The 57,671-nt window shown below is 38.9% G+C and carries 50 protein-coding genes, 4 tRNA genes, 3 rRNA genes and 2 pseudogenes (2 of these 59 running past the window's edge); 53 read left to right on the forward strand and 6 right to left on the reverse strand.

Going from position 1 to position 57,671, the window contains the following annotated elements; all coding sequences use genetic code 11:
- From cysS to DQN23_RS01465, 28 genes are all read left to right on the forward strand, one after another.
- Positions 1 to 928, forward strand: partial view of a cysteine--tRNA ligase gene (gene cysS, locus DQN23_RS01330; RefSeq protein WP_020916094.1) — the 3' portion only. It extends 419 nt beyond the left edge of the window; 928 of the gene's 1,347 nt are visible here — the last part of the coding sequence; the start codon falls outside the window, past its left edge; its stop codon occupies positions 926 to 928.
- Positions 921 to 1,322, forward strand: a complete 402-nt coding sequence (locus tag DQN23_RS01335; protein ID WP_020916095.1) for a Mini-ribonuclease 3 — start codon at positions 921 to 923, stop codon at positions 1,320 to 1,322. The genes cysS and DQN23_RS01335 overlap by 8 nt, the downstream gene beginning before the upstream one ends.
- 60 nt (positions 1,323 to 1,382) lie before the next feature.
- On the forward strand, positions 1,383 to 2,132 hold the full coding sequence (gene rlmB / locus DQN23_RS01340; protein ID WP_020916096.1) for a 23S rRNA (guanosine(2251)-2'-O)-methyltransferase RlmB: 750 nt from the start codon (positions 1,383 to 1,385) through the stop codon (positions 2,130 to 2,132).
- 50 nt (positions 2,133 to 2,182) lie between these two features.
- Entirely contained in the window at positions 2,183 to 2,695 is a 513-nt protein-coding gene (locus tag DQN23_RS01345; RefSeq protein WP_012961367.1) for an NYN domain-containing protein, read from the forward strand.
- Between the two features lie 162 nt (positions 2,696 to 2,857).
- Positions 2,858 to 3,718, forward strand: coding sequence for a DegV family protein (locus DQN23_RS01350; protein WP_111712604.1), 861 nt, complete (start codon positions 2,858 to 2,860; stop codon positions 3,716 to 3,718).
- 130 nt (positions 3,719 to 3,848) lie between these two features.
- Positions 3,849 to 4,805, forward strand: a complete 957-nt coding sequence (locus DQN23_RS01355; protein ID WP_111712605.1) for a ketopantoate reductase family protein — start codon at positions 3,849 to 3,851, stop codon at positions 4,803 to 4,805.
- Positions 4,806 to 4,976: 171 nt separating this feature from the next.
- On the forward strand, positions 4,977 to 5,876 hold the full coding sequence (locus DQN23_RS01360) for an IS30 family transposase (RefSeq protein ID WP_111712606.1): 900 nt from the start codon (positions 4,977 to 4,979) through the stop codon (positions 5,874 to 5,876).
- Positions 5,877 to 6,082: 206 nt separating this feature from the next.
- Positions 6,083 to 6,529, forward strand: coding sequence for a 50S ribosomal protein L13 (gene rplM, locus DQN23_RS01365; protein ID WP_043894906.1), 447 nt, complete (start codon positions 6,083 to 6,085; stop codon positions 6,527 to 6,529).
- A gap of 22 nt (positions 6,530 to 6,551) precedes the next feature.
- Positions 6,552 to 6,944 (forward strand): 30S ribosomal protein S9, encoded by a 393-nt coding sequence (rpsI, locus tag DQN23_RS01370; protein WP_003067667.1) that lies wholly within the window; start codon positions 6,552 to 6,554, stop codon positions 6,942 to 6,944.
- A gap of 584 nt (positions 6,945 to 7,528) precedes the next feature.
- Positions 7,529 to 9,077, forward strand: a 16S ribosomal RNA gene (locus DQN23_RS01375).
- A 53-nt stretch (positions 9,078 to 9,130) separates the two neighbouring features.
- Positions 9,131 to 9,203: transfer RNA gene (locus tag DQN23_RS01380), tRNA-Ala, on the forward strand.
- A gap of 147 nt (positions 9,204 to 9,350) precedes the next feature.
- Positions 9,351 to 12,250 (forward strand): 23S ribosomal RNA (locus DQN23_RS01385).
- 85 nt (positions 12,251 to 12,335) lie between these two features.
- A 5S ribosomal RNA gene (rrf, locus tag DQN23_RS01390) occupies positions 12,336 to 12,451 on the forward strand.
- Together the 16S, 23S and 5S rRNA genes with 2 tRNA genes alongside form the textbook arrangement of a ribosomal RNA operon.
- Before the next feature lie 5 nt (positions 12,452 to 12,456).
- Positions 12,457 to 12,530: transfer RNA gene (locus tag DQN23_RS01395), tRNA-Asn, on the forward strand.
- 142 nt (positions 12,531 to 12,672) lie between these two features.
- Entirely contained in the window at positions 12,673 to 13,149 is a 477-nt protein-coding gene (locus DQN23_RS01400; RefSeq protein ID WP_111712607.1) for a sigma-70 RNA polymerase sigma factor region 4 domain-containing protein, read from the forward strand.
- Between the two features lie 192 nt (positions 13,150 to 13,341).
- Positions 13,342 to 13,608, forward strand: a complete 267-nt coding sequence (locus DQN23_RS01405) for an ACT domain-containing protein (RefSeq protein ID WP_061409270.1) — start codon at positions 13,342 to 13,344, stop codon at positions 13,606 to 13,608.
- An 11-nt stretch (positions 13,609 to 13,619) separates the two neighbouring features.
- The gene (locus DQN23_RS01410; RefSeq protein WP_020916136.1) at positions 13,620 to 14,957 is read left to right on the forward strand and encodes a PFL family protein; all 1,338 of its coding nucleotides are present in this window, start codon (positions 13,620 to 13,622) and stop codon (positions 14,955 to 14,957) included.
- 229 nt (positions 14,958 to 15,186) lie between these two features.
- Complete coding sequence (locus DQN23_RS01415; protein WP_020916137.1) at positions 15,187 to 15,891, forward strand: histidine phosphatase family protein; 705 nt, start codon at positions 15,187 to 15,189, stop codon at positions 15,889 to 15,891.
- A complete protein-coding gene (locus tag DQN23_RS01420; RefSeq protein WP_020916138.1) occupies positions 15,875 to 16,651 on the forward strand; it encodes a M15 family metallopeptidase in 777 nt (258 codons plus the stop codon). Before DQN23_RS01415 ends, DQN23_RS01420 begins: the two co-directional genes overlap by 17 nt.
- Positions 16,648 to 17,238, forward strand: coding sequence for a glycoside hydrolase family 73 protein (locus DQN23_RS01425; protein ID WP_020916139.1), 591 nt, complete (start codon positions 16,648 to 16,650; stop codon positions 17,236 to 17,238). Before DQN23_RS01420 ends, DQN23_RS01425 begins: the two co-directional genes overlap by 4 nt.
- Positions 17,239 to 17,372: 134 nt before the next feature.
- Positions 17,373 to 18,407: a heat-inducible transcriptional repressor HrcA gene (gene hrcA, locus DQN23_RS01430; protein ID WP_111712608.1), complete on the forward strand. Its 1,035-nt coding sequence runs from the start codon at positions 17,373 to 17,375 to the stop codon at positions 18,405 to 18,407.
- A 45-nt stretch (positions 18,408 to 18,452) separates the two neighbouring features.
- Positions 18,453 to 18,992, forward strand: a complete 540-nt coding sequence (gene grpE / locus DQN23_RS01435) for a nucleotide exchange factor GrpE (protein ID WP_020916141.1) — start codon at positions 18,453 to 18,455, stop codon at positions 18,990 to 18,992.
- A gap of 81 nt (positions 18,993 to 19,073) precedes the next feature.
- Complete coding sequence (dnaK, locus tag DQN23_RS01440) at positions 19,074 to 20,906, forward strand: molecular chaperone DnaK (RefSeq protein ID WP_020916142.1); 1,833 nt, start codon at positions 19,074 to 19,076, stop codon at positions 20,904 to 20,906.
- Between the two features lie 303 nt (positions 20,907 to 21,209).
- On the forward strand, positions 21,210 to 22,349 hold the full coding sequence (gene dnaJ / locus DQN23_RS01445) for a molecular chaperone DnaJ (RefSeq protein ID WP_111712609.1): 1,140 nt from the start codon (positions 21,210 to 21,212) through the stop codon (positions 22,347 to 22,349).
- Between the two features lie 122 nt (positions 22,350 to 22,471).
- Entirely contained in the window at positions 22,472 to 23,221 is a 750-nt protein-coding gene (gene truA, locus DQN23_RS01450) for a tRNA pseudouridine(38-40) synthase TruA (RefSeq protein WP_058813629.1), read from the forward strand.
- Positions 23,211 to 23,978 carry a bifunctional hydroxymethylpyrimidine kinase/phosphomethylpyrimidine kinase gene (locus DQN23_RS01455; RefSeq protein ID WP_111712610.1) on the forward strand — a complete coding sequence of 256 codons (768 nt, stop codon included), beginning with the start codon at positions 23,211 to 23,213 and terminating at the stop codon, positions 23,976 to 23,978. Before truA ends, DQN23_RS01455 begins: the two co-directional genes overlap by 11 nt.
- Positions 23,965 to 24,432 (forward strand): ECF transporter S component, encoded by a 468-nt coding sequence (locus tag DQN23_RS01460; protein ID WP_020916146.1) that lies wholly within the window; start codon positions 23,965 to 23,967, stop codon positions 24,430 to 24,432. The genes DQN23_RS01455 and DQN23_RS01460 overlap by 14 nt, the downstream gene beginning before the upstream one ends.
- A gap of 15 nt (positions 24,433 to 24,447) precedes the next feature.
- Positions 24,448 to 25,011, forward strand: coding sequence for a TIGR01440 family protein (locus DQN23_RS01465; RefSeq protein ID WP_111712611.1), 564 nt, complete (start codon positions 24,448 to 24,450; stop codon positions 25,009 to 25,011).
- 45 nt (positions 25,012 to 25,056) lie between these two features.
- Here DQN23_RS01465 and DQN23_RS01470 read toward each other — a convergent pair whose 3' ends face one another.
- The gene (locus tag DQN23_RS01470) at positions 25,057 to 25,899 is read right to left on the reverse strand and encodes a mechanosensitive ion channel family protein (RefSeq protein WP_061409273.1); all 843 of its coding nucleotides are present in this window, start codon (positions 25,897 to 25,899) and stop codon (positions 25,057 to 25,059) included.
- Positions 25,900 to 26,101: 202 nt separating this feature from the next.
- Between DQN23_RS01470 and tig the strand changes: the two genes are divergently transcribed.
- The 10 genes from tig (at position 26,102) to DQN23_RS01520 (ending at position 35,052) form a co-directional block, all read left to right on the forward strand.
- A complete protein-coding gene (gene tig / locus DQN23_RS01475; protein ID WP_111712612.1) occupies positions 26,102 to 27,385 on the forward strand; it encodes a trigger factor in 1,284 nt (427 codons plus the stop codon).
- Positions 27,386 to 27,579: 194 nt separating this feature from the next.
- Complete coding sequence (gene rpoE / locus DQN23_RS01480) at positions 27,580 to 28,152, forward strand: DNA-directed RNA polymerase subunit delta (protein WP_020916150.1); 573 nt, start codon at positions 27,580 to 27,582, stop codon at positions 28,150 to 28,152.
- 271 nt (positions 28,153 to 28,423) lie between these two features.
- Entirely contained in the window at positions 28,424 to 30,028 is a 1,605-nt protein-coding gene (locus DQN23_RS01485; RefSeq protein WP_111712613.1) for a CTP synthase, read from the forward strand.
- A gap of 117 nt (positions 30,029 to 30,145) precedes the next feature.
- Positions 30,146 to 31,081 carry an alpha/beta hydrolase gene (locus tag DQN23_RS01490; RefSeq protein ID WP_058813633.1) on the forward strand — a complete coding sequence of 312 codons (936 nt, stop codon included), beginning with the start codon at positions 30,146 to 30,148 and terminating at the stop codon, positions 31,079 to 31,081.
- A 52-nt stretch (positions 31,082 to 31,133) separates the two neighbouring features.
- A tRNA-Leu gene (locus DQN23_RS01495) sits at positions 31,134 to 31,219 on the forward strand.
- 224 nt (positions 31,220 to 31,443) lie between these two features.
- Positions 31,444 to 32,325, forward strand: coding sequence for a class II fructose-bisphosphate aldolase (locus DQN23_RS01500; protein ID WP_020916153.1), 882 nt, complete (start codon positions 31,444 to 31,446; stop codon positions 32,323 to 32,325).
- A gap of 102 nt (positions 32,326 to 32,427) precedes the next feature.
- Positions 32,428 to 32,500, forward strand: a tRNA-Thr gene (locus DQN23_RS01505).
- A 218-nt stretch (positions 32,501 to 32,718) separates the two neighbouring features.
- Positions 32,719 to 32,907 carry a 50S ribosomal protein L28 gene (gene rpmB / locus DQN23_RS01510; RefSeq protein WP_003063259.1) on the forward strand — a complete coding sequence of 63 codons (189 nt, stop codon included), beginning with the start codon at positions 32,719 to 32,721 and terminating at the stop codon, positions 32,905 to 32,907.
- A 115-nt stretch (positions 32,908 to 33,022) separates the two neighbouring features.
- Positions 33,023 to 33,388, forward strand: a complete 366-nt coding sequence (locus tag DQN23_RS01515) for an Asp23/Gls24 family envelope stress response protein (RefSeq protein WP_003063261.1) — start codon at positions 33,023 to 33,025, stop codon at positions 33,386 to 33,388.
- Entirely contained in the window at positions 33,388 to 35,052 is a 1,665-nt protein-coding gene (locus DQN23_RS01520; protein ID WP_020916155.1) for a DAK2 domain-containing protein, read from the forward strand. Before DQN23_RS01515 ends, DQN23_RS01520 begins: the two co-directional genes overlap by 1 nt.
- Positions 35,053 to 35,136: 84 nt before the next feature.
- Here DQN23_RS01520 and DQN23_RS01525 read toward each other — a convergent pair.
- Positions 35,137 to 36,433 (reverse strand): annotated as a pseudogene (locus tag DQN23_RS01525) (transposase).
- A gap of 276 nt (positions 36,434 to 36,709) precedes the next feature.
- Between DQN23_RS01525 and ilvD the strand changes: the two are divergent.
- From ilvD to DQN23_RS01555, 6 genes and pseudogenes are all read left to right on the forward strand, one after another.
- Positions 36,710 to 38,419, forward strand: a complete 1,710-nt coding sequence (gene ilvD / locus DQN23_RS01530) for a dihydroxy-acid dehydratase (RefSeq protein WP_111712614.1) — start codon at positions 36,710 to 36,712, stop codon at positions 38,417 to 38,419.
- Between the two features lie 147 nt (positions 38,420 to 38,566).
- Positions 38,567 to 40,270 (forward strand): acetolactate synthase large subunit, encoded by a 1,704-nt coding sequence (locus DQN23_RS01535; RefSeq protein WP_043894931.1) that lies wholly within the window; start codon positions 38,567 to 38,569, stop codon positions 40,268 to 40,270.
- Positions 40,263 to 40,748, forward strand: coding sequence for an acetolactate synthase small subunit (ilvN, locus tag DQN23_RS01540; RefSeq protein ID WP_020916160.1), 486 nt, complete (start codon positions 40,263 to 40,265; stop codon positions 40,746 to 40,748). The genes DQN23_RS01535 and ilvN overlap by 8 nt, the downstream gene beginning before the upstream one ends.
- 67 nt (positions 40,749 to 40,815) lie before the next feature.
- Positions 40,816 to 41,838: a ketol-acid reductoisomerase gene (gene ilvC, locus DQN23_RS01545; RefSeq protein WP_111712615.1), complete on the forward strand. Its 1,023-nt coding sequence runs from the start codon at positions 40,816 to 40,818 to the stop codon at positions 41,836 to 41,838.
- Positions 41,839 to 41,944: 106 nt separating this feature from the next.
- Entirely contained in the window at positions 41,945 to 43,195 is a 1,251-nt protein-coding gene (ilvA, locus tag DQN23_RS01550) for a threonine ammonia-lyase IlvA (RefSeq protein ID WP_111712616.1), read from the forward strand.
- Positions 43,196 to 43,356: 161 nt separating this feature from the next.
- Positions 43,357 to 44,241 (forward strand): annotated as a pseudogene (locus DQN23_RS01555) (SPFH domain-containing protein).
- A 75-nt stretch (positions 44,242 to 44,316) separates the two neighbouring features.
- Here the strand turns inward: DQN23_RS01555 and DQN23_RS01560 are convergent.
- The 3 genes from DQN23_RS01560 to DQN23_RS01570 form a co-directional block, all read right to left on the reverse strand.
- Entirely contained in the window at positions 44,317 to 44,436 is a 120-nt protein-coding gene (locus DQN23_RS01560; RefSeq protein WP_093816040.1) for a putative metal homeostasis protein, read from the reverse strand.
- A gap of 153 nt (positions 44,437 to 44,589) precedes the next feature.
- Positions 44,590 to 45,330 (reverse strand): amino acid ABC transporter ATP-binding protein, encoded by a 741-nt coding sequence (locus DQN23_RS01565; protein ID WP_020916164.1) that lies wholly within the window; start codon positions 45,328 to 45,330, stop codon positions 44,590 to 44,592.
- Positions 45,330 to 46,901, reverse strand: a complete 1,572-nt coding sequence (locus DQN23_RS01570; RefSeq protein WP_020916165.1) for an ABC transporter permease subunit — start codon at positions 46,899 to 46,901, stop codon at positions 45,330 to 45,332. Before DQN23_RS01570 ends, DQN23_RS01565 begins: the two co-directional genes overlap by 1 nt.
- Before the next feature lie 136 nt (positions 46,902 to 47,037).
- On the opposite strand from DQN23_RS01570, the gene DQN23_RS01575 reads away from it, so the two are divergent.
- The 9 genes from DQN23_RS01575 (at position 47,038) to sufB (ending at position 57,163) form a co-directional block, all read left to right on the forward strand.
- Entirely contained in the window at positions 47,038 to 48,930 is a 1,893-nt protein-coding gene (locus tag DQN23_RS01575) for a DUF2207 domain-containing protein (RefSeq protein ID WP_171009916.1), read from the forward strand.
- 51 nt (positions 48,931 to 48,981) lie between these two features.
- The gene (locus tag DQN23_RS01580; protein ID WP_020916167.1) at positions 48,982 to 49,821 is read left to right on the forward strand and encodes an undecaprenyl-diphosphate phosphatase; all 840 of its coding nucleotides are present in this window, start codon (positions 48,982 to 48,984) and stop codon (positions 49,819 to 49,821) included.
- A gap of 103 nt (positions 49,822 to 49,924) precedes the next feature.
- A complete protein-coding gene (gene mecA, locus DQN23_RS01585) occupies positions 49,925 to 50,686 on the forward strand; it encodes an adaptor protein MecA (RefSeq protein ID WP_111712618.1) in 762 nt (253 codons plus the stop codon).
- Position 50,687: 1 nt separating this feature from the next.
- Entirely contained in the window at positions 50,688 to 51,851 is a 1,164-nt protein-coding gene (locus DQN23_RS01590) for a glycosyltransferase family 4 protein (protein ID WP_058833246.1), read from the forward strand.
- A gap of 114 nt (positions 51,852 to 51,965) precedes the next feature.
- Positions 51,966 to 52,736 carry a Fe-S cluster assembly ATPase SufC gene (sufC, locus tag DQN23_RS01595; RefSeq protein ID WP_111712619.1) on the forward strand — a complete coding sequence of 257 codons (771 nt, stop codon included), beginning with the start codon at positions 51,966 to 51,968 and terminating at the stop codon, positions 52,734 to 52,736.
- Between the two features lie 74 nt (positions 52,737 to 52,810).
- A complete protein-coding gene (gene sufD / locus DQN23_RS01600; RefSeq protein WP_111712620.1) occupies positions 52,811 to 54,073 on the forward strand; it encodes a Fe-S cluster assembly protein SufD in 1,263 nt (420 codons plus the stop codon).
- 1 nt (position 54,074) lies between these two features.
- Entirely contained in the window at positions 54,075 to 55,307 is a 1,233-nt protein-coding gene (locus tag DQN23_RS01605; RefSeq protein WP_058833245.1) for a cysteine desulfurase, read from the forward strand.
- Positions 55,294 to 55,740 (forward strand): Fe-S cluster assembly sulfur transfer protein SufU, encoded by a 447-nt coding sequence (gene sufU / locus DQN23_RS01610; RefSeq protein WP_020916173.1) that lies wholly within the window; start codon positions 55,294 to 55,296, stop codon positions 55,738 to 55,740. The genes DQN23_RS01605 and sufU overlap by 14 nt, the downstream gene beginning before the upstream one ends.
- 4 nt (positions 55,741 to 55,744) lie before the next feature.
- Positions 55,745 to 57,163, forward strand: a complete 1,419-nt coding sequence (gene sufB, locus DQN23_RS01615; RefSeq protein WP_111712621.1) for a Fe-S cluster assembly protein SufB — start codon at positions 55,745 to 55,747, stop codon at positions 57,161 to 57,163.
- Between the two features lie 67 nt (positions 57,164 to 57,230).
- On the opposite strand, the gene pbp3 is transcribed toward sufB, so the two are convergent.
- A protein-coding gene (gene pbp3 / locus DQN23_RS01620) for a D-alanyl-D-alanine carboxypeptidase PBP3 (RefSeq protein WP_061409243.1) crosses the window boundary here: on the reverse strand, positions 57,231 to 57,671 show its 3' end. The gene runs 792 nt beyond the window's last position; only the last 441 of its 1,233 coding nucleotides appear in the window; the start codon falls outside the window, past its right edge; it ends in the stop codon at positions 57,231 to 57,233.

Raw genomic sequence — 57,671 nt, forward strand, 5'->3', positions numbered from 1 at the left:
CGATGTGTATTTCCGCGTGGCTAAAAGCAAAAACTATGCTAAATTAGCAAATAAAACTTTGGAAGACCTTGAAGTTGGTGCCAGCGGTCGTGTTGATGGCGAAGGTAACATCAAAGAAAATCCACTTGATTTTGCCCTTTGGAAAGCGGCTAAGCTGGGTGAAGTTTCTTGGAAAAGCCCTTGGGGACAAGGACGTCCTGGTTGGCACATTGAATGTTCTGTAATGGCGACAAGTATCTTGGGTGATACCATTGATATTCACGGTGGTGGAGCTGATTTGGAATTCCCACACCACACTAATGAAATTGCTCAATCAGAAGCCAAAACTGGAAAAACATTTGCTAATTACTGGATGCACAATGGTTTTGTCAATGTTGACAATGAAAAAATGTCAAAATCTCTTGGCAACTTTGTGACAGTCCACGACATGTTGAAAACTGTTGATGGTCAAGTACTTCGTTTCTTCCTTGCGACTCAACAATATCGCAAACCTATCAACTTTACCGAAAAAGCTGTTCACGATGCATCTGTTAACCTTAAGTATTTGAAAAATACCTTTACCTTGCCACTTGGCAAAGCTGTTGATGCAGCTGAACTTGCAAAATTCAAGGCTGATTTTGAAGCAGCTATGGATGATGATTTCAACACAGCAAATGGTATTACAGTTGCCTTTGACATGGCAAAATGGATTAATTCAGGAAATTATGATCAAGTAACCAAAGATACTTTTGCTAAAATGCTTGCTGTCTTTGGTATTGTCTTTGAAGAAGAAGTACTTGATGCGGATATCGAAGCATTGATTGAAAAACGCCAAGAAGCACGTGCGAATCGCGATTTTGCAACAGCAGATGCGATTCGTGATCAGCTAGCAGCACAAGGTATCAAATTGCTTGATACTAAAGATGGTGTGAGGTGGACATGTGACTAATGTAGATGTCAATCTTATTAATGGTATTGCTCTTGCTTTTGAAGGAGATGCCATTTATTCGACTTATATTCGTAAACACTTGATTTTTCAAGGTATGACCAAACCTAATCAATTGCACCGTAAAGCAACGATGTATGTTTCAGCCAAAGCTCAAGCAATGCTGATTAATATGATGCTAGAAGCGCAGCTATTGACTGAAAAAGAAGAAGAAATTTATAAACGCGGTCGCAATACAAATAGTCATACCAAAGCCAAAAATGCTGACGTTGTGACTTACCGCATGTCGACAGGTTTTGAAGCTGTCATGGGCTATCTTCACATGACTGAGCAGATTGATCGTCTCGAAGAGCTTATCGACTGGTGCATTCAAGCTGTTGAAAAAATTGAAGATTAAGTAAAAAATAAAAATAGCCAGTTCTCGCATGAGAGCTGGTTTTCATGTTATAATAGCACTATGAAGAACAAAGAATTTAATGGTCAAGATGACATCGTTTATGGTGTGCATGCCGTAACAGAAGCCCTTCAAGCTAATACAGGAAATAAACTCTACATTCAAGATGACTTGCGCGGAAAAAATGTTGATAAAATTAAAAGCTTAGCAACAGAGAAAAAAGTGTCTATTTCTTGGACGCCCAAAAAAACGCTTAGTGATATGACAAATGGTGCTGTTCATCAAGGTTTTGTTTTACGCGTTTCAGAATTTGCTTATGCTGAATTAGATACCATTTTAGAAAAAGCTGCTCAGGAAGAAAACCCACTGATTCTAATTTTGGATGGACTCAACGACCCGCATAATTTTGGCTCAATTTTGCGAACAGCTGATGCGACAAATGTCACTGGTGTGATTATTCCGAAACATCGTGCAGTTGGTGTAACACCCGTTGTTGCCAAAACCTCAACTGGTGCTGTTGAACACGTTCCGATTGCTCGTGTGACAAACCTCAGCCAAACACTTGATAAATTGAAAGAACAAGGCTTCTGGGTATTTGGTACCGATATGAACGGAACACCATCACACAAATGGAATACAGCTGGCAAACTAGCCCTAATCATTGGTAACGAAGGAAAAGGCATTTCGCCAAACATCAAAAAACAAGTGGATGAAATGATTACCATTCCAATGAACGGTCATGTGCAAAGCTTAAATGCCAGCGTCGCTGCGGCAGTATTAATGTACGAAGTCTTCCGCCATAAAATCGACTAAAACCTTGTAAAGCCGAAAAAAGCTAGCCATCTATGAAAGGACTAGAACAATTGAAGAAAAAAATCCTCTTAGTTGATGGTTATAATATGATTGCCTTTTGGCAGGAAACACGTCAACTGTTTAAGAAAAATCAACTAGACGAAGCCAGAAATATCTTGCTACGTAAGTTAAATAACTATGCTCATTTTGAAAATCTTGACATCATCTGTGTTTTTGATGCACAATATGTCCCTGGAGTTCGTCAACGCTATGATCAATATAAAATTCAAGTCATCTTTACAGAAGAAGACGAGACTGCAGATTCTTACATTGAACGTACCGCTGCTGAATTAAACACACCCCGTAATCTTGTTGAAGTTGCGACCAGTGATTTGAATGAGCAGTGGACAGTTTTCTCTCAGGGAGCTTTACGCGTCTCGGCTCGTGAACTCGAACAACGTGTTAATACAGTCAAATCAGATTTGGATAAAATGTCTCAACATATTGATTTGACAACACCAAAATTACGCCCTTGGAACGACGGACAATTGGATAAATTGAAGCAATTGCTAGACGATATGTAGTTTAATCAGAAACAGACTTTTAAAAAAGAAGCTCGCGCAATGTGAGCTTTTTTGGTATAATAATTTAAAATCATTTGATTATCAAAGTATTATTTTGAAAATGAAAACTGATTTGATGTTAAAATGTCAGAAAAATCAGTGTTTGATAGTAAAGGAATAATTATGACTTTTAAATTAATAACAGATTCAACAGCTGATTTAGATGAAGAATGGGCAAACGCTCACGATGTTGAAATTTTAGGATTAACCATTCAATTAGACGGAAAAACATACGAAACTGTCGGTGAGAACCGTTTAACGAGTGAAGTATTGCTTGAAAGCATGAAAAATGGTGGCAAGCCAACCACTAGTCAAGTTAATGTGGGACAATTTGAAGAAAGCTTTCGACATCATGCTCAAAATGGGGACAAAGTACTTTATTTGGCATTTTCATCTGTTCTTTCAGGAACGTATCAAAGCTCTATGATTGCGCGTGATATCGTTTTGGAAGAATTCCCGCAAGCTACTATTGAAATTGTTGATACTTTGGCTGCTGCTGGCGGTGAAGGTTACTTGTCCATTTTAGCAGCGCAAGCGCGTGATGAAGGAAAATCTCTTGAAGAAACCGAAGCAATAATTATTGATATTTTGCCACGTTTAAGAACCTATTTCTTGGTTGATGACCTTTATCATCTTATGCGTGGAGGACGTTTATCAAAAACGTCAGCTATTATGGGAAGTTTAGCAAATATCAAGCCACTTTTGTGGATTGAACCATCTGGAAAGTTAGTTCCATTAGCCAAAGTTCGTGGACGTAAAAAAGCCTTGAAAGAAGTCGTTTCCCAAGCAACACAATCATTAGCACATGACACAGCCGTTGTTGCCTATGCTAATGACATCGAAGGTGCTGAAATACTCAAAAAATCATTACTAGAACATGAAGATGTTGACCATGTCCTCATTATGCCACTAGGACCAGTCATTTCTGCCCACGTAGGACCAGGGACATTAGCTGTCTTTTCAATCGGAAAAGAAGCAAGATAATAGAGAAAGGTTAGAATAGTAAGTTCTAGCCTTCTTATTTATAGCTAGCCATAAGAAAATTCTATACCTGATTTCCTCCATATTCGACTGATGAAGTGATATAATTTTTAAAATCAAAGGAGGAAAAGACATGGCTTTGACTTATGCTGTACTTGGAAGTGGTGCAATGGGACTACGTTTTGGGCTGCTATTAAAAGAACACCTCGGTGCTCAAGTGGATTTTATTGATACGTGGAAAGAGCAAATCGACACGATTAGAAAACAAGGTGGTGTTTATCAATCACGTGATGGTAAAAATCGTCATCTGATTCCGATTAGCATTCAGACACCAGAAGAATACCAAGGAAAACCAGATGTTTTTATCATTTTTGATAAACAAATGCATTTGTCGCAATTACTCGAACGAAGCAAGCATTTCTTCCACGAAAATCAATATGTTTTCACAGGAATGAACGGCATGGGACATATCGAGAAAATAAATCTCTATTTTGCGCCTGAAAAAGTTTTAGCAGGAACTTGTCTGATTGGAACGGTCTTGAAAGACGCAGGAAATGTTGATTTTATTGGAAAAGCAGGTGCTGGTTCTATTAATATAGCCGCTCAATCAGGAACGGTCGATGATGTTCAAAAGCAGATAATAACTGAATTTGAAGCCTCAAACCTCAATCCAAATCTGACTGATAATTTTTTAGGAACACTTTACACAAAAGTTGTGTTCAATTCTGTCATCAATACCATTTGTACCCTTTTTGAAATTCGTATGGGACAATTCATTGATTACGAAGGTGCCGAAAAACTAGGACGTCAATTAATTGATGAAGCTTATAACGTTGCCGAATTAGCGGGCATTACTCCTCTGAATAGTCGTGATGAAGAATGGGAGACCATTCGGTATGTTAGCGCGGAAACAAGTCCTCTGCATTATCCGTCAATGTACCAAGATATGAACAAAGGACGTCAGACAGAAGTTGATTATATCAATGGTTATATCTATGATTTAGGCAGGACTTATGATTATCAAGCAAAAACGCATGACTTTTTACGCCACTTAGTTCACTTAGCAGAAAATATCCGTAAATTCCGCTAAGCGTTTTCTATGAAAAAGAAGAAAAATTGGAAAGTTCTAAAATGAAGTTAGCCACCTAAGGGTATCAAAAAACATCGCAGAGAGATATAATTGTAATCACCACAACAACAATTAGAAAGACTCTGAGATGCAACACTAAAAAGTAAACATTTAACACTAACTGAACGTAGAATGATTGAACATTGGCCTCAAGAAGGGCTCTCAAATCGTGAAATCGCTAGGAGATTAGCTAAAGCTCCTCAAACCATTCACAACGAAGTCAAACGTGGTCAGGTTAGACAACAAGTGCGTAAAGGAAAATTTGAAGTGATCTACTCAGCTGATTTTGCTCAAAAAGCCTATCAAAACAATCGCAAACGTTCTGTTAAACAAGTCTCCCTAACCAAGGGACTCAAAGAAAAGATAACTCACTACATCGAACAGAAATACTCTCCCGAGATGATGGTAAAGTCAAAAGGGATACCTGTTCCCATCTCCACCATTTACTACTGGATTCATCATGGACACTTAGGATTGACCAAGGCTGATATGCTTTATCCTCGACAAGAGAAAGCTAAGAAAAAGCATGCTAGTCCCAATTTTAAGCCAGCTGGAAAGTCTATTGAGGAACGACCAGAAAGTATTAATAAGCGTGAGAATATCGGTGATTTTGAAATTGATACGGTTATTCAAACACGGGCAAAAAACGAGTGTCTGTTGACTCTAACCGATAGAAAGAGTCGTTATCAAATCATTCGAGTCATTCCCGATAAGTCCGCGGCTTCAGTCAATCAAGCTCTGAAAGCAATCCTCAAGGATTATCAAATGAATTCTATCACAGCTGATAACGGGGCTGAGTTCAGTCGTTTAGCGGAAGTTTTTGACCCTACTCATATCTATTATGCCCACCCGTATTATTCTTGGGAGCGTGGTACTAATGAGAATCATAATAGACTCATCCGGCGTTGGTTGCCTAAGGGAAGCAAAAATGCGACTCAACAACAAGTCGCATTTATTGAAAACTGGATTAACAACTATCCAAAGAAACTATTCAATTATAAATCTCCTAAAGAGTTTTTACAGGCTGGCTAATTTGAACTTGAAATTTGGCAAAGAAGAAAAATTGCTAAAAAACTTAGAAAAGAGGGTAGGTAAGTGTTGACTTGGTACCACTTTTTTTGGTATTATAATAAATGGTATTGTTTACCCCATTTGTAAGGCCCCGGAACCTTTCAAATAACTCGTGGACCGGAACATCCACACTTTGTAAACAAAAACGAATTCGTATAGGAGAACTCATGAACAAAACAACATTCATGGCTAAACCAGGCCAAGTTGAACGTAAATGGTACGTTGTTGACGCAACAGATGTACCTCTTGGACGTCTTTCTGCAGTAGTTGCTAGCGTACTTCGCGGAAAAAACAAACCAACATTTACACCACACACTGATACAGGTGATTTCGTTATCGTTATCAATGCTGAAAAAGTTAAATTAACTGGTAAAAAAGCAACTGATAAAATCTACTACACTCACTCAATGTATCCAGGTGGTTTGAAACAAATTTCAGCTGGTGAACTTCGTTCTAAAAATGCTGTTCGCTTGATTGAAAAATCAGTTAAAGGCATGCTTCCACACAACACTCTTGGACGTGCACAAGGCATGAAATTGAAAGTCTTTGTAGGTAGCGAGCATACACATGCTGCACAACAACCAGAAGCACTTGATATCAAAGGACTTATCTAAGAGAGAAAGGAGCATCTATTAAATGGCACAAGCACAATACACAGGTACTGGTCGTCGTAAAAACGCTGTTGCACGCGTACGTTTGGTCCCAGGTACTGGTAAAATCACAGTTAACAAAAAAGATGTAGAAGAATACATCCCACATGCTGACCTTCGTCTTGTTATCAACCAACCATTCGCAGTTACTTCAACTGTTGGTTCATACGACGTTTTCGTTAATGTTGTAGGTGGTGGTTACGCAGGTCAATCAGGAGCTATTCGTCACGGTATCGCTCGCGCATTGCTTCAAGTAGACCCAGACTTCCGTGATTCATTGAAACGCGCTGGTCTTCTTACACGTGATGCACGTATGGTTGAACGTAAAAAACCAGGTCTTAAAAAAGCTCGTAAAGCTTCACAATTCTCAAAACGTTAATCCGTTTTTCAGATTTGTACAAAAGAACACTCTTTGGGGTGTTCTTTTTTGCTTTTGAAAAAATTATTGGAGTAGGATTTTAGAGAAGGGACTCAAAATACAGTCATGTGCCTCTTAAAATGCCTGAAAGAGTCTTAGTGTCCTATAAAAGGGAAAAGTAATAGAAGGTGATTTGATGCTTAAATAGAGCCTGTGAGAGCGTCTACTAGAATAAATCAAAAAAACTTAAAAAACATATTGACAGTATAGATGAAGTTTAGTATACTAAATAAGCTGTTGTTTGAGGCAGCAAATATTTCAAAAATGCTTTGAAAAAAGTTCAAAAAACTTCTTGACAAAGCATTGAAGAAATGCTATACTAATATAGCTGTTGTTCGAGAGGGCGACAGAAACAAGTTTGAAAAGAGTTTGAAACTTTCTTGAAAAAAGATGTTGACAACGCGCTTCAAATTTGATAGAATATAGAAGTTGTCTCGAGTAAGACAAAGACCTTTGAAAACTGAACAATACGAACCAAACGTGCGGGTTACGGAAGTAACCTGTCAAAAAACGATAAATCTGTCAGTGACAGAATGAGAACAAGATTAAATGAGAGTTTGATCCTGGCTCAGGACGAACGCTGGCGGCGTGCCTAATACATGCAAGTAGAACGCTGAAGACTTTAGCTTGCTAAAGTTGGAAGAGTTGCGAACGGGTGAGTAACGCGTAGGTAACCTGCCTACTAGCGGGGGATAACTATTGGAAACGATAGCTAATACCGCATAACAGCATTTAACCCATGTTAGATGCTTGAAAGGAGCAATTGCTTCACTAGTAGATGGACCTGCGTTGTATTAGCTAGTTGGTGAGGTAACGGCTCACCAAGGCGACGATACATAGCCGACCTGAGAGGGTGATCGGCCACACTGGGACTGAGACACGGCCCAGACTCCTACGGGAGGCAGCAGTAGGGAATCTTCGGCAATGGGGGCAACCCTGACCGAGCAACGCCGCGTGAGTGAAGAAGGTTTTCGGATCGTAAAGCTCTGTTGTAAGAGAAGAACGTGTGTGAGAGTGGAAAGTTCACACAGTGACGGTAACTTACCAGAAAGGGACGGCTAACTACGTGCCAGCAGCCGCGGTAATACGTAGGTCCCGAGCGTTGTCCGGATTTATTGGGCGTAAAGCGAGCGCAGGCGGTTTAATAAGTCTGAAGTTAAAGGCAGTGGCTTAACCATTGTTCGCTTTGGAAACTGTTAGACTTGAGTGCAGAAGGGGAGAGTGGAATTCCATGTGTAGCGGTGAAATGCGTAGATATATGGAGGAACACCGGTGGCGAAAGCGGCTCTCTGGTCTGTAACTGACGCTGAGGCTCGAAAGCGTGGGGAGCAAACAGGATTAGATACCCTGGTAGTCCACGCCGTAAACGATGAGTGCTAGGTGTTAGGCCCTTTCCGGGGCTTAGTGCCGCAGCTAACGCATTAAGCACTCCGCCTGGGGAGTACGACCGCAAGGTTGAAACTCAAAGGAATTGACGGGGGCCCGCACAAGCGGTGGAGCATGTGGTTTAATTCGAAGCAACGCGAAGAACCTTACCAGGTCTTGACATCCCGATGCTATTCCTAGAGATAGGAAGTTTCTTCGGAACATCGGTGACAGGTGGTGCATGGTTGTCGTCAGCTCGTGTCGTGAGATGTTGGGTTAAGTCCCGCAACGAGCGCAACCCCTATTGTTAGTTGCCATCATTAAGTTGGGCACTCTAGCGAGACTGCCGGTAATAAACCGGAGGAAGGTGGGGATGACGTCAAATCATCATGCCCCTTATGACCTGGGCTACACACGTGCTACAATGGTTGGTACAACGAGTCGCGAGTCGGTGACGGCAAGCAAATCTCTTAAAGCCAATCTCAGTTCGGATTGTAGGCTGCAACTCGCCTACATGAAGTCGGAATCGCTAGTAATCGCGGATCAGCACGCCGCGGTGAATACGTTCCCGGGCCTTGTACACACCGCCCGTCACACCACGAGAGTTTGTAACACCCGAAGTCGGTGAGGTAACCTTTTAGGAGCCAGCCGCCTAAGGTGGGATAGATGATTGGGGTGAAGTCGTAACAAGGTAGCCGTATCGGAAGGTGCGGCTGGATCACCTCCTTTCTAAGGATAAACGGAAGCACGTTTGGGTATTGTTTAGTTTTGAGAGGTCTTGTGGGGCCTTAGCTCAGCTGGGAGAGCGCCTGCTTTGCACGCAGGAGGTCAGCGGTTCGATCCCGCTAGGCTCCATTGAATCGAAAGATTCAAAAGATTGTCCATTGAAAATTGAATATCTATATCAAATTCCACGATTCAAGAAATTGAATTGTAGATAGTAACAAGAAATAAACCGAAACGCTGTGATTTAATGAGTTTAAGGTCAACAGACCAAAATAAGGTTAAGTTAATAAGGGCGCACGGTGGATGCCTTGGCACTAGAAGCCGATGAAGGACGTGACTAACGACGAAATGCTTTGGGGAGTTGTAAGTAAACATTGATCCAGAGATGTCCGAATGGGGGAACCCGGCATGTAATGCATGTCACTCATTACTGTTAAGGTAATGAAGAGGAAGACGCAGTGAACTGAAACATCTAAGTAGCTGCAGGAAGAGAAAGCAAACGCGATTGCCTTAGTAGCGGCGAGCGAAATGGCAAGAGGGCAAACCGATGTGTTTACACATCGGGGTTGTAGGACTGCGACGTGGGACGACAAGATTATAGAAGAATTACCTGGGAAGGTAAGCCAAAGAGAGTAACAGCCTCGTATTCGAAATAGTCTTTAACCCTAGCAGTATCCTGAGTACGGCGAGACACGAGAAATCTCGTCGGAATCTGGGAGGACCATCTCCTAACCCTAAATACTCTCTAGTGACCGATAGTGAACCAGTACCGTGAGGGAAAGGTGAAAAGCACCCCGGGAGGGGAGTGAAATAGAACCTGAAACCGTGTGCCTACAACAAGTTCGAGCCCGTTAATGGGTGAGAGCGTGCCTTTTGTAGAATGAACCGGCGAGTTACGATATGATGCGAGGTTAAGTTGAAGAGACGGAGCCGTAGGGAAACCGAGTCTTAATAGGGCGCATTAGTATCATGTCGTAGACCCGAAACCATGTGACCTACCCATGAGCAGGGTGAAGGTGAGGTAAAACTCACTGGAGGCCCGAACCAGGGCACGTTGAAAAGTGCTTGGATGACTTGTGGGTAGCGGAGAAATTCCAAACGAACTTGGAGATAGCTGGTTCTCTCCGAAATAGCTTTAGGGCTAGCGTCGATGTTAAGTCTCTTGGAGGTAGAGCACTGTTTGATTGAGGGGTCCATCCCGGATTACCAATATCAGATAAACTCCGAATGCCAATGAGATATAATCGGCAGTCAGACTGCGAGTGCTAAGATCCGTAGTCGAAAGGGAAACAGCCCAGACCACCAGCTAAGGTCCCAAAATATATGTTAAGTGGAAAAGGATGTGGGGTTGCACAGACAACTAGGATGTTAGCTTAGAAGCAGCTATTCATTCAAAGAGTGCGTAATAGCTCACTAGTCGAGTGACCCTGCGCCGAAAATGTACCGGGGCTAAAACATATTACCGAAGCTGTGGATACCTTTTAGGTATGGTAGGAGAGCGTTCTATGTGTGAAGAAGGTGTACCGTGAGGAGCGCTGGAACGCATAGAAGTGAGAATGCCGGTATGAGTAGCGAAAGACAGGTGAGAATCCTGTCCACCGTATGACTAAGGTTTCCAGGGGAAGGCTCGTCCTCCCTGGGTTAGTCGGGACCTAAGGAGAGACCGAAAGGTGTATCCGATGGACAACAGGTTGATATTCCTGTACTAGAGTATATAGTGATGGAGGGACGCAGTAGGCTAACTAAAGCGTGCGATTGGAAGTGCACGTCTAAGCAGTGAGGTGTGATATGAGTCAAATGCTTATATCTCTAACATTGAGCTGTGATGGGGAGCGAAGTTAAGTAGCGAAGTTAGTGATGTCACACTGCCAAGAAAAGCTTCTAGCGTTAATTATACTCTACCCGTACCGCAAACCGACACAGGTAGTCGAGGCGAGTAGCCTCAGGTGAGCGAGAGAACTCTCGTTAAGGAACTCGGCAAAATGGCCCCGTAACTTCGGGAGAAGGGGCGCTGGCTTTAAGTCAGCCGCAGTGAATAGGCCCAAGCAACTGTTTATCAAAAACACAGCTCTCTGCTAAATCGTAAGATGATGTATAGGGGGTGACGCCTGCCCGGTGCTGGAAGGTTAAGAGGAGCGCTTAGCATTAGCGAAGGTGTGAATTGAAGCCCCAGTAAACGGCGGCCGTAACTATAACGGTCCTAAGGTAGCGAAATTCCTTGTCGGGTAAGTTCCGACCCGCACGAAAGGCGTAATGATTTGGGCACTGTCTCAACGAGAGACTCGGTGAAATTTTAGTACCTGTGAAGATGCAGGTTACCCGCGACAGGACGGAAAGACCCCATGGAGCTTTACTGCAGTTTGATATTGAGTATCTGTACCACATGTACAGGATAGGTAGGAGCCTATGAAATCGGGACGCTAGTTTCGGTGGAGGCGTTGTTGGGATACTACCCTTGTGTTATGGCTACTCTAACCTAGATAGGCTATCCCTATCGGAGACAGTGTCTGACGGGCAGTTTGACTGGGGCGGTCGCCTCCTAAAAGGTAACGGAGGCGCCCAAAGGTTCCCTCAGAATGGTTGGAAATCATTCGCAGAGTGTAAAGGTATAAGGGAGCTTGACTGCGAGAGCTACAACTCGAGCAGGGACGAAAGTCGGGCTTAGTGATCCGGTGGTTCCGCATGGAAGGGCCATCGCTCAACGGATAAAAGCTACCCTGGGGATAACAGGCTTATCTCCCCCAAGAGTTCACATCGACGGGGAGGTTTGGCACCTCGATGTCGGCTCGTCGCATCCTGGGGCTGTAGTCGGTCCCAAGGGTTGGGCTGTTCGCCCATTAAAGCGGCACGCGAGCTGGGTTCAGAACGTCGTGAGACAGTTCGGTCCCTATCCGTCGCGGGCGTAGGAAATTTGAGAGGATCTGCTCCTAGTACGAGAGGACCAGAGTGGACTTACCGCTGGTGTACCAGTTGTCTTGCCAAAGGCATCGCTGGGTAGCTATGTAGGGAAGGGATAAACGCTGAAAGCATCTAAGTGTGAAGCCCACCTCAAGATGAGATTTCCCATGATTTTATATCAGTAAGAGCCCTGAGAGATGATCAGGTAGATAGGTTAGAAGTGTAAGTGTGGTGACACATGTAGCGGACTAATACTAATAGCTCGAGGACTTATCCAAAAAAGAAACGAGTCAATATTGACAGCGCGTAGGTTTCTTGTTAGAATATATAGGTATTCAATTTTGATTGGATAATCAATCATAGTTAAGTGACGATAGCCTAGGAGATACACCTGTTCCCATGCCGAACACAGAAGTTAAGCCCTAGCACGCCTGATGTAGTTGGGGGTTGCCCCCTGTTAGATATGGTAGTCGCTTAGCATTTATCCGCCATAGCTCAGTTGGTAGTAGCGCATGACTGTTAATCATGATGTCGTAGGTTCGAGTCCTACTGGCGGAGTTTAAAAGCGGTAGACGGAGAGCAACTCATTGAGTTGCTTTTTTTCTGCTCTCATTTGGACATTTTTGTCATGTTCCTTTTTCCTAAATCTTTTTATAATAAGATTACTTTAAAAATAAAAGGGAAAAAGGAGATAGAAACAGTGGATTTTGAACGCTATTTTCAAACGGTTAAACCAATTATTTTAAAATTACGCCGTTATTATTTTGTCAAACTCTGGGATTATGAGGATTGGATTCAAGAGGGACGTATTATTTTCTTTGAACTTGTAGAGGAACATCCTGATCTCTTAATTAATGAAGGCAAACGTTATAGCTACTTTAAAACAAAATTTTCTAACCATGTTAAAGATATTATCCGCCATCAGGAATCCTTTAAACGAAAATTTAATCATATGCCTTATGAAGAAATTGGTGATATTAGTCACTGTGTACCCCAGGTATCTTTCTTTGAAGTCGCAGATTACGTGGCTTATCAGGATAGCTTAGCACGTTTACGAAGAACATTGGGAAGAGAAGATAGACTGAAGTTGGAAAAAGTGATTCGTGGGGAACGTTTTGAAGGGAAGAAAGACTTCTTAAAAAGCATTGAACCGTATTTCTCAGATTTTAGACCATAAGAAAAGACCAGAGGATTCTGGCCTTTTCTTACTCTTCTGATCGGAAGAAAATCCAATTTTAGACTTAAAACATGAATATTTGTTTTAAATAATCTAAAATAATTCGTTATTAGCGAATTATTTTGCTAATTAAATGGAATTTTTCAGAAAATTGTGGTAAAATTGAACAAATATTAGTTTTGGAGGCTTCTCATGAAAGCAATTATTACTGTTGTTGGAAAAGATAAAGCAGGTATTGTAGCAAGTGTTTCAGCAAAAATTGCTGAGTTTGGTTTTAATATTGATGATATTTCTCAAACTGTTTTGGATGATTTCTTCACAATGATGGCTGTTGTCTCATCTGATGAAAAACAAGATTTCACAAAATTACGCTCTGAATTTGAAGCATATGGTGACACGCTCAACGTCAAAATTAACATTCAAAGCGCAGCGATTTTTGATGCTATGTACAATATTTAAGGAGGCTAGCTGTGGATATTAGACAAGTTACTGAAACAATTGCAATGATTGAAGAGCAAAATTTCGATGTTCGTACTATTACGATGGGAATTTCTCTTCTTGATTGTATCGATCCTGATATTAACAAAGCTGCTGATAAAGTTTATAAAAAAGTAGTTGAAAAAGCTGGTTCTCTTGTTGAAGTAGGAGACGAAATTGCTGCTGAGCTTGGTATTCCAATTGTAAATAAACGTGTTTCAGTTACACCAATTTCAATTATTGGAGCTGCAACTGATGCGACAGACTATCTTCCACTTGCACATGCTTTGGATAATGCTGCACATGAAATTGGTATTGATTTCATCGGTGGTTTCTCTGCTTTGGTTCAAAAAGGTTACCAAAAAGGTGATGAAATTTTGATTAATTCTATACCTCGTGCTCTTGCTGAAACAGAAAAAGTATGTTCATCTGTTAATATTGGCTCAACAAAATCTGGTATTAATATGACTGCCGTTGCTGACATGGGACGTGTGATTAAAGAAACTGCTGAATTGTCTGATTTAGGTGCAGCTAAGTTAGTTGTATTTGCTAATGCGGTTGAAGATAATCCTTTCATGGCTGGAGCTTTCCATGGTGTTGGTGAAGCGGATGTTGTCATTAATGTCGGTGTTTCTGGTCCTGGTGTTGTCAAACGTGCTCTTGAAAAAGTTCGTGGTGAAAGCTTTGATGTTGTTGCTGAAACTGTTAAGAAAACAGCCTTCAAAATTACTCGTATCGGTCAATTAGTTGGTCAGATGGCTAGTGAACGTTTAGGGGTTAAATTTGGTATTGTTGACCTTTCACTCGCTCCTACACCAGCTGTCGGGGATTCTGTCGCTCGTGTTCTTGAAGAAATGGGACTTGAAGCAGTTGGTACGCACGGTACAACAGCAGCACTTGCACTTTTAAATGACCAAGTTAAAAAAGGTGGTATCATGGCTTGTAACCAAGTTGGTGGTCTATCAGGTGCTTTCATTCCGGTTTCTGAAGATGAAGGAATGATTGCTGCTGTTCAAAATGGTTCCCTTAATTTAGAAAAACTTGAAGCTATGACTGCTATCTGTTCAGTTGGTTTGGATATGATTGCTATTCCTGAGGATACTCCGCACGAAACAATTGCTGCTATGATTGCTGATGAAGCTGCTATTGGTGTTATTAATCAAAAAACAACAGCTGTTCGTATTATTCCTAAAGGTAAAGAAGGAGATATGATTGAATTTGGTGGACTTCTTGGTGCTGCACCAGTGATGCGTGTTAACCATAATTCGTCTGCTGATTTCATTCACCGTGGAGGTCAAATTCCTGCGCCTGTCCATAGCTTTAAAAACTAATCTGTTAATCATTTTTAGTCATAAAATATCTAGGGTGAAAGTAATTTTTGCCCTAGATTTTTGTTTGAAATCCTTCATTAAAAACTTGTCTGTTTCCTAATTAAGATTGTGTTTTGGACAAAGGAGTAAAGCGAAAAATATGTTATAATAAAGTTGTATTAAAGTCTTAAATTACTATTTATTTTGTTATCACTATTTCTGTTTGTTTCTAGTTTATAGGAGGAAGCCAATGGTAAAAACAAGGTTGTATATTGCTCGTCATGGTAAGACAATGTTTAACACAATCGGTCGTGCACAGGGGTGGAGTGATACTCCGTTGACTGCTGAGGGTGAACGTGGTATTCAGGAACTTGGTGTCGGCTTAAAGTCTGCAGGTTTGACATTTAAGGAAGCTTTTTCGAGTGATAGTGGGCGGACTTTGCAAACAATGGAAATTATATTGCGAGAATGTCAGCAAGAGGACATTCCTTATACGCGTGATAAACGTATTCGTGAGTGGTGTTTTGGCAGTTTGGATGGAGGCTATGACGGTGAGCTCTTCAATGGTGTTCTTCCTCGAGTTTTTGATAAGGACATGACTAAACTGTCTTACGAAGAATTAGCAAAGGGCATTTACAAAGTTGATACTGCCGGTTGGGCTGAAACTTGGGAAGAGCTAAGTAGTCGAATTTTAGAAGGTTTTACTGCTATTGCTAAAAAAATTGAAGCATCGGGCGGTGGCAATGCCATTGTAGTGAGTCACGGTATGACCATTGGTACATTTTTGTGGTTAATTGACCCTACGATACCAAGAGGTCTTGGACTAGATAATGGTAGTGTAACAGTTGTTAGTTTTGAGAATGGCAAATTTATTATTGAATCGATTGGAGTTGTTAGTTATCGTCTCAAAGGTCGACAATTATTAGAAGAAAGAAAAGATGAGAAAAAAGCGTAGTTTACCAACCTTAATATTAGGGTTATTAGTTATTATCATTTTTATTGTTGGAATTTTTGTTTTTGTTCAAGGAAATCAATTCACATTAAAGGGAAATACAAGAAATGTTTCTACTTCGGTGAGTCAAAGTTCATCAGCTAAGTCCTCTTCAGTAGCTGCTAAGAAAAAAGTAGCGAATTTACCTGATGTTTCAACCAAAGATTGGCAATTGGCCTTGGTAAATCGTGACCACATCACGCCAGAAATGAATCCTGATTTGACGCAGATTGATAATATTACGGTTGATTCACGTATTGCTGATGATGCTCGTAATTTCTTGGCTGCAGCGCAAGCTATTGACGCTAGTGAACACTTGATTTCTGGTTACCGAAGCGTTGCGTATCAGGAAGAATTGTTTAATTCATATGTATCGCAGGAAATGGCTGCTGACCCAAGTTTGACACAGTCTGCGGCAGAATATTTGGTTAAGACGTATTCACAACCGGCTGGGGCTAGTGAACACCAAACTGGTTTAGCCATGGATATGAGCACTGTCAATTACCTCAATCAAAGTGATGTTGATATTGTGGAAAAAGTAAAAGATATTGCACCTGAATATGGGTTTGTTCTTCGTTTTCCAAAAGGGAAAAGTGAGTCAACAGGTGTTGATTATGAAGATTGGCACTTCCGTTATGTTGGTAAAGAATCAGCAAAATACATGACTGATAATAATCTTAGCCTTGAAGAATACATTGCTTTGTTGAAGGAGAATAAACGATGAAATCTCGATTCTCTTTTGTTCAATTTCTTGTATTTTTGGCTGTTTTGGTTCTAGGTATTTTTTCACCGCTATATGCTCACCGAGCAACACCTAGTGCAAATAAAACAGAAAAAGTTTCCTATAATAAGTCGGAATTTTTTGCTGACATTGCACCAACGATTCAAGAAGTGGCAGAAGCTTATGGCGTGCGTCCGTCATTGGTGATAGCACAAGCGGCGTTAGAATCTGATTATGGTCAAAATTTGCTAGCTGTAAAATATCATAATCTCTTTGCTGTTTTTGCGCAGCTAGGAAATAAACCTGTGACTTTGAAATACAAACGTTATTTTGTCAATGAGTGGCAAACTGAAATTGGCCAATTTGCTGTTTATAAATCTTGGGATGATGCTATTTACGATTATTTTGATTTGCTGAAATCAGGTAAAATTCGTAATAGCGAAGGTGCTTATGACGTTATGGTTTCTAACAAAGGGTACAAGAAACCAGCACAAGCACTGCAAGATATGGGCTTTAGTTCAGACCCCAATTATGCGAGTAAATTGATTGCTATTATTGAAGAAAATGACTTAACAACATATGATAAATAATGGATTAGCACTCTAGTAAAAAGAGTGCTAATTTTTTATGCTTTTTCCTTGACACTGCTTTTTAGAGGAGTATAATAGAATTATAAATTAGCAGTCGAGGTAAATGAGTGCTAAAAGTTGAAAGGGGCGAGGTTATGATTACACAACGTCAAAGTGAAATTCTAAATTTAATCGTTGAATTGTTTACACAGACGCATGAACCTATTGGCTCTAAAACTTTGCAAGCAACTATCGATTCAAGTGGTGCTACCATTCGTAATGACATGGCTAAACTTGAAAAACTAGGGTTGCTTGAGAAAGCTCACACGTCTAGTGGGCGGATGCCAAGCGCTGCTGGATTTAAGTACTTTGTTGAGCATTCATTGAGTCTTGATAGTATCGATGAACGTGATATTTACCAAGTGGTTAAGGCTTTTGATTTTGAAGCTTTTAAGCTTGATGATATTTTACAAAGGGCAAGCCAAGTTTTGGCAGATATGACTGGTTATACATCAGTGATTTTGGATGTTGAGCCAGCTCGTCAAAAATTAACTGCCTTTGATATTGTTCAACTATCAAGTCATGACGCTTTAGCTGTTTTAACTTTGGATGAATCTAAACCAGCAACCATTCAGTTCGCCATTCCGAAAAACTTTATGTTAAAAGATTTGGTGACTTTGAAAGAAATTGTCGATGAACGTTTGCTTGGTCGCACGGTGATGGATATCCATTATAAGTTACGAACAGAAATTCCACAGGTTTTGCAAAAATACTTCACAGTGACAGATAATATTTTGGATTTGTTTGATTATATTTTTGCAGAATTGTTCAGAGAATTGGTTTTTGTAGCTGGTAAAGTTAATTCACTTGATTATGCTGATTTGGGAACTTATCGTTTCTTGGATAATGACCAGCGAGTGGCGGTTGCGCTTCGCTCTTTAATGAAAGAAGATGAAATTGCCAATGTTCAGGTTGCAGATAGTCAAGAGCCGGCTTTAGCAAATGTGACTGTTTTGACACATAAGTTTCTGATTCCTTATCGTGGATTTGGGCTCCTTAGCTTGATTGGTCCCATTGATATGGATTATCGCCGAAGCGTTAGCTTGGTTAATGTTATCGGGCGAGTTTTAGCGATGAAACTTGGTGATTACTACCGATATCTTAATAGTAATCATTACGAAGTCAACTAAGTTTAGTAATTAATTTAATTTGGTAAAAAGATAGGGAGGGACACAGTGTCAGAAGAAACTAAAAACGAAGAACTTCAAGAAGAAGTTGAAGCCACTGATGTTGTGACTGAAGAAAAAACAAAAGAACAGCCTCAAGAAGAGGCTCAAAACGAAGAATTGCAAAAAGCACTTGAACGTGCTGAAGATTTTGAAAATAAATACCTTCGAGCACATGCTGAAATGCAAAATATTCAACGCCGTGCTAACGAAGAACGTCAGCAATTACAAAAATACCGTTCACAAGATTTAGCAAAAGCTATTCTACCAAGTTTGGATAACTTGGAACGAGCTCTTGCTGTTGAAGGTTTGACTGACGATGTTAAAAAAGGTCTTGAAATGACACGCAATAGCCTTGTTCGTGCGCTTAACGAAGAAGGTGTTGAAGAAGTGGTTGTTGAGAACTTTGACCACAACTTGCACATGGCAGTTCAAACACTTCCAGCGGATGATGAACATCCAGTGGATAGCATTGCACAAGTTCTTCAAAAAGGTTATAAACTTCACGAACGCTTGTTGCGTCCTGCAATGGTTGTTGTTTACAACTAATTGCAAACCCGACCGCAATGTCATTAAACTATAACAGAAAGCATAAAAAGATAAAATCATATAAAAAAAGAGGGATAGAAGATGTCTAAAATTATTGGTATTGACTTAGGTACAACAAACTCAGCTGTTGCAGTTCTTGAAGGAACTGAATCAAAAATCATTGCAAACCCAGAAGGTAACCGTACAACTCCATCAGTTGTTTCATTCAAAAACGGTGAAATCATCGTTGGTGATGCTGCAAAACGTCAAGCAGTAACAAACCCAGATACAGTTATCTCTATCAAATCTAAAATGGGTACTTCTGAAAAAGTATCTGCAAACGGTAAAGAATACACTCCACAAGAAATCTCAGCAATGATTCTTCAATACCTTAAAGGTTACGCTGAAGATTACCTTGGTGAAAAAGTAACAAAAGCTGTTATCACAGTTCCTGCATACTTCAACGATGCTCAACGTCAAGCAACTAAAGATGCTGGTAAAATCGCTGGTCTTGAAGTAGAACGTATCGTTAACGAACCAACTGCAGCTGCACTTGCTTACGGTCTTGATAAAACGGATAAAGACGAAAAAATCTTGGTATTTGACCTTGGTGGTGGTACATTCGACGTATCTATCCTTGAACTTGGTGATGGTGTCTTTGACGTACTTGCTACAGCAGGTGATAACAAACTTGGTGGTGACGACTTCGACCAAAAAATTATTGATTGGTTAGTTGCTGACTTCAAGAACGAAAACGGAATTGACCTTAGCCAAGATAAAATGGCGCTTCAACGTTTGAAAGATGCTGCTGAAAAAGCTAAAAAAGATCTTTCAGGTGTTACTCAAACACAAATCTCACTTCCATTCATTACTGCGGGTGCTGCTGGACCTCTTCATTTGGAAACAAGCCTTTCACGTGCTAAATTCGATGACTTGACTCGTGACCTTGTTGAACGTACTAAAGCTCCAGTTCGTCAAGCTCTTTCAGATGCAGGTCTTTCAATCTCTGAAATCGATGAAGTTATCCTTGTCGGTGGTTCAACTCGTATCCCTGCCGTTGTAGAAGCTGTTAAAGCTGAAACTGGCAAAGAACCAAACAAATCAGTTAACCCTGATGAAGTAGTTGCTATGGGTGCTGCTATCCAAGGTGGTGTTATCACTGGTGATGTTAAAGACGTCGTTCTTCTTGACGTAACTCCATTGTCACTTGGTATCGAAACTATGGGTGGTGTATTTACAAAACTTATCGATCGTAACACTACTATCCCAACTTCTAAATCACAAGTCTTCTCAACAGCTGCTGATAACCAACCAGCTGTAGATATCCACGTTCTTCAAGGTGAACGTCCAATGGCTGCTGATAACAAAACTCTTGGTCGTTTCCAATTGACTGATATCCCAGCTGCACCTCGTGGTATCCCTCAAATCGAAGTAACATTTGATATCGATAAAAACGGTATCGTATCTGTTAAAGCTAAAGACCTTGGTACTCAAAAAGAACAACACATCGTTATCCAATCTAACTCAGGTTTGACTGATGAAGAAATTGAAAAAATGATGAAAGATGCAGAAGCTAACGCAGAAGCTGATGCTAAACGTAAAGAAGAAGTTGACCTTCGTAACGAAGTTGATCAAGCTATCTTTGCAACAGAAAAAACAATCAAAGAAACTGAAGGCAAAGGCTTTGATACAGAACGTGATGCTGCTCAATCTGCTCTTGATGAATTGAAAGCTGCTCAAGAAGCTAACAATCTTGAAGATATGAAAGCTAAACTTGAAGTTCTTAATGAAAAAGCTCAAGCACTTGCTGTTAAAATGTACGAACAAGCTGCTGCAGCTCAACAAGCAGCACAAGGTGCTGAAGGTGCTCAATCAGCTGATTCATCAAACAACAATGGTGATGACGTTGTTGACGGTGAATTCACTGAAAAATAATTGAGTCTTCTAGACAGATTTACATTGGGTTTGAAACTCAGTATGTTGGAAATATAAATCTAAATGCAGAGGTTGCAACCCAGCCTCTGCTTTTGGGTAGAAAGCGACTGAAAGTCGCTTGAATGAACAAGTCTTTTGTGGCGAGAGTCAGATAAGCTTGTTTATAAAAAAACCTTCTAATCAAATAGAAAGGAAAAGTGTTCAGAAATGAACGCGAGCCATGGCTGGTGTCAAAAGAGAGGTGTAAATATCTTTTGTTCAATCTCTTATTTTGACGATGTCTGACGGCTTAATATCATAATTATGAACAATACAGAATTTTACGATCGTTTGGGTGTTTCTAAAGACGCTTCACAAGCTGAAATTAAAAAAGCTTACCGCAAAATGTCTAAAAAGTATCACCCAGATATTAATAAAGAACCTGGTGCAGAAAAAAAATATAAGGAAGTTCAAGAAGCCTATGAAACTTTAGGAGATGAACACAAACGTGCAGCTTATGACCAATATGGTCCTGCTGGTGCCAACGGTGGCTTCGGTGGTGGAGCTGGCGGTTTTGGCGGTTTTGATGGAGCTGGCTTCGGTGGATTTGAAGATATCTTCTCAAGCTTCTTTGGCGGAGGCGGCGGAATGCGTAATCCAAACGCACCTCGTCAAGGAGATGACCTTCAATACCGTGTTAATTTGACATTTGAAGAAGCTGTCTTTGGTGTTGAAAAAGAAGTGGCTTACAACCGTGAATCAACATGTTCAACTTGTCATGGCTCAGGTGCTAAACCAGGAACTAGCCCTGTAACATGTAGCCGTTGTCATGGTTCAGGTGTGATTAATGTCGATACACAAACACCACTTGGTATGATGCGTCGTCAAGTGACATGTGATGTCTGTCATGGTACAGGTAAAGAAATCAAAGAACCATGTCACACATGTCATGGAACAGGACACGAAAAGAAAACACACAAAGTATCTGTTAAAATTCCAGCAGGTGTTGAAACTGATCAACAAATTCGCTTGCAAGGACAAGGTGAAGCTGGCTTTAACGGCGGCCCTTATGGTGACCTCTTCGTTATCATCAATGTCTTGCCAAGCAATAAATTTGAACGTAACGGTTCAACAATTTATTACACAATGAACATCAGTTTTGTTCAAGCTGCGCTCGGTGATACTGTTGAAGTGCCAACGGTTCATGGTGATGTTGAAATGACTATCCCAGCTGGAACTCAAACTGGTAAAACGTTCCGACTTCGCGGTAAAGGTGCTCCTAAATTGCGTGGTGGTGGTCAAGGTGACCAATATGTTACTGTTAATATTGTGACACCAACAAAACTTAACGATGCACAAGTTGAAGCTCTTAAACAATTTGCGCAAGCAGGTGGCGACAAAGTTGGAAATCCTAAGAAAAAAGGTTTCTTCGACAAAGTTAAAGACGCCTTTGATGGTGAATAATTGAAAACTAAAAAGAGATTGGAATCTATTTTCCGGTCTCTTTTTTTATAGTAAAATCTGTATGGGGACAGATTGTTCGAAATTTTCTGGAAAGTCTCTTAGGAAGATGATAAAATACTCACATGGTAAGATATAAAGCAACAATTTCATATGATGGTAGGCTTTTTGCTGGTTTTCAGCGTCAGCCGAGTGAACGTTCGGTACAAGAAGAACTTGAAAAGACGCTGCAGAAGTTAAACAGTGGCACTCCTGTCAAAGTACATGGTGCTGGTCGTACGGATTCTGGTGTTCATGCTTATGGTCAGGTCGTTCATTTTGATTTGCCTCAAGCGCGTGATGTTGAGAAATTGCGTTTTGGATTGGACACGCAATCTCCAGAAGACATTGACGTAGTGGATGTTGAATTAGTCAGTGATGACTTTCACTCTCGCTATAATAAACACAGTAAAACTTATGAATTTTTAGTTGATGCTGGTCGTCCTAAGAATCCGATGATGCGCCATTATGCGACGCATTACCCACATCCGTTAGATTTGGCTTTAATGCAGGAAGCTATCAAGGATTTGGTGGGAACACATGATTTTACAGGATTTACAGCTTCAGGAACATCTGTAGAAAATAAAGTTCGCACGATTACACGAGCAACGGTTGACATTGACGAAAAAACTGGTTTCTTTGTCTTTACCTTCAGTGGAAATGGTTTTCTTTATAAACAAGTCCGCAATATGGTTGGGACTTTGCTTAAAATTGGTAATGGTCGTATGCCAGTTAGTCAGATTAAGACGGTTTTGGAGTCTAAAAATCGTGACTTAGCTGGACCTACGGCTGCGGGTAACGGTCTTTATTTGAAGGAGATTATTTATGACGAATAAGTACATTTTGGCAATTTCTGGAAATGATATTTTTAGTGGTGGCGGTTTGTATGCTGATTTAGCCACTTATACGACAAATCATCTACACGGTTTTTTAGCGGTAACTTGTTTGACAGCAGTGACTGACAAAGGGTTTGAAGTTTTTGCGACAGATAATGACGTTTTTGCGCATCAATTAAACAGCCTCAAGGATGTTCCATTTTCAGGTATCAAGCTTGGACTTTTACCGAATGTGGATGTTGCTGACTTATCACTTGAATTTGTTAAATCTCATACAGAAATTCCAATTGTACTTGACCCAGTTTTGGTTTGTAAGGAAAAACATGATGTTGAAGTATCAGCTTTGCGTGATGAACTTTTGAAATTTTTCCCATATGCTACAATCATCACACCTAACTTGGTAGAAGCAGAGCTATTAGCACAAACGTCAATTAAAACTTTAGATGATATGAAAGCTGCAGCTAAGCTTTTGTATGATTTGGGTGTAAAAAATGTGGTCATCAAAGGTGGAAATCGCTTAAGTAAAGAAAAAGCTATCGATATCTTTTATGATGGTAGTGAGTTTTCAGTCTTTGAAAATGACATTCTTGACACAAATAATATTGGTGCTGGTTGTACATTGGCATCAAGTATTGCAAGTCAGCTAGTACTTGGAAAATCACCTAAAGAAGCAGTTGCTGAATCAAAAGAGTTTGTTTTTCAAGCGATTCGTCACTCAGACCAATATGGAGTAAAACAAAATTATGAGCAGGACTAAGACATATCATTTAACCCTAATGGCTGTTTTGACTGCCTTGAGTGTTGTTTTGGCGTTTATTCATGTCCCAACGCCGACGGGTTATTTGACCCTGTTAGATGTTGGTATTTATTTTACGGCTTATTATTTAGGTTCAAAATATGGAGCGGTTGTTGGTGGCTTATCTGGCTTTCTCATTGACCTGTTGTTAGGTTATCCACAATACATGTTTCACAGTTTAATTGCTCATGGAGCGCAAGGGTATTTTGCAGGATGGACTGGGAAAAAACGCATTTTAGGGCTTATTCTGGCTAGTATTTTGATGGTTGGCTGGTATTTCTTAGCGACTTTTCTTTTAGGTTATGGTCTAGGAGGAGCTTTGGCTGGTATTCCTGGAAATCTTTTACAAAATCTTTTTGGAATGTTAGTTGGTTACCTCGTTTATCTGGCTTATCAACGTTTTGAAAATAAATAGGTACGGAGGTTTAGTATGGATTTAAAGGCTTTAGCGAATCAAACACGAGTGATTGTCGTTGATATTATTGAACGCTCTGCCATTAAAAAAGGACAAATTTTTGTCCTTGGACTGTCATCTAGTGAAGTGGCTGGAGGTTTGATTGGAAAAAATAGCAGCGCTGAAATCGGTGAAGTGATTGTAAAAACACTTCTTGAAGAATTGACTGAGCGTGGCATTTATTTGGCAGTTCAAGGGTGTGAGCACCTGAATCGTGCCTTGACAGTAGAACGTGAACTGGCTGAGAAAAAGGATTTAGAAATCGTTAATGTCATTCCAAATCTGCACGCTGGAGGAAGTGGTCAAGTTGCTGCATTTAAATTCATGCAAGATCCTGTAGAAGTAGAAGAAATTGTGGCGCATGCTGGTCTTGATATTGGTGATACATTTATTGGAATGCATGTTAAGCGCGTGCAAGTGCCATTGATTCCAGTGCAGCGTGAATTAGGTGGTGCGCATGTGACAGCTTTAGCTAGCCGACCAAGATTAATAGGTGGTGCGCGTGCGACTTACACCGCTGATCCAATTCGTAAATTTTAAAAATAAAAGGTTGAAGTGTTAAACTTCAACCTTTTTCTTGTCTTGTTATTTTGAAAGTGTTAGGTTAGCGTACATGGTTGGTAGCGAGATATCATTTTCCAAAAGTGCCTCTTGATAAAGACGATAAAAATTAGAATAGATATAATTTTGTTTACCATTTTGTACGAAAATATCAACACGGAAAACTAGCTGAGCAGTGGTGTTTGTGCATGGACCGAGAATTGTTGGGCTACCAACAATTTCAGGGAAAGCAGGTAATTGCTCCTTGTTGATGGTTTTAATGATGTTTGATACTTTCGCCAAGTCTGTGTGAGCATAGATTGGGATATCAATCTGAACTCGCATATCGCCGCGTGATTTGTTAGAAACAACGGTGATATTGCGGTTAGGAATAAAATGTAATGTTCCATCAAAACCGCGAATTTGCGTAGTACGAATACCAACGCTTGAAATATTTCCTTCGACAGAACCGATAACAACTGAATCCCCAACTTCAAATTGATTTTCAAGCAAGATGAAGAAACCATTAACAACATCAGTTAAGAAACCTTGTGCGCCAAGACCAAGGGCAACCCCAGCAAGTCCAGCCCCAGCAAGTAGACTAGAGACAGGTACACCAAGAATACTTAGCACCCAAGAAATAAAGAAGAAATAAAGGGTGTAACTCATGATGTTGTGAAGCAATTTGACAATGGTTTTTTTGCGAGCTTCAGTCTGTCGTGAAAGTGAAATTGATTTTGCAATAGCGTGTGTGAAAATGAAATTTAACACGCGTTTTGCGATTAAAAATACGATAAGAAGAAGGAGAAGTGATACGATTTTTGAGATGATATCAACTGCAATTTCTTCTACCTGAAGACGTTCGATATATTTTGAAATAATGTTCATACCCATAGTTTATTAAAAAAATACACGTCAAGCAAGTCCTTATTGATTTGTTTTTTGAAACAAAAATTGACAGTGAAAAAATGCTGAAATCAAGCAAAAAAAATTAGCGCCTAAAACCCTTGATATAGCACTATTCTTTGACAAAAAAGCCTGAAATATGTTAAACTAAACTGTATATAAAATTTTAAGGAGAAATGACTTCATGTCTGTATCATTTGAAAACAAAGCTACTAACCGTGGCGTGATTACATTCACAATCGGTCAAGATAAAATCAAACCAGCTCTTGATCAAGCCTTCAACAAAGTTAAGAAAAATTTGAATGCACCTGGATTCCGCAAAGGTCACATTCCACGTGCCGTATTCAACCAACAATTTGGTGAAGAAGCTCTTTATGAAGATGCACTGAACGCTCTTCTTCCTGCAGCTTACCAAGCAGCAGTTGCTGAACTTAGCCTTGATGTTGTTGCACAACCAAAAATTGATATCAAATCAATGGAAAAAGGTCAAGAATGGACTTTGACTGCTGAAGTTGTTACAAAACCAGAAGTAAAACTTGGTGACTACAAAAACCTTGAAGTTTCAGTAGAAGCTACTAAAGAAGTAACTGACGCTGAAGTTGACGAAAAAGTAGAACGCGAACGCAACAACCTTGCAGAACTTATCGTTAAAGAAGGTGCTGCAGAACTTGGTGACACTGTTGTTATCGACTTCGTTGGTTCAGTTGACGGTGTTGAATTTGACGGTGGTAAAGGTGAAAACTTCTCACTTGAACTTGGTTCAGGTCAATTCATCCCTGGCTTCGAAGACCAATTAGTTGGTGCTAAAGCTGGTGAAACTGTAGAAGTTAACGTAACATTCCCAGAACAATATCAAGCTGAAGACCTTGCTGGTAAAGATGCTAAATTCGTTACAACTGTACACGAAGTTAAAGCTAAAGAAGTTCCAGCTCTTGATGACGAACTTGCTAAAGACATCGACGAAGAAGTTGAAACTCTTGACGAATTGAAAGCTAAATACCGTAAAGAACTTGAATCAGCTAAAGAAGTCGCATTTGACGATGCTGTTGAAGGTGCTGCGCTTGAATTGGCTGTTGCAAACGCTGAAATCGTTGAATTGCCAGAAGAAATGGTTCACGACGAAGTTCACCGCGCCATGAACGAATTCATGGGTAACATGCAACGTCAAGGTATCTCTCCAGAAATGTACTTCCAATTGACTGGTACAACTGAAGAAGACCTTCACAAACAATACGAAGCTGACGCTGACAAACGTGTTAAAACTAACCTTGTTATCGAAGCTATCGCTAAAGCAGAAGGATTCGAAGCTTCTGACGAAGAAATCGAAAAAGAAATCAACGACCTTGCTTCAGAATACAACATGGAAGTTGAACAAGTTCGTAACCTTCTTTCAGCAGATATGCTTAAACACGATATCGCTATGAAGAAAGCTGTTGAAGTGGTAACAAGCACTGCAAAAGTAAAATAATTTATCCTTAGATAAATAGTTATAAAGTCAGGTAATCTATAGATTACTTGGCTTTTTATGCCCTTTCTCAGAAATTCTTATAAATCTTTTGACGAATTGACAAAATTAGCGTAAAATAGAGAATAACGAAAATTAAGATAATAGGGTTATTGTGGCTGTTTGCTCACATCCTAAGATTAATAAGGAGAATTACCTTGGAATTAGAAGTATTTGCTGGACAAGAAAAAAGCGAACTTTCAATGATTGAAGTTGCACGTGCTATTCTGGAAGAACGCGGACGCGATCATGAAATGTATTTCAGCGATCTTGTAAATGAGATCCAAAACTACCTCGAAAAATCTGACGCAGAAATTCGTGAAGCTTTACCATATTTTTACTCTGCATTGAACGTTGATGGAAGCTTTATTCCACTTGGCGACAACAAATGGGGACTTCGTTCATGGTATGCTATCGACGAAATCGACGAAGAAATCATTACACTTGAAGAAGATGAAAATGGAGCACCAAAACGTAAACGCAAACGTGTAAATGCCTTTATGGATGGTGATGAAGATGCTATTGACTATTCAGATGATGACCCAGAAGATGAAGACTTCACACCTGAATCATCTGATTTAGAGTACGATGAAGAAAATCCAGATGATGAAAAATCCGAAGTTGAGTCATATGATTCAGAAATCAACGAAATTATTCCAGACGAAGATTTGGACGAAGAGGTTGACATCAACGAAGAAGATGACGAGGATGATGATTTAAATGAAGAGTAGTCATCAGCGTTAGTTTTTTGCTAAATTAAAAAAGTTGTCAATTACCATTTGACAAACGCCACAGGATAGTTTATATTATTATTTGGGCACCTCTTTTTTAGAGGTCGTATGAAAGCTCCCTAACTTTTTAGGGAGCTATTTTTGTTTTCCTAAAAGTAAATGTTTATTTACTTTTTTATCAAATATCTTATGGATGTTTTGATTTGTTGATATTCTTAATCTTCAAGCATTTATCGTTTGCTATCATTTTATTTAAAAGGAGTTTTATTTAATGACTAAGTATATTTTTGTTACTGGTGGTGTTGTTTCTTCTATCGGTAAGGGAATCGTGGCTGCAAGTCTTGGTCGTCTTTTGAAAAATCGCGGTCTTAAAGTAACTATCCAAAAATTTGACCCTTATATTAACATTGACCCAGGTACAATGAGCCCCTATCAACACGGTGAAGTTTACGTGACAGACGATGGTGCTGAAACTGACCTTGATCTTGGTCACTATGAACGTTTTATTGACATCAACCTTAACAAATATTCTAACGTAACAACTGGTAAAATTTATAGCGAAGTTCTTCGTAAAGAACGTAAAGGTGAATATCTTGGTGCAACTGTCCAAGTTATTCCACACATCACAGACGCTTTGAAAGAAAAAATCAAACGTGCCGCGACAACAACTGATTCTGACGTTATCATCACAGAAGTTGGTGGTACAGTTGGTGATATTGAAAGTCTTCCATTCCTTGAAGCCCTTCGTCAAATGAAAGCAGATGTTGGTGCTGATAATGTTATGTACATTCACACAACGCTTCTTCCATACCTTAAAGCTGCTGGTGAAATGAAAACTAAACCCACACAACATTCTGTTAAAGAATTGCGTGGTCTTGGTATTCAACCTAATATGTTGGTTATCCGTACAGAAAAACCAGCTGGTCAAAACATTAAAAATAAATTGGCACAATTCTGTGATGTTGCTCCAGAAGCTGTTATTGAGTCACTTGACGTGGATCATATTTATCAAATTCCACTTAACATGCAAGCTCAAAACATGGATCAAATCGTTTGTGACCACTTGAAATTGGATGTGCCAAAAGCGGATATGTCAGAATGGTCTACAATGGTTGATAAGATTATGAATCTTAAAAAATCAACTAAGATTGCTCTTGTTGGTAAATATGTTGAATTGCCAGACGCTTACCTTTCAGTTGTCGAAGCTCTTAAACATTCAGGTTATGTTAATGATGTGGCTGTTGACCTTAAATGGGTTAATGCCAATGATCTTACGGCTGACAATGTTGAAGAAATGCTTGGTGATGCTGATGGTATCATTGTCCCAGGTGGATTTGGTCAACGTGGGACAGAAGGTAAAATTGAAGCAATCCGCTATGCGCGTGAAAAAGACGTGCCAATGCTTGGTATCTGTCTTGGTATGCAATTGACTTGTGTGGAATTCGCTCGTAACGTATTGAACTTGGAAGGTGCAAATTCAGCTGAGCTTGCTCCGGATACTAAATACCCAATTATTGATATTATGCGTGACCAAATTGATATCGAAGATATGGGTGGAACACTTCGCCTTGGGCTTTACCCATGTAAATTAAAACCAGGTTCACGTGCAGCACAAGCTTATAACAATCAAGAAGTTATTCAACGTCGTCACCGTCACCGTTACGAATTCAATACTAAATTCCGTGACCAATTTGAAGAAGCAGGTTTTGTTTTCTCAGGTGTATCGCCAGATAACCGCTTGATGGAAGTTGTTGAATTGCCAGAGAAAAAATTCTTCGTGGCTGCTCAATATCACCCAGAACTTCAAAGTCGTCCAAACCGTCCAGAAGAGCTTTACACAGCCTTTGTGACAGCAGTGATTGAAAATAGCAAATAATCACTAAAATAGATTAACACTCTTCAAGCTAAAAGCTTGGGAGTGTTTTTTTGATAATACAATTCTAATGAATCTGTACCCCTTTTATTTTTAGGAAAAAATAGTATAATAGTGAGCATGAGAAAAATTAGAATTAGAAAACATCGTGTTTTATTGGGAATTATTGCTCTACTTTTTGTAGTAAGTATCGGAGCAAGTTTTTATTTTTTCCATGTAGCACAAATTCGTGAAGAAAAATCATTCATTAATAATAATGGTCGTTCAAAAGACAATTCTCTCTACGCCTATGAGCAGAGTTTTGACCAACTGACTAAAGAAACGCTTTGGATGACCAACCAAGGTTTAAAACAAGATGCTTGGTATGTTCCTGCAGAAACAGCAACAAATAAAACGGTTATTGTTGTTCATGGGTTTACAAACGATAAGGAAGATATGAAGCCTTATGCATGGATGTTTCATGAGCTAGGCTACAATGTCCTTATGCCCGATAATATGTCGCATGGTGACAGCGAAGGGCAAATCATTGGATATGGCTGGAACGACCGCTTAAACGTCATAAAATGGGCGGAGATGCTAGTTGAACAAAATTCAGACAGCGAAATTACCTTGTTTGGTGTTTCTATGGGTGGGGCTACCGTTATGATGGCTTCAGGTGAAGAAACATTACCAAAACAAGTGGTTAATATTGTTGAAGACTGCGGTTATAGTAGTGTTTGGGATGAATTAAAATATCAAGCTAAAGCTATGTATAACTTACCTGCTTTCCCGATTCTTTATGAAGTGTCTGCAGTATCAAAAGTTCGAGCAGGTTTCTCATATGGACAAGCCAGCTGTGTGAAACAATTAAAAAACAATACGCGCCCAATTCTTTTTATCCATGGTAGCGAAGATAAGTTCGTTCCAACAAGTATGGTTTATAAAAATTATCGTGCAACAAATAGTGAGAAAGACCTTTATATAGCTAAGGGTGCAGCGCATGCCAAATCTTTTGAAAGTGATCCTAAAACATACATTGAAAAAATTTCAGCTTTTTTGCAAAAAAATGAAAAATAGTGTTGACAGAACTATGAATGGCTGATATAATTATTTATGTTGTTAAGGAACAGCGGAAATGGCGGAATTGGCAGACGCGCAGGACTAAGGATCCTGTGATCGCTTTAGATCGTGAGGGTTCAAGTCCCTCTTTCCGCAGAGTGACAAGCCAGAGAGTGCTTGTCTTTTTTGTGCTAAAAATCCATTAATTGAAAATAAAAATGAAAGCAGTGAGAATACTTGAAAAATACTTTCCTATTTACACTGCTTTTTTCACAGAAAATTAACCAAATTGTAAGTAACGCTAGTAATCTGATAAAATTTGTGATAAAATGTACTTGTAAATGGGGGATATCCCAAAAAATAAATAGGAGGCCTATATAATGGCAATCGTTTCAGCAGAAAAATTTGTCCAAGCAGCTCGTGACAATGGTTACGCAGTTGGTGGTTTTAACACAAACAACCTTGAATGGACTCAAGCAATCCTACGTGCAGCAGAAGCTAAACAAGCTCCAATCCTTATCCAAACTTCTATGGGTGCTGCTAAATACATGGGTGGTTACAAACTTTGTAAAACACTTATCGAAAACCTTGTAGAATCAATGGGTATCACTGTACCAGTTGCTATTCACCTTGACCACGGTCACTTTGACGATGCTTTGGAATGTATCGAAGTTGGTTACACTTCAGTTATGTTTGACGGTTCACACCTTCCAATCGAAGAAAACCTTGAAAAAGCTAAAGAAGTTGTAGCTAAAGCACACGCTAAAGGTATCTCAGTTGAAGCTGAAGTTGGTACTATCGGTGGTGAAGAAGATGGTATCATCGGTGACGGTGAACTTGCTCCAATCGAAGACGCTAAAGCTATGGTTGAAACTGGTATCGACTTCTTGGCTGCAGGTATCGGTAACATCCACGGACCATACCCAGAAAACTGGAAAGGTCTTCACCTTGATCACCTTGAAAAATTAACTGCTGCGATTCCTGGTTTCCCAATTGTATTGCACGGTGGATCTGGTATTCCTGATGACCAAATCAAAGATGCTATCAAACTTGGTGTTGCTAAAGTTAACGTTAACACTGAATGCCAAATCGCATTTGCAAAAGCAACTCGTAAATTTGTTGCTGACTACGAAGCAAATGAAGCAGAATACGATAAGAAAAAACTTTTCGACCCACGTAAATTCTTGAAACCAGGTTTCGAAGCTATTACAGAAGCTGTTGAAGAACGTATCGACGTATTCGGTTCAGCAAACAAAGCTTAATCAAACTTCGTTTAGAAAAACTTCCCATTTGGGGAGTTTTTTTGTGTTAATCGTTATTATTTAATTGACAAATTTTAGTTGAGTGATATAATGTCTTTGTTAGCCGATTTAGCTCAGTCGGTAGAGCAACGCACTCGTAACGCGTAGGTCGTAGGTTCGATTCCTGCAATCGGCAAATAGTTTTAAATCCTGATAGTTATCAGGATTTTTGTTTACAAAATCTTTTAGAGTTTTTAGTAGAAATCAGTTTGAGGATAGAAAATCATATGTGCTTTCGTAATTATTTTTTGCTGATTATTTGATAAAAAGCTTGCGAAAACATGCTGAATATGATATTATTTTATGGTATGTGGTGTAAATCACCTAGAATCTAAGTAGGAGGACGCAGATAAAATGGCTAAAGTTTGTTATTTCACAGGTCGTAAGACTGTATCAGGAAACAACCGTTCACACGCAATGAACAAAACAAAACGTGCAGTTAAACCAAATCTTCAAAAAGTTACTATTCTTGTTAATGGAAAACCTAAAAAAGTTTGGGCATCAGCTCGTGCGCTTAAATCTGGTAAAGTAGAACGCGTATAAAATAAAAGCCGAAAGGCTTTTTTCTTTGTTTTGTAGCCGGTAATTTTCCATAATTTTTTACAATACGGCTAATATATGGTAAAATAAACTGATAAAAACTTTTGAGGTAGTAAATATGACTGTGAAAATTAATACAAAAGATGGCCAAATTGAGTTATCTGACGACGTAATTGCAACTGTTGTTGGTGGTTCAGCAACAGAAATTTTTGGTGTTGTTGGTATGGCAAGTAAAAGTGCTCTTAAGGATAATTTTCAAGCACTTCTGCGTAAAGAAAACTACGCAAAAGGTGTTGTTGTCAAATCAACAGAAAGTGGTATTTCAGTCGATGTTTACACTGTGATGTCATACGGTGTGAAAATTTCTGAAGTATCTAAGAACATTCAGGAACGTGTCAAGTTCAACCTCGAAAATCAACTTGGCCTTTCAGCAGACATGGTGAATGTTTACGTACAAAATATTAAAGTTGTAGGAGAAGATTAGTGTCAAATATTACAACAAGTTTATTCCAAGAAATGGTTCAAGCTGCTAGCACCCGTCTTGGAAATCAAGCAGAATATGTAAACTCCCTTAACGTTTTCCCTGTACCAGATGGTGATACAGGAACAAACATGGGAATGACAATTGAAAATGGTGCCAAAGAAGTTGCAAATAAACCTGCATCTACAGTTGGAGAAGTCGGACAAATCCTTTCAAAAGGTCTTTTGATGGGTGCACGTGGTAACTCAGGTGTTATCACCTCTCAATTATTCCGTGGATTCGGTCAAGCAATCAAAGATAAAGAAGAATTGACTGGTAAAGACCTTGCTCACGCTTTCCAATCAGGTGTTGAAGTGGCTTATAAAGCTGTTATGAAACCTGTAGAAGGTACTATTTTGACTGTTTCTCGTGGCGCTGCTACAGCTGCTCTTAAAAAAGCAGAAGAAACTGATGATGCTGTTGAAGTTATGCGTGCTGCACTTGAAGGTGCAAAAGGCGCACTTGCTAAAACACCAGAAATGCTTCCTGTTTTGAAAGAAGTTGGTGTTGTCGATTCAGGTGGTCAAGGTTTAGTCTTCATTTATGAAGGTTTCTTATCTGCTTTGACTGGTGAATACATTGCTTCTGAAGATTTCAAAGCAACTCCAGCGGTTATGACAGAAATGATTAACGCTGAACACCACAAATCTGTAGCTGAACACGTTGCAACTGAAGATATCAAATACGGTTACTGTACTGAAATCATGGTTGCTCTTAAACAAGGTCCTACTTACGTAAAAGAATTTAACTATGATGAATTCCAAGGATTCCTGGGTGGTCTAGGTGATTCACTTATCCTTGTTAATGATGATGAAATTGCTAAAGTTCACGTCCACACAGAAGATCCAGGTTTAGTCCTTCAAGAAGGTCTTAAATATGGAGCTCTTAAAAAAGTTAAGGTTGACAACATGCGTAACCAACACGATGCTGTTCTTGAAAAAGATCAAGCAGCAGCAGCTAGCCAAGAAGTAAAAGATTTCGCAATCGTTGCAGTATGTGCTGGTGATGGATTAGCTGATATCTTCAAATCACAAGGTGTTGACTATGTTATCTCAGGTGGTCAAACAATGAACCCATCTACAGAAGACATCTTGAAAGCTATTGATGCTGTTAACGCTAAAAATGTTATCATCTTGCCAAATAACAAAAATATCTTCATGGCTGCTCAATCAGCAGCAGAAGTGTCTGAAGTCCCAGCTGCAGTAGTTGAAACACGTACTGTACCTCAAGGATTTACAAGCCTGTTAGCCTTCAATCCAACTCAATCATTGGAAGAAAACGTTGAAGCTATGACTGCAAGCCTTTCAGATGTTGTTAGTGGTAGCGTAACACTTGCTGTTCGTGATACTTCAATTGATGGTCTTGAAATCCACCAAGATGACAACCTAGGTATGGTTGATGGTAAAATCGTGGTTTCAAACCCAGACATGACAACTACTTTGGAAGAAACATTCGCTAAAATGATTGACGAAGATAGCGAAATTATCACTATCTACGTTGGTGAAGATGGAAGCCAAGAATTGGCTGAAGAAATGGCTGATTATTTAGAATCAACTTACGAAGATGTAGAAGTTGAAATTCACGAAGGTAAACAACCAGTTTATCCATACTTGATGAGTGTTGAATAATTTCTTATTTAATATAAAAGATAGAAGAAAACCATTTCGGTGCTTTCTTTTTTGGCTTTTTGTCAACTGTAGTGGGTGGCAAAGTTAAGCTCTAGCGAGAACAATTGTTGTTCTCGCTTTTTTGCTGTTCAAAGCGAGGTAAATGCGTTTTTTAAAGTTGTCACAGTTTCTGTAACCAAAAACGTTTCGTTTAATATCTCTGATGAGCTTGTTGTTTGCCTCAAGTTTGGCATTAGAAGTGGCATTAGTGATGTATTTCTGATACCGAATGAAAGTTGTTAATGCTATTTTAAAAGGATGATTAAGTTGAGGCAAAGCTTCCTGAATTAATCCAAAAAATTGTTCGATATTTTTTCTTGTGAGTGGAAAAGAAGTAATTGATAAAGGTTGTAGTATTTTTCAAGTTGCGGAACGTGTTTAAAAATCTTGTCTAAACACTCTTTAGGCGTTAACGTTTCTCTGAAAGTCCTTGAATAAAAGGCATTAGGCGATAGTTTTCGACGATCCTTTTGAATGAGTTTCCAGTAATATTTTAGAACACGATATTCAAGAGATTTCTTCTCAAATTGTTTCATTATTTGAATACGTGTCTGTTTTAGTGCTCGGTTCATGTGTTGGACAATGTGAAAACGGTCAAGAACAATTTTAGTATTTGGGAGTGAAACAGTCTAGGAATAGACTGTTTCAGCCTGAGCCTAGAAACTGGAGAGCGAAGCAACATGATTAAAGGAATGTAATTACCAGACATGTCCATAGTAACGATTTTTACTCCTTCTCGAGCTTCTTTAGAGTATTTGAAAAAGTGATTGCGAATGGTTGTTTGTCGTCTGTTATCAAGGATCGTAATGATTTTCTTCGTGTTATGGTCTTGAGCAATAAAAGCTAGTTTTTCTTTTTTGATAAGAGAATTCATCCCAAGACAGTACTTCAGGTAAGGTTGAAAAGTTATCCTTGAACTGAAATTGTTTAAGCTTACGATACACAGTTGAGGTAGAGAGGGCAAGTTTTTCAGTGATGTGCGTTAAAGCTTCTCGATTAAGTAAGAGTTGAGTTGTTTTCCGCTTCACTAGTTCAGAGATTTGACAGTTTTTCTGAACAAGGGAGGTCTCAGAAATCGTCACTTTATGGTAGTCTTTGCATTGAAATCCTCTCTTCTTCAAACGAATAAGACTAGGGATTCCACCAATTTCAATAAAAGGAATCTTAGAAGGCTTTTGAAAGTCGTATTTGATTTGTTTTCCTTGACAATGGCAACACTTAGGAGGAGTGTAATCAAACGTAGCTTGCACCTCAATATATGTCTCATGTTGAAAAACTTTAGTTAAAGTGATATTTTGTCTTTAATTCCGATTAATTCTGCAGGATGATGGAGTTGCCTCATATGATTCTTTCTATTTATTGTTTCGTTGCTTTAAATTTTAAGTCATATGGGACTTTTTGTATACTCAAAAGCTCCATAACTTCTTAGCAGGATTTTACCTACTACAGAAATTATAGAGCCTCTTTTTGTGTAAAAATTTTTCCTCCATAAAAGGCGTCAATTCAATATCTAATAGAAAGAAAATTGTTAACTAACAAAATTTTCTGAAAATTGTCTTGACTTTATTTTTTAAAGTGTTAACATGGTGTGTAAGATTTAATTGATAGGAGAAAACAGATGAGAAGTGACATGATTAAGGTAGGTGTGGATAAAGCACCAGCCCGTGGTCTTCTTTATGCAACCGGGCAGGTAAAGTCTGCTAAAGACATGCAAAAACCATTTATTGCAATTTGTAATTCTTACATTGATATTGTTCCTGGACATGTCCATTTGCGTGAATTGGCAGATGTCGCGAAGGAAGCTATCCGTGAAATGGGTGGTATCCCTTTTGAATTCAATACCATTGGGGTAGACGACGGAATTGCTATGGGGCATATTGGGATGCGTTATAGCCTTCCATCTCGTGAAATCATTGCGGATGCTGCTGAAACAGTCATTAATGCGCACTGGTTTGACGGTGTTTTCTATATTCCTAACTGTGACAAAATTACACCAGGTATGATTTTAGCTGCGCTTCGTACCAATGTTCCTGCAGTCTTTTGTTCAGGTGGTCCGATGAAGGGCGGTATTGATATGACAGGTCACCAAGCGACTTTGTCAAGTCTTTTTGAAGCTGTCGGAACTTATCAAGCTGGCGATATGTCTAAGAAAGTATTGAATTATTTGGAACAAAATGCTTGTCCAACATGTGGTTCTTGTGCGGGCATGTTTACAGCTAATTCAATGAACTCTCTTATGGAAGTATTAGGTCTTGCTCTTCCTGGAAATGGTACGGTTCTTGCGGTATCTGATCAACGTCGTGAATTGGTTCGTCAAGCAGCCAAACATTTGATGGACAATGTTAAAAGTAACTTACGTCCAAGAGATATTATCACTAAAGAAGCTATTGATGATGCTTTTGCCCTTGATATGGCTATGGGTGGATCTACCAATACCGTTCTTCATACACTTGCTATCGCACGTGAAGCGGGTATCGATTACAATTTAACAGATATCAATGAAATTGCTAAGAAGACGCCATATTTGTCTAAAATTGCACCATCAAGTGTTTATACTATGCACGATGTCCAAGAAGCAGGTGGTATCTCAGCTATTATTAACCAATTGATTAAAAAAGGTACTATCAAGGGTGATCGTATTACAGTTACTGGTAAGACTTTGAAAGAAAATGTAGCTGGTGCAGAGATTAAGAACGAAGAAATCATTCACCCGATTGAACATCCAATTTCTCCAGTAGGTGGTTTATCGGTTCTTTATGGTAATATTGCACAAGACGGAGCTGTTATTAAAGTTGGTGGTGTTGACCCTTCTGTTAAAACATTCTGTGGTAAAGCGATTTGCTGTGATTCACAAGATGAAGCTCTTGAATTGATTGATAATGGTACTGTTAAAAAAGGCCATGTGGTTATTATTCGCTATGAAGGCCCACAAGGTGGTCCTGGTATGCCAGAAATGCTTGCACCAACTTCTAAGATTGTTGGTCGCGGTCTCGGTAAAGATGTTGCTCTTATCACAGATGGTCGTTTCTCAGGAGCTACACGTGGTATTGCTATTGGTCACGTATCACCAGAAGCTGCAGAAGGTGGTAATATCGCTCTTATCGAAGATGGTGATGAAATCTATATTGATTTGACAAATCGTACCATTGATTTACTTGTCGATGATGCGACATTAGAAGAACGCCGCAAACACTTGAAACCATTTAAGTCAAAAATTTCTAGCGGTTGGTTGCGGCGTTACACTGCATTTGCATCATCAGCAAACTTTGGTGGTTCAATGATGACTCAAGAAGAGTTTGAAGAACGTAAAGCAGAGCGTGAAAAATAAGAAAATGAATAAGGCAATTTAAATTTTTTTGAAAGTGTTCAAAATATTTGTTCACTTTCTCTTGCTTTATTTTTTTTAAATGTTATTATAGTAACAAGATATTAGAATTTTTAGATAATTCGGAATTTATATGAAAAGGAGGACTTTGTGAAACAGATTAGATTAAAAGAATCCAAGAATGGATCGGAATTATTATTGGAAACCTTGGCTAGTCTGGGGATTGATACGATTTTTGGCTACCCAGGTGGAGCCGTTCTGCCACTATATGACGCTATTTATAACTTTGATGGTATTCGTCATATTTTGGCTCGTCATGAGCAAGGTGCCCTTCATGAAGCCGAAGGTTATGCTAAATCAACTGGTAAACTTGGTGTTGCTATTGTAACAAGTGGACCTGGTGCGACGAATGCCATTACTGGGATTGCAGATGGTATGAGCGATAGTGTTCCAATGCTTATCTTTACCGGTCAAGTCGGAATGTCTGGTATTGGTAAAGATGCTTTCCAAGAAGCTGATATTATCGGTATCACAATGCCAATCACAAAATACAATTATCAGATTCGTGATGTTGTAGATGTGCCACGCATTGTGACAGAAGCTGTTCATATTGCGACAACAAGTCGACCTGGTCCAGTTGTTATTGACCTTCCGAAAAATATTTCGGCTGCTAAAACAACAGTTTATAATGATCCTACTGTTGATCTTCCAAGTTACCAACCAACCTTGGAACCAAATACTTTGCAGGTCAAGAAAATTTTGACTCAGCTGAAAAAAGCAAAACGTCCATTGATTATCGCTGGTGGTGGTGTCAACTACTCAGGTGCCTCTAAGGAGTTAATTGCTTTTGCAGAACGTTATAACATTCCTGTTGTTTCAACCTTGTTGAGTTTGGGTGTTATGCCAATTAATCATCCCCTTTCTCTGGGAATGGGTGGCATGCATGGTTCATATGCGTCAAATATGGCTTTGACACAATGCGACTTTATGATTAACTTTGGATCGCGTTTTGCAGATCGTTTGACTGGTAATCCAGCTACTTTTGCTAAGAAAGCAGTGGTTGCTCATGTGGATATTGATCCTGCGGAAATCGGAAAAGTCGTCAAGACGCAAATTCCAATCGTTGGCGATGCCAAGCGTACACTACAGATTCTTCTGGAAGAAGATGAAGTTAAAACACGTCACGATGATTGGACTGAATCAGTTCTTGCTAATAAAGCTAAAGTGCCGTTTAGTTATGACTTTGATGAAACAGTTATCAAACCACAACATGCCATTGCGACAATTGGTAAAGTAACAGATGGAGATGCTATCGTGGTTACAGACGTCGGCCAACACCAAATGTGGGCAGCTCAATTTTATCCATATAAAAATGAGCGTCAATTGATTACATCTGGTGGTCTTGGAACAATGGGATTCGGAATTCCAGCTGCTATCGGTGCTAAGTTAGCGAATCCAGATAAAGAAGTTATTCTCTTTGTCGGTGATGGTGGTTTCCAAATGACAAACCAAGAGTTAGCTTTGCTAAATGGTTATGGTGTTCCGATTAAAGTGGTTCTGATTAACAACCACTCACTTGGTATGGTTCGTCAATGGCAAGAATCTTTCTACGATGAACATCGTAGTGAATCAACTTTTGATGATGAGCCAAACTTCCAAATGATGGCAGAAGCCTACGGCATTGCTCATCACAAGTTTACTGATCCGAAAACATTGGAAGAGGACTTGAAAGTTATCACTGAGAACAAACCAATGTTGATCGAAGTTGCAATTTCTAATCGTGAACATGTTTATCCAATGGTTCCGTCAGGTAAATCAAATAGTGAAATGTTGGGGGTGAAGTTTAATGCGTAGAATGTTGACAGCAAAGCTTCAAAATTCAACAGGTGTTCTTAATCGTTTCACAGGCATCCTCTTACGCCGACAAGTTAACATTGAGTCAATTTCAGTTGGACAAACAATGGAAGACAATGTCTCTCGAATTACGATTATTATCGATGTTGAGAGTTTGGAAGAAGTTGAACAAATCATTAAACAATTGAACCGTTTGATTGATGTGCTTCGCGTTCGTGATATTACGGATATTCCACACTTGGAACGTGAAGTGATTTTAGTTAAATTGACAGCACCCACAAGCAAACGTGCCGAGATTTTAGCGGTTATTCAACCGTTTCGTGCAAGTGTTGTTGACGTAGCACCAAAATCAATTACTATTCAGGTAACTGGTGATGGTGATAAAATCGATGCTTTGCTTCGTGTTGTCAAACCCTATGGTATTCAGAATCTTGCCCGTACAGGTGCGACAGGATTCTCAAGAGATTTTTCTTGTTAAACAATTAATTTAGTTAACAGTTGCCTGGACAGGCAGTTAAAATAAAAATAGAAAAGAGATATTTATTATGGCAGTAACAATGGAATACGAAAAAGACGTAAAAGTAGCAGCTCTTGATGGTAAAAAAATTGCCGTTATTGGTTATGGATCACAAGGTCATGCCCATGCTCAAAACTTGCGTGACTCAGGTCACGATGTTATCATTGGGGTTCGCCATGGTAAATCATTCGATAAAGCAAAAGAAGATGGATTTGACACTTATGAAGTAGCAGAAGCAACAAAACTTGCTGATGTTATCATGGTATTGGCTCCTGATGAAATCCAAGCTAAACTTTATGCTGAAGAAATCGCTCCAAACCTTGAAGCTGGTAACGCTCTTGGATTTGCACATGGTTTCAATATCCGTTTTGGATACATTAAAGCTCCAGAAACAGTAGATGTCTTCATGTGTGCTCCTAAAGGACCAGGTCACCTTGTTCGTCGTACTTACACAGAAGGATTTGGTGTACCAGCACTTTACGCTGTTTACCAAGATGCTACTGGTAATGCTAAAGACATCGCAATAGATTGGTCTAAAGGTATCGGTGCTGCACGTGTTGGACTTCTTGAAACAACATTTAAAGAAGAAACTGAAGAAGACCTCTTTGGTGAACAAGCAGTACTTTGTGGTGGTTTAACTGCTCTTATCGAAGCTGGTTTTGAAGTTCTTACTGAAGCTGGCTATGCTCCAGAATTGGCTTACTTTGAAGTTCTTCATGAAATGAAACTTATCGTTGACCTTATCTACGAAGGTGGATTCAAGAAAATGCGTCAATCAATTTCAAATACAGCTGAATTTGGTGACTACGTATCTGGACCACGTGTTATCACTAAAGATGTTAAAGAAAATATGAAAGCTGTTCTTGCTGATATCCAATCAGGTAAATTTGCAGAAGACTTTGTTAATGACTATAAAGCAGGTCGTCCAAAACTTGAAGCATACCGTAAAGAAGCGGCAGCTCTTGAAATTGAAAAAGTGGGTGCAGAACTTCGTAAAGCAATGCCTTTTGTTAACCAAAACGATGACGATGCATTCAAAATTTATAACTAATTTTTGAAGGAATCCACTTATAAAAGGCCGATGTTTGTCATCGGTTTTTTATCTATTAATCAGCAATTTGTCATATAAAATATTTAGATATTAGAAGAGGTAGTTTATGATCTTAGCTAAGGATGTTGTTGACGCCTATGACGTCTTGGAAGATGTTGTTGAACGTACACCCCTAGATTTTGACCGCTATTTGTCGGAAAAATATGGTGCAACTGTTTATCTTAAACGTGAAAACATGCAGAAGGTTCGTTCTTTCAAAATTCGTGGAGCCTACTATGCTATCCATCAATTATCAGAGGATGAAAAAAAACGTGGTGTCGTGTGTGCTTCAGCCGGTAACCATGCTCAAGGTGTTGCCTTTACTTGTCATGAAATGAAGATTCCAGCAACAATTTTTATGCCAGTAACTACGCCACAACAAAAAATTGGACAAGTGAGATTTTTTGGTGGTCCTTATGTGACGATTAAGCTTGTTGGAGACACTTTTGATGCATCAGCACAAGCAGCGCAAGATTTTACAAAATCAGAAGGAATGACTTTTATTGATCCATTTGATGACGAAAATGTGCAAGCCGGTCAAGGAACTGTGGCATATGAAATTTATGAACAAGCTCAAGAAGAAGGGGTAACTTTTGATCAAATCTTTGTGCCAGTTGGTGGTGGAGGTTTGATTGCAGGGGTAGCAACTTACATTAAGGATATTGCTCCAGAAATCCAAGTAGTTGGTGTTGAAGCCTCAGGTGCTCGTAGCATGCGTGCTGCTTTTGACAAAGGTCATCCTGTTAAATTGGAAAAAATCGATAAATTTGCTGATGGGATTGCAGTGCAAAAAGTTGGTGAAAAAACTTTTGAAGTTGCTCGTAAACGTGTGGATAAATTAGTTGGTGTTGATGAAGGTTTGATTTCTGAGACACTTATTGATATGTATTCAAAACAAGGAATTATTGCTGAGCCTGCAGGAGCTTCTTCAATCGCAGCTCTTGAAGTGATGAAAGATGAGATTAAAGGGAAGACGATTGTTTGTATCATTTCTGGTGGTAATAATGATATCAATCGTATGCAAGAGATGGAAGAACGTGCCCTTATCTATGATGGAGTGAAACATTACTTTGTGGTTAACTTCCCACAACGTCCAGGTGCTCTACGTGAATTTGTTAACAATATTCTTGGTCCAAATGATGATATTACACGTTTTGAGTACATTAAACGCGCCAATAAAGGCACAGGTCCCGTTCTCATCGGTATTACCTTGGGTGATAAAAATGACTACAATGATTTTATTGATCGTTTGTCTGGTTTTGATCCTTCGTATATCAATTTACATGGGAATGAAAGCCTCTATAATCTATTAGTTTGATGCTAAAGTAAACTTCTGTTCTCTCTTAAAATTATTATTATATTGATAAGCAAGCCTAGTTGAACCTTACAGTTTGACTAGGTTTTCGCTTTATTTTTGCTTGACTTTTTAAAGAAATAAAATATAATTGTATTAAGTTTTAGGTACAAAAGGAGATTTTTATGTTTTTAGTTCTTTTGGCAATTATTGCCTTACTTATTTTGGGTGTTATTGCTAGTACACTTTATGTGGTACGTCAACAAACAGTTGTTATTATTGAACGTTTTGGGAAATATCAAACAACATCTGGTAGTGGGATTCATGTTCGATTGCCATTTAGTATTGATAAAATTGCTGCGCGAATTCAATTACGTTTGTTGCAATCTGAAATTATTGTGGAAACTAAGACTAAAGACAATGTTTTTGTGACTTTAAATGTTGCTACACAATACCGTGTGAATGAGCAAAACGTGACAGATGCTTATTACAAACTCATGCGTCCTGAAGCTCAAATCAAATCATACATCGAAGATGCTCTTCGTTCCTCTGTTCCCAAATTGACTTTGGATGAATTATTTGAGAAGAAAGATGAAATTGCTCTTGAAGTGCAACACCAAGTGGCTGAAGAAATGTCAACTTACGGCTATATTATTGTTAAAACATTGATTACTAAGGTTGAGCCGGATGATGAAGTTAAACAATCAATGAATGAAATCAACGCTGCGCAACGTAAACGTGTAGCGGCTCAAGAGTTGGCTAATGCGGATAAGATTAAAATTGTAACAGCTGTGGAAGCAGAAGCTGAAAAAGATCGCCTTCATGGTGTTGGTATTGCCCAACAACGTTAAGCAATTGTCGATGGTCTAGCTGAGTCAATTCAAGAATTGTAAGATGCCAATGTCGGTATGACTGAAGAAAAAATCATGTCTATTCTATTGACTAACCAATACCTTGATACCTTAAATACATTTGCGGCTAAAGGCAATCAAACACTGTTCTTGCCAAATCATCCAGAGGGTATTGAAGATATTCGCACACAAATTTTGTCATCATTGAAAGCTAAATAGTTAAAACTAAAAAAGTCCCTATTGAAGACGGAAGAAATTGCAATAGGGACTTTTTGTTAGGGATTGAAATAGGAGTTACATGTTTCTTTTATATCGTTTATATTCATGGATTATTTTCAGAGCACGTTTCCGTGTTTTGATATTGGGACTTTTAAGTCTACGATACGCAGATGCTAAATCATTTTTTTCAGCCATACCAATCTCCTTAAATATAGATTTATTAACGTTAACATGAAGTAGTATAGCACAAATTACTTAACCAGTAAAGCATTTAGTGTAATTTACCTTGAAATTAGTTTTTGGCACAAAAGAACAACCCTCCAAAAAAGGAAAGGTTGCTTTAAGTAATTATTTCAAGAAACGTTGTAAGAATTCTTTTGTACGTTCTTGTTGTGGGTGTTCGAAGATTTGTTCAGGTGTACCTTCTTCAGCGATAACACCTTTATCCATGAAGATGACACGGTCTGAAACATCTCTTGCGAATTCCATTTCGTGAGTGACGATAATCATTGTTAAACCTGATTTAGCGAGTTCGTGCATTGTTTTAAGAACTTCACCAACCATTTCTGGGTCAAGAGCAGAAGTGGGTTCGTCAAAGAGCATTGCTTCTGGGTTAACCGATAAGGCACGAGCGATTGCCACACGTTGTTTTTGACCACCAGAAAGTTGTTTTGGTTTAGCTTTCCAGTATTGCTCAGTCATACCAACTTTTGTAAGGTTTTCTTTAGCGATTTTTTCAGCTTCGCTGCGAGAACGTTTCAAAACAGTTGTTTGAGCAACGATGGCATTTTCGAGAACGTTTAAGTTTTCAAAAAGATTGAATGATTGGAAAACCATGCCAAGTTTTTCACGGTATTCTGTCAAGTTATAATCTTTTTCAAGAACGTTTTGTCCGTGGAAAAGAATTTCTCCAGCAGTTGGATCTTCTAGAAGATTGATAGAGCGGAGGAATGTTGATTTCCCTGAACCTGATGAACCAATGATAGAAATAACTTCACCTTTATTTACAGAAAGTGAAATATCTTTTAGGACTTCATTTTGTCCGTAAGATTTTTTAAGGTGTTTAATTTCAATAATAGGTTGAGACATTATTTCACCTCTTTCTTTTGGTTTTGGTTAGCACCAGTTGTGTAAGTGTCCGCATCGAAACGACGTTCAATAAAGCGTAGGATGCATGTCACTGTAAAGGTGAGAACAAAGTAGATAATAGCGATAATTGTAAATGTTTGGAAGTATTGATATGTTTGAGTTGCAACGGTATTACCTGAGAAGTAAAGTTCGACAACTGAGATAACATTCAATACTGAAGTATCTTTGATGTTGATGACAAATTCGTTACCAGTTGCTGGCAAGATGTTGCGGACAACTTGTGGAAGAACGATTTTGCGCATTGTTTGACCATGTGTAAATCCAAGTGCTGTAGCGGCTTCAAATTGACCTTTATCAACAGCAAAGATACCACCACGAACGATTTCACTCATGTAAGCACCAGTATTGATTGAAACAATAAAGATGGCTGCAAGAGTACGGTCGATTGAAATACCAAAGGCTTGAGCAGTACCGTAGTAGATAACCATTGCTTGTACAATCATCGGTGTACCACGGAAGATTTCGATATAAACGCTAAGCAACCAACCAAATACTTTTTGAAGACCAGCAAGGAATTTATTGGTAGCTTTTGGAGCTGTGCGGTAAACACCAATCAAAAGACCGATAAAGAGACCAACAACTGTACCGATGATAGAGATGAGAAGTGTAACTCCTGCACCACGTAGGAATTGGTTCCAGTTTTTCTCGAAGATTCTCCACATATCAGTGAAGAAATTACTCTTTTGATCTTTTTCAGACTTGTCAGCTGGTTGTTTTTCAATCATGTCATCCATGAGTTGTAAACGGTCATTATCAGAGATGCCAGCTAAAACGGCATTTACTTTAGCAAGTGTGTTAGTGTCATCTTTACGAAGACCAACGGCAATAGCTGTGTCTGCTTTAGATGTTGTAAAACCTTTGCCATCTTCAAAAGTAATCATCTTGAAGTCGCTATTTGCATTTTCGGCAGAGATAGCATCAGGACGTTCAGAAACATAACCATCAATAATACCAGATTCAAGTGCTTGACGCATTTGGTTGAAGTCACCCATGGCAGTTTCTTTTGAAGCGTCTTTGATTTGGTCAATCAAGTTGTAAAGGTAGACGCCTTGTTGAGATGTTAATTTTGCACCAGCAAAATCTTTCAGTGATGTCGCTTGTGCAAAGTCACCTTTTTTAGAAACAACGATAACTGGGTAGCTTGTATAGTAACTATCTGAGAATGCAATTTCTTTCTTACGTTCAGCGGTAGGACTCATTCCGGCAGCAATCATGTCAATCTTTCCGGAAGTAAGCGCTGGAATTAATCCTGTCCAAGTAGTTTTGACAACGAGGAGTTCCTTGCCTAAGCTATCTGCTATTTTCTTAGCTATTTGGACATCGTATCCGTTAGCGTACTGGCTAGTTCCTTCGATAGGAACAGCTCCATTAGAATCATCATCTTGTGTCCAGTTAAATGGGGCATAGGCTGCTTCCATACCGACACGAAGATATTCGTCAGCGTTTGCGCTAGTCATTCCTCCAAAGAGAAGAAGAAGTGCTGCGAAACAACTTAAAAGTAACTTTTTCATTTAAGACTCCTGTCTATTCTTGTACCTTACTATTTTACAGGAAATAGGGTCTGATTTCAACACGATAGACCCAAAAATAGAATATTTATACAATGTATTATGATAAAATAGGGATACAAGAAAGGAGTAGGAGATCATGAAAAAATTAAGAATATTTTTACTAGCAATCGCCGCTGTTTTAGGATTATCAGTTCCAGTTTTTGCTGATAGCGATGTTGACTATAGTATCAGCAATTATGATGGTGTTTTAGCGATACATGATGATAATGCAGCTGATTTTTATCAGACTATTACTTATCGCTTTGATTCCTCGTATAATGGGCAGGTGGTGACTTTGGGAGAAGCCGGTCACATGCCAGAAGGTTTTTCAGTTAATAATCAACCTGAAGTTTCAGCTGAGGTTAACGGTGTTAGTCGGACGGTTAGACCGGTGGTAAACGACCTTGGTGATGGTTATCAAGTGAAAATTTACAATTCTGGTTCCAGTGGGGACATTGTAACTGTTAAGCTACACTGGAAACTATCGCATTTACTTTTTCCTTACCAAGATATCGCAGAGCTTAATTGGGTACCGATTAGTGACTGGGGTGAAACATTACAACATGTTTCATTTACCATTTTAACGGATAAGACAACTGCTAACCATAAGCTTTGGGCTCATAGAGGTTATTTAAAATCAACCAATGTTGAAAAGTTGCCTAATGGCTATCGCATTACTGCTGAAAATTTTGATGGAAAGTTGGAGTTGCATGCTTACTGGGATAAAGCTATTTTGACAAATCCTACAACCATAGCAAGTAAACGTAAGGCAGCAATTATCAAGCAAGAAGCTAAAATTGCTCGTAGAAGTCAATTGCTTAAAGTGGTTCTGTTCTATCTTGTGCCAGCTCTTGTTATTATTTTGATTGTTTTGGCTTGGATTTTCTTCTTTATAGGTAAAAAATTGGTTAAAAAATATGAAAAATTTAGCCATGATAGTCATTCTTATGAAGCACCAGAAGATTGGTCACCTTTGCTAGTCATGCAGTATATCTATGATGTTGATTTGCAAGACACAGATACCAAAGGAAGTCCAATTTCACAAAAATTTAAATTTGAAACTGCCATGCAGGCGACTTTGCTTGATTTGATTGATCGCCATGTGATTACCGCAAGCGACGAAGAATTAACTTGTCATCTGAATAAGCCAATGACTAGCTATGAAGCAGAAGTGCTTGATATGGCATTTGGTGGAAAAGAAACCATAAAAATTGAAGACTTGTTTGCAGATTATCGTTTTGATGATGATCTTGTGGCTAGCTATAAGAAGAAATATAAAGGTCATACTTTAGAAACGAAATTAAACAGTCTTGGCGAAGCATTCAATGATCGCTATCTTGCTAAACTTGAACAAATTACTGACTTAGTAGATCAAGAAATTTCAAAAAAAGCTCTGCCAGCAATTCGTGAGAACTTAAGTGATGGTATCGCTAAGAAATTTGAATATGCAAAAGGTCTCCTATTCCTTACGTTGATACCTCTTGGTATTGGGTTAATCTATCTTTTGTTTAATCTAAATCTGGTCTTTCTTGCTTATGGTCTTTTGTTAGCCTTGGTTATTTTGAGTTTGGTCGTTATCATGGTTAAATCTCATTATTACAAAGTTCATGGTATGATAACTGCTGAAGGACAAGAACGTATTCAATCATGGATTAGCTTTACCAACATGATACGAGACATTAACAAATTCGATAAGGTTGACTGGCAAGGCGTTGTCGTTTGGAATCGTATCTTGGTTTATGCGACTCTGTTCGGTTACGCCAAACAAGTTCAAAAATTCCTTAAAATTCATAATATTAAACTTGCTAGCGAATCAGACTTTATGATGAATCTTGAAATTGGCTACCTTATTGGCATGCAAACTCATCGTTTGGGGATGGCTAGTCAAAGTGCTGATTCAGCTGTGCATTTCTCTGTATCATCTGGTAGTTCAGGCTCTAGTAGTGGATTTTCTGGTGGTGGCGGAGGCGGGGGCGGCGGAGCATTTTAAAATGCCTTCAAATCTGCTATAATTGAGGGGATATTAAATTAAGGAGAGCTTATGTTATTTTTCGAACTACTTAAGGCTATCTTTTTAGGGGTAGTTGAGGGAATTACAGAGTGGTTACCTGTTTCAAGTACAGGACACCTGATTTTGGTTCAAGAATTTATTAAATTGAATCAAGATAAAGCGTTTTTGGACATGTTTAACATTGTCATTCAATTGGGAGCTATTCTAGCGGTTATTGTGATTTACTTTAAACGTTTGAATCCATTCCAGCCAGGAAAAACAGCGCGTGAAGTTCAGTTGACATGGCAGCTATGGTTAAAAGTTGTTATTGCATGTATTCCATCAATTTTAATTGCAGTACCTTTTGATGATTGGTTTGAAGCACACTTCAACTACATGATTCCAATCGCAATTGCCTTAATTGTTTACGGGATTGCATTTATCTGGATTGAAAAACGAAATGCTAATATTGAACCTGAAGTGACTGATCTTGCTCGCATGCCTTATTTGACAGCCTTTTGGATTGGATGCTTCCAAGTTCTAAGTATCGTTCCAGGAACAAGTCGTTCAGGAGCAACAATCCTTGGAGCCATCATTGTGGGAACAAGTCGTTCAGTTGCAGCTGACTTCACTTTCTTCCTTGCTATTCCAACCATGTTTGGTTACAGTGGCTTGAAAGCTGTTAAGTTCTTCTTAGACGGAAATGTTCTAAACTTTAGCCAATTCTTGATTTTGATGGTGGCAAGCGTTACAGCTTTCCTTGTCAGCCTATACGTTATCCGTTTCTTGACTGATTATGTTAAGAAACACGATTTCACTATTTTTGGTAAGTATCGTATCGTTTTGGGAACTATTCTTATTCTATATAGCATTGCCAAAAATATCTTTTAAGAAAGCCAGCAGCCCTTGTCTGGGCTGCTTTTTGTGACGTAAAAATTGAAAAAATAAGACTTTTCTTGTATAATAAAATGACTACTCGTGCGAGGTATATAGTATGGAAATGAAACAGATTAGCGAGACAACGCTCAAAATAACGATTAGTATGGAAGATTTGGAAGAACGCGGAATGGAGTTGAAAGACTTCTTGATTCCACAAGAAAAGACAGAAGAGTTCTTCTATTCAGTAATGGATGAATTGGATTTACCAGATAATTTCAAAGACAGTGGCATGCTAAGTTTCCGTGTGACACCACGTAAAGACCGTATTGATGTCTTTGTTACCAAATCTGAAATCAATAAAGATATAAAGTTTGAAGATTTAGCAGCTTTTGATGATGTTTCAAACATGTCACCTGAGGAATTTTTCAAGACTTTAGAGCAGACAATGTTGTCTAAAGACGACACGGAAGCTCACGAAAAATTAGGTAAGATTGAAGAAATGATGGAAGGTGCTGTTGAAGATGTTCTGACAGAACATGCCCAACAAGCTGAGATTGAACCGGAAGAAGATGTGAATCCATCAGATTATGTTCACTATGTCTTGGATTTTCCAAGCTTAGAAGCTGCTGTTGCTTTTGCTAAGGTTATTGATTTTCCAGTTGAAGCTTCAGAGCTTTATAAGATGGATGGGGCTTACTACATGACAGTTCTCATTGATTTGCAAAATCATCCTTCTTATTATGCAAATTTGATGTATGCCCGTATGTTAGAATACGCTGGCGCTGGTACAAAAACGCGTGCTTATTTACAAGAGCATGCGGTTGAATTATTGACGGATGATGCCGTCGAAAAATTAAAAATGATTGAGTTGGTATAGTATGGCACCCTTTACGATTGAATATGTTTTAGTTTTAATTGGCGCGTTTTTATTATCACTTTTCTTGACGCCAATTGTTCGTTTTATTGCTTTTCGTGTTGGTGCCGTTGACAATCCAAATGCTCGTCGTGTTAATGAAGTCCCAATGCCAAGTAGTGGTGGGTTGGCGATTTTCTTAGCCTTTTTAATGTCATCTTTGATTTTTATGCCAATGGTTTTGAAACAGCCGGTTTGGACGATTTCTTATTTTGATTATATTTTGCCTGTTGTTATTGGTGGTTTTATCATTACAGCGACTGGTTTTATCGATGATATTTATGAATTGAAGCCAAAAACAAAAATGGCAGGGATTATTTTAGGAGCTGTCATTGTTTGGGCCTTTACGGATTTCCGTTTTGATAGTTTTAAAATTCCTTTCGGTGGACCGTTATTGCAATTCAATTCAGTAGTCACTTTCTTTTTGACGGTCTTTTGGATTATTTCAATTACAAACGCCATGAATTTGATTGATGGCTTAGATGGTCTGGTGAGTGGTGTTTCTATCATTAGCTTGATTACAATGGCTTTGGTATCTTATTTCTTCTTGCCACAGATCGACTTTTACTTGACTGTGACAATCTTATTATTGATTGCTTGTATTGCAGGATTTTTCCCTTATAATTACAATCCAGCTATTATATACTTGGGAGATACCGGAGCTCTTTTCATAGGATTTATGATTGGTGTGCTATCTCTTCAAGGATTGAAAAATTCGACTGCTGTTGCGGTGGTGACACCCGTTATTATTCTTGGTGTTCCAATTTTGGATACAACTGTTGCGATTATTCGTCGTAAATTATCAGGACGTCCAGCGACAGAAGCAGACAAGATGCATTTGCATCACCGTTTGTTGGCTATGGGATTCACACACCGTGGAGCCGTTTTGGTTGTTTATGGTATTGCGATTCTTTTCTCACTCATCGCACTCTTACTAAATGTTTCAAGTCGTTTAGGTGGTGTGCTGTTGATGATTGGTTTAGCTTTTGCCTTAGAGGTCTTTATTGAAGGACTTGAAATTTGGGGCGTTGGTCGAACACCACTTTTCGATATCCTTAAATTTATCGGAAATAGCGATTATCGCCAAGCGACAATGTTAAAATGGAAAAATCGCAAAAATAATAAGTAAATGGAAAGCCTATTATGGCTTTTTTTTTGATATAATGATTAGTAACCCTATAGAACTGCGGTAATTTTCAGAAAAAAGTTACTGCCGTATTTGATAAATTGGAGGAACGTACACATGTCTGTACTTGAAATAAAAGATCTTCATGTTTCAATTGAAGATAAAGAAATTCTTAAGGGTGTCAATTTAACCCTTAAGACTGGAGAGATTGCTGCGATTATGGGTCCTAATGGAACTGGTAAATCAACGCTTTCAGCTGCTATCATGGGTAATCCAAATTACGAGGTTACTCAGGGTGAAATTTTGCTAGATGGTGAGAACATTCTTGACCTTGAAGTCGATGAGCGCGCTCGTTTAGGTTTATTCCTTGCCATGCAATATCCGTCTGAAATTCCAGGTATTACAAATGCTGAATTTATTCGTGCAGCTATGAATGCTGGAAAAGAAGATGACGAAAAAATTTCTGTTATGGATTTCATCACAAAATTGGATGAAAAGATGGCATTTCTTGGCATGAAAGAAGAAATGGCAGAACGTTACCTTAACGAAGGTTTCTCAGGTGGTGAAAAAAAACGTAACGAAATTCTTCAATTGTTGATGCTTGAACCTAAATTTGCTCTTCTTGATGAAATCGATTCAGGTCTTGATATCGATGCTTTGAAAGTTGTTTCAAAAGGTATTAACGCTATGCGTGGAAAAGACTTTGGAGCAATGATTATCACTCACTATCAACGACTTCTTAACTACATCACACCAGATGTTGTTCATATTATGATGGATGGTCGTGTTGTTCTTACAGGTGGTGCAGAACTTGCTGCTCGTCTTGAAAAAGAAGGTTATGCGAAAATTGCCGAAGAACTTGGGATTAAATACGAAGAAGAAGTGTAACTGATGATGTCAAGTCTACTGTTATAGTAGACGCTACTCGTATGTAGGATATAAAAAGGAGTAAACATCAAATTATGACGAAAGAATCAGTTTTAAATTTTTCACAATCAAAAGCAGAACCTTTGTGGTTGCAAGAGCGACGCTTAGCTGCTTTTGATTATATAGATAAATTACCATTACCAGAGGTCAACCGTGTTAAATTTCACCGTTGGAACTTGGGTGATGGAAGCATTTCAGAGGATGTGGCTTTGGCTAATATCCCTGATTTTACAGCACTGGGAGATAATACAAAACTTGTTCAAGTTGGAACTCAGACAGTCCTTGAACAATTACCTGTTGACTTGATGTCAAAAGGTGTTATTTTTACAGATTTTTATAGCGCTTTGGAAGAAATTCCAGAAGTGATTGAAAAATATTTTGGTAAAGCGCGTGGTGACATGGAAGACAAGTTAGCTGCTTATCATACAGCTTACTTTAACAGTGCTGCTGTGCTTTATGTCCCAGATAATGTTGATATTGAAGAGCCAATCGAAGGACTCTTTTTCCAAGATAAGGCTAGTGATGTTCCGTTTAACAAACACGTCCTTATTATTATAGGAAAAAATAGTCACATCAGTTATCTAGAACGTTTTGAAACAATCGGTGAAGGTGATGCTAAAGCAACAGCAAATATTTCTGTTGAAGTCATTGCATTAGATGGCAGTCAAGTGAAGTTTTCGGCTATTGACCGTCTTGGAAATAACGTGACAACTTATATCAGTCGACGCGCTCGTCATGGCAAAGATGCTGTGGTGGACTGGGCAATCGGCATCATGAATGAAGGCAATGTGATTGCTGATTTTGATTCAGACTTGTACGGAGATGGTAGCCAAGCTAATCTTAAAGTAGTTGCTGCTTCATCTGGTCGTCAAGTTCAAGGTGTGGATACGCGCGTGACGAATTACGGTTGCCACACAGTTGGACATATTTTACAACACGGTGTTATTCTTGAACGCGGAACGTTGACTTTTAACGGTGTTGGTCACATTGTAAAAGGTGCTAAGGGAGCAGATGCTCAACAAGAAAGTCGTGTTCTGATGCTTTCAGACAAAGCTCGTTCAGATGCCAATCCAATCTTACTGATTGATGAAAATGATGTAACAGCTGGTCACGCCGCTTCAATCGGACAAGTTGACCCAGAAGATATGTATTATCTTATGAGTCGTGGCATTGACAAGGAAACAGCAGAACGCCTAGTTATTCGTGGTTTCTTAGGTACTGTTATCACTGAAATTCCTGTCAAAGAAGTACGCGATGAAATGATTGCTGTGCTTGACAGTAAGTTGGAGCAGCGCTAATATGACAAAATTAGACGCATATAAAATCGCTCAAGACTTTTGCATCCTTGACCAAGTTGTTAATGATGAACCTTTGGTTTATCTAGACAATGCGGCAACAACTCAGAAACCACAAAAAGTACTTGATGCGCTTAATCAGTATTATCATACCATCAATGCCAATGTGCACCGAGGTGTTCATACCCTTGCTGAACGTGCAACAGCTGCTTATGAAGCCAGTCGTGAAAAAACACGTCAATTTATTAATGCCAAGTCAACAAAAGAAGTCTTATTTACACGTGGAACAACAACTGGACTTAATTGGGTTGCACAGTTTGCCCAAGAAGTTCTCCAAAAAGATGACGAAGTTCTTATTTCAGTTTTAGAACATCACGCTAATGTTGTTCCTTGGCAACAAGTTTGTCATAAGACTGGTGCAAAATTGGTTTACGTTTATTTAAAAGATGGCCAGCTGGATATGGAAGACTTGCGCAGCAAACTTTCAAATAAAACAAAATTTGTCAGTATTGCGCATGTTTCAAATGTTTTAGGTTCAGTGCAACCTATTAAAGAAATTGCTAAATTAGCTCATGAAGTTGGTGCTTATATGGTTGTTGACGGTGCGCAGTCAGCTCCTCATATGACAATCGACGTTCAAGATTTGGACTGTGATTTCTTTACACTTTCTGGACATAAAATGCTTGGTCCAACAGGTATCGGTGTACTTTATGGTAAAGAAGCATTGCTCAATCAAATGTCACCGGTTGAATTTGGTGGGGAAATGATTGACTTCGTTTACGAACAAGAAGCGACTTGGACAGAATTACCTTGGAAATTTGAAGCTGGGACACCAAATATTGCTGGTGCCATTGCTTTAGGTGCAGCTATTGATTATTTGGATGACCTTGGTTTAGATAATGTTCATGCGCATGAACAAGAATTGGTTGATTATGTTTTACCGAAATTACAAGCAATTGAAGGGGTGACAGTTTACGGTCCACAAGATCCTAGTCAGCACACGGGGGTTATTTCCTTCAATATTGATGGTCTGCATCCGCATGATGTAGCAACAGCACTTGATTATGAAGGTGTTGCTGTACGAGCAGGGCATCATTGTGCACAACCTTTGATTAATTATCTTGGAATTCATTCGGCAGTGCGCGTAAGTTTTTATATCTATAATACGAAAGAAGATTGTGATAAACTAATAGAAGCAATTCTTAAAACAAAGGAGTTTTTCAATGGCACTTTCTAGATTAGATAGTCTTTATATGGCAGTTGTTTCAGACCACTCAAAAAATCCACATCATCATGGAAAACTAGAAGATGTTGATCAAGTTAATCTAAATAATCCAACTTGTGGTGATGTGATTTCACTATCAGTAAAATTCGATGGTGATCGCATTTCTGACATTGCTTTTGCTGGTGATGGCTGTACCATTTCAACAGCTTCATCAAGTATGATGACTGATGCTGTTGTTGGTAAAACGAAAGAAGAAGCTCTTGAACTAGCTGAGATTTTTTCAAAAATGGTTCAAGGTGAAAAAGACGATGTTCAAAAAAGATTAGGTGAGGCAAGTTTTTTGGCAGGAGTTTCAAAATTTCCACAACGTATTAAATGTTCAACTCTTGCATGGAACGCCTTAAAGAAAGCTGTTGAAAACGATAGTAAAAATACAGAAAGGTAATTAGATGCCTGAAAAAAATGAAAAAGTAACGCCAAAACCAATTGATATTGGTGAGTATCAATATGGCTTTCACGATGACGTGACACCAGTCTTTTCAACAGGAAAAGGAATTAGTGAAGATGTCGTTCGTGAATTATCTGCTGAAAAAGGTGAACCAGAATGGATGCTGGAATTTCGCTTGAAATCATTGGAAATTTTTAATAAAATGCCAATGCAAGATTGGGGACCAGATCTGTCAGATATTGATTTTGATGAGATTACTTACTATCAAAAAGCATCTGATAAACCTGCCCGTTCATGGGATGATGTTCCAGATAAAATCAAAGAAACCTTTGAACGCATCGGTATTCCAGAAGCAGAACGTGCCTACCTTGCTGGTGCCTCAGCTCAGTATGAATCTGAAGTTGTTTATCATAACATGAAAGATGAGTACGACAAGCTAGGAATCGTATTTACCGATACAGATTCTGCTTTGAAAGAATACCCAGAGCTTTTCAAAAAATATTTCTCTAAATTAGTCCCACCAACAGACAACAAGTTAGCTGCGTTAAACTCAGCCTTTTGGTCAGGTGGAACCTTCATTTACGTACCTAAGGGTGTCAAAGTTGATATTCCTTTGCAAACATATTTCCGTATCAACAACGAAGCGATGGGACAATTTGAACGTACCTTGATTATTGTTGATGAGGGGGCAAGTGTTCACTACGTTGAAGGATGTACGGCACCAAACTACTCATCGGCTAGTCTTCATGCAGCCATTGTTGAAATCTTTGCTCTTGAAGGTAGTTATATGCGTTATTCTACTATTCAGAACTGGTCAGATAATGTCTATAACTTGGTAACTAAACGTGCCACAGCTAAGAAAAATGCTACGGTCGAATGGATTGATGGTAACCTTGGTGCCAAAACAACTATGAAGTATCCATCTGTTTATCTTGATGGAGAAGGTGCACGTGGGACAATGTTATCAATTGCTTTTGCCAATAAAGGACAACACCAAGATACTGGTGCTAAGATGATTCATAACGCACCGTATACCTCATCGTCAATTGTTTCAAAATCAATTGCTAAAGGTGGCGGAAAAGTTGACTACCGTGGTCAAGTAACCTTCAATAAAAATTCTAAGAAATCAGTTAGTCACATTGAATGTGATACTATTTTAATGGATGACATTTCAAGTTCCGATACCATTCCGTTTAACGAAATTCACAATTCACAAGTTGCGCTTGAACATGAAGCGAAAGTTTCAAAAATCTCAGAAGAACAACTCTATTATCTTATGAGCCGAGGCCTTTCTGAGCAAGAAGCAACAGAGATGATTGTCATGGGATTTGTAGAACCATTTACAAAAGAACTCCCGATGGAATATGCTGTTGAACTTAACCGTTTGATTAGTTATGAAATGGAAGGTTCTGTTGGATGACTTAAAAGAGACAAGTTTTTAAACTTGTCTCTTTTTTCTATATATAATAGGAAAAGTAATGGTAGTTTTAAAGTTTTTCGTTGACGTAAGTGACAAAGTGGTTCCACCAGACTTTAAGAAAAATGCTTTTTTTAACCTCTTTCTTAGCAAGTGCTGGTACGCTTGGTTTAGAGTCTAGATAGCCAGTTCCAACGATTTGTTTATCGTCATAGATGAAAGAACCAACCTTGTCACCTTTATTAATAGTAGCTTCATATCCTTTGGCTATTGTAGAAAATTTTACAGAAGCATCAGTTCCAATACGATGAACTACTTTTAATTCTTGAGAAGCAACTGCAGGTACAGTCTTTTCTTTTCCGTCGATAACTTTTGCTTTGCTGCTTTTAGTTGATTCGCCAGCATCAACAAGAGTTGTCATTTCGTAATTTGATTTAACGTAATCAAGAAGTGCATTAGTAGCTTCAAAACGAGCAAATTCATTTTCTTGCCATCCATCGGCATTCATGAC

It is taken from the genome of Streptococcus lutetiensis (assembly GCF_900475675.1).
Lineage (GTDB): Bacteria > Bacillota > Bacilli > Lactobacillales > Streptococcaceae > Streptococcus > Streptococcus lutetiensis.

Coding starts and splice junctions, on each gene's coding strand:
- DQN23_RS01350 (WP_111712604.1), top strand. CDS start 2,858: ATGACTTTTAAATTAATAACAGATTCAACAGCTGATTTAGATGAAGAA.
- sufD (WP_111712620.1), top strand. CDS start 52,811: ATGACGAAAGAATCAGTTTTAAATTTTTCACAATCAAAAGCAGAACCT.
- DQN23_RS01470 (WP_061409273.1), bottom strand. CDS start 25,899: ATGAACATTATTTCAAAATATATCGAACGTCTTCAGGTAGAAGAAATT.
- ilvA (WP_111712616.1), top strand. CDS start 41,945: ATGATCTTAGCTAAGGATGTTGTTGACGCCTATGACGTCTTGGAAGAT.
- rlmB (WP_020916096.1), top strand. CDS start 1,383: ATGAAGAACAAAGAATTTAATGGTCAAGATGACATCGTTTATGGTGTG.
- rpsI (WP_003067667.1), top strand. CDS start 6,552: ATGGCACAAGCACAATACACAGGTACTGGTCGTCGTAAAAACGCTGTT.
- DQN23_RS01580 (WP_020916167.1), top strand. CDS start 48,982: ATGTTATTTTTCGAACTACTTAAGGCTATCTTTTTAGGGGTAGTTGAG.
- DQN23_RS01465 (WP_111712611.1), top strand. CDS start 24,448: ATGGATTTAAAGGCTTTAGCGAATCAAACACGAGTGATTGTCGTTGAT.
- hrcA (WP_111712608.1), top strand. CDS start 17,373: ATGATTACACAACGTCAAAGTGAAATTCTAAATTTAATCGTTGAATTG.
- DQN23_RS01455 (WP_111712610.1), top strand. CDS start 23,211: ATGACGAATAAGTACATTTTGGCAATTTCTGGAAATGATATTTTTAGT.
- truA (WP_058813629.1), top strand. CDS start 22,472: ATGGTAAGATATAAAGCAACAATTTCATATGATGGTAGGCTTTTTGCT.
- mecA (WP_111712618.1), top strand. CDS start 49,925: ATGGAAATGAAACAGATTAGCGAGACAACGCTCAAAATAACGATTAGT.
- DQN23_RS01415 (WP_020916137.1), top strand. CDS start 15,187: ATGGTAAAAACAAGGTTGTATATTGCTCGTCATGGTAAGACAATGTTT.
- rplM (WP_043894906.1), top strand. CDS start 6,083: ATGAACAAAACAACATTCATGGCTAAACCAGGCCAAGTTGAACGTAAA.
- DQN23_RS01515 (WP_003063261.1), top strand. CDS start 33,023: ATGACTGTGAAAATTAATACAAAAGATGGCCAAATTGAGTTATCTGAC.
- DQN23_RS01425 (WP_020916139.1), top strand. CDS start 16,648: ATGAAATCTCGATTCTCTTTTGTTCAATTTCTTGTATTTTTGGCTGTT.
- rpmB (WP_003063259.1), top strand. CDS start 32,719: ATGGCTAAAGTTTGTTATTTCACAGGTCGTAAGACTGTATCAGGAAAC.
- ilvD (WP_111712614.1), top strand. CDS start 36,710: ATGAGAAGTGACATGATTAAGGTAGGTGTGGATAAAGCACCAGCCCGT.
- DQN23_RS01460 (WP_020916146.1), top strand. CDS start 23,965: ATGAGCAGGACTAAGACATATCATTTAACCCTAATGGCTGTTTTGACT.
- DQN23_RS01575 (WP_171009916.1), top strand. CDS start 47,038: ATGAAAAAATTAAGAATATTTTTACTAGCAATCGCCGCTGTTTTAGGA.
- DQN23_RS01485 (WP_111712613.1), top strand. CDS start 28,424: ATGACTAAGTATATTTTTGTTACTGGTGGTGTTGTTTCTTCTATCGGT.
- DQN23_RS01565 (WP_020916164.1), bottom strand. CDS start 45,330: ATGTCTCAACCTATTATTGAAATTAAACACCTTAAAAAATCTTACGGA.
- sufC (WP_111712619.1), top strand. CDS start 51,966: ATGTCTGTACTTGAAATAAAAGATCTTCATGTTTCAATTGAAGATAAA.
- ilvC (WP_111712615.1), top strand. CDS start 40,816: ATGGCAGTAACAATGGAATACGAAAAAGACGTAAAAGTAGCAGCTCTT.
- dnaK (WP_020916142.1), top strand. CDS start 19,074: ATGTCTAAAATTATTGGTATTGACTTAGGTACAACAAACTCAGCTGTT.
- ilvN (WP_020916160.1), top strand. CDS start 40,263: ATGCGTAGAATGTTGACAGCAAAGCTTCAAAATTCAACAGGTGTTCTT.
- DQN23_RS01360 (WP_111712606.1), top strand. CDS start 4,977: ATGATTGAACATTGGCCTCAAGAAGGGCTCTCAAATCGTGAAATCGCT.
- DQN23_RS01500 (WP_020916153.1), top strand. CDS start 31,444: ATGGCAATCGTTTCAGCAGAAAAATTTGTCCAAGCAGCTCGTGACAAT.
- dnaJ (WP_111712609.1), top strand. CDS start 21,210: ATGAACAATACAGAATTTTACGATCGTTTGGGTGTTTCTAAAGACGCT.
- DQN23_RS01405 (WP_061409270.1), top strand. CDS start 13,342: ATGAAAGCAATTATTACTGTTGTTGGAAAAGATAAAGCAGGTATTGTA.
- DQN23_RS01560 (WP_093816040.1), bottom strand. CDS start 44,436: ATGGCTGAAAAAAATGATTTAGCATCTGCGTATCGTAGACTTAAAAGT.
- sufB (WP_111712621.1), top strand. CDS start 55,745: ATGCCTGAAAAAAATGAAAAAGTAACGCCAAAACCAATTGATATTGGT.
- DQN23_RS01590 (WP_058833246.1), top strand. CDS start 50,688: ATGGCACCCTTTACGATTGAATATGTTTTAGTTTTAATTGGCGCGTTT.
- DQN23_RS01420 (WP_020916138.1), top strand. CDS start 15,875: ATGAGAAAAAAGCGTAGTTTACCAACCTTAATATTAGGGTTATTAGTT.
- sufU (WP_020916173.1), top strand. CDS start 55,294: ATGGCACTTTCTAGATTAGATAGTCTTTATATGGCAGTTGTTTCAGAC.
- DQN23_RS01570 (WP_020916165.1), bottom strand. CDS start 46,901: ATGAAAAAGTTACTTTTAAGTTGTTTCGCAGCACTTCTTCTTCTCTTT.
- DQN23_RS01355 (WP_111712605.1), top strand. CDS start 3,849: ATGGCTTTGACTTATGCTGTACTTGGAAGTGGTGCAATGGGACTACGT.
- tig (WP_111712612.1), top strand. CDS start 26,102: ATGTCTGTATCATTTGAAAACAAAGCTACTAACCGTGGCGTGATTACA.
- DQN23_RS01605 (WP_058833245.1), top strand. CDS start 54,075: ATGACAAAATTAGACGCATATAAAATCGCTCAAGACTTTTGCATCCTT.
- DQN23_RS01490 (WP_058813633.1), top strand. CDS start 30,146: ATGAGAAAAATTAGAATTAGAAAACATCGTGTTTTATTGGGAATTATT.